Origin of the sequence: Mesorhizobium sp. M7A.F.Ca.CA.001.04.2.1 (assembly GCF_003998485.1) — a bacterium.
Classification (GTDB): domain Bacteria; phylum Pseudomonadota; class Alphaproteobacteria; order Rhizobiales; family Rhizobiaceae; genus Mesorhizobium; species Mesorhizobium ciceri.
In genome coordinates, this window is the sequence record NZ_RZQT01000023.1 from 1 (window position 1) to 55,129 (window position 55,129).

General features: G+C 63.7%; 58 protein-coding genes and 2 pseudogenes (1 of these 60 cut by a window edge). 41 read left to right on the top strand and 19 right to left on the bottom strand.

Features of this window, described 5'->3' with window-relative positions:
* Positions 1-69 precede the first annotated feature (69 nt).
* Entirely contained in the window at positions 70-2,760 is a 2,691-nt protein-coding gene (gene acnA, locus EN955_RS09825; RefSeq protein ID WP_024504963.1) for an aconitate hydratase AcnA, read from the bottom strand.
* Positions 2,761-3,040: 280 nt separating this feature from the next.
* On the opposite strand from acnA, the gene ccmA reads away from it, so the two are divergent.
* The 4 genes from ccmA (at position 3,041) to EN955_RS09845 (ending at position 5,221) form a co-directional block, all read left to right on the top strand.
* Positions 3,041-3,664: a heme ABC exporter ATP-binding protein CcmA gene (gene ccmA / locus EN955_RS09830; protein ID WP_024504964.1), complete on the top strand. Its 624-nt coding sequence runs from the start codon at positions 3,041-3,043 to the stop codon at positions 3,662-3,664.
* Between the two features lie 28 nt (positions 3,665-3,692).
* Positions 3,693-4,358, top strand: a complete 666-nt coding sequence (ccmB, locus tag EN955_RS09835) for a heme exporter protein CcmB (protein WP_024504965.1) — start codon at positions 3,693-3,695, stop codon at positions 4,356-4,358.
* Between the two features lie 123 nt (positions 4,359-4,481).
* Positions 4,482-4,649 (top strand): heme exporter protein CcmD, encoded by a 168-nt coding sequence (gene ccmD / locus EN955_RS09840; RefSeq protein ID WP_013528831.1) that lies wholly within the window; start codon positions 4,482-4,484, stop codon positions 4,647-4,649.
* A complete protein-coding gene (locus EN955_RS09845; RefSeq protein WP_024504966.1) occupies positions 4,646-5,221 on the top strand; it encodes a DsbE family thiol:disulfide interchange protein in 576 nt (191 codons plus the stop codon). The genes ccmD and EN955_RS09845 overlap by 4 nt, the downstream gene beginning before the upstream one ends.
* 158 nt (positions 5,222-5,379) lie before the next feature.
* Here EN955_RS09845 and EN955_RS09850 read toward each other — a convergent pair whose 3' ends face one another.
* Entirely contained in the window at positions 5,380-5,547 is a 168-nt protein-coding gene (locus EN955_RS09850; RefSeq protein WP_013528833.1) for a hypothetical protein, read from the bottom strand.
* 258 nt (positions 5,548-5,805) lie between these two features.
* Here EN955_RS09850 and EN955_RS09855 point away from each other — a divergent pair, with 258 nt between their 5' ends.
* Positions 5,806-6,726, top strand: coding sequence for an SMP-30/gluconolactonase/LRE family protein (locus EN955_RS09855; protein WP_013528834.1), 921 nt, complete (start codon positions 5,806-5,808; stop codon positions 6,724-6,726).
* 76 nt (positions 6,727-6,802) lie between these two features.
* Positions 6,803-7,009 (top strand): 4-oxalocrotonate tautomerase family protein, encoded by a 207-nt coding sequence (locus tag EN955_RS09860; protein WP_013528835.1) that lies wholly within the window; start codon positions 6,803-6,805, stop codon positions 7,007-7,009.
* A 208-nt stretch (positions 7,010-7,217) separates the two neighbouring features.
* Here the strand turns inward: EN955_RS09860 and EN955_RS09865 are convergent, their stop codons facing one another.
* From EN955_RS09865 to EN955_RS09900, 8 genes and pseudogenes are all read right to left on the bottom strand, one after another.
* Entirely contained in the window at positions 7,218-7,748 is a 531-nt protein-coding gene (locus tag EN955_RS09865) for an NADPH-dependent FMN reductase (protein WP_024504967.1), read from the bottom strand.
* 40 nt (positions 7,749-7,788) lie between these two features.
* On the bottom strand, positions 7,789-8,409 hold the full coding sequence (locus EN955_RS09870; RefSeq protein ID WP_024504968.1) for a pyridoxamine 5'-phosphate oxidase family protein: 621 nt from the start codon (positions 8,407-8,409) through the stop codon (positions 7,789-7,791).
* A gap of 25 nt (positions 8,410-8,434) precedes the next feature.
* Positions 8,435-9,109, bottom strand: a complete 675-nt coding sequence (locus EN955_RS09875) for a septation protein A (RefSeq protein WP_013528838.1) — start codon at positions 9,107-9,109, stop codon at positions 8,435-8,437.
* Between the two features lie 61 nt (positions 9,110-9,170).
* Positions 9,171-10,976, bottom strand: a complete 1,806-nt coding sequence (ftsY, locus tag EN955_RS09880) for a signal recognition particle-docking protein FtsY (protein ID WP_024504969.1) — start codon at positions 10,974-10,976, stop codon at positions 9,171-9,173.
* 12 nt (positions 10,977-10,988) lie between these two features.
* Positions 10,989-12,302 (bottom strand): tRNA (N(6)-L-threonylcarbamoyladenosine(37)-C(2))-methylthiotransferase MtaB, encoded by a 1,314-nt coding sequence (gene mtaB / locus EN955_RS09885; protein ID WP_024504970.1) that lies wholly within the window; start codon positions 12,300-12,302, stop codon positions 10,989-10,991.
* Complete coding sequence (gene dapF / locus EN955_RS09890; protein WP_024504971.1) at positions 12,302-13,186, bottom strand: diaminopimelate epimerase; 885 nt, start codon at positions 13,184-13,186, stop codon at positions 12,302-12,304. Before dapF ends, mtaB begins: the two co-directional genes overlap by 1 nt.
* Positions 13,187-13,282: 96 nt before the next feature.
* The gene (locus EN955_RS09895) at positions 13,283-13,444 is read right to left on the bottom strand and encodes a DUF1328 family protein (protein WP_013528842.1); all 162 of its coding nucleotides are present in this window, start codon (positions 13,442-13,444) and stop codon (positions 13,283-13,285) included.
* A gap of 82 nt (positions 13,445-13,526) precedes the next feature.
* Positions 13,527-14,319 (bottom strand): annotated as a pseudogene (locus tag EN955_RS09900) (MBL fold metallo-hydrolase).
* 507 nt (positions 14,320-14,826) lie between these two features.
* Between EN955_RS09900 and EN955_RS09905 the strand changes: the two are divergent.
* From EN955_RS09905 to EN955_RS35965, 12 genes and pseudogenes are all read left to right on the top strand, one after another.
* The gene (locus EN955_RS09905; protein WP_013528844.1) at positions 14,827-15,366 is read left to right on the top strand and encodes a protease inhibitor Inh/omp19 family protein; all 540 of its coding nucleotides are present in this window, start codon (positions 14,827-14,829) and stop codon (positions 15,364-15,366) included.
* Between the two features lie 166 nt (positions 15,367-15,532).
* Positions 15,533-16,732 (top strand): cell division protein ZapE, encoded by a 1,200-nt coding sequence (gene zapE, locus EN955_RS09910; RefSeq protein ID WP_024504972.1) that lies wholly within the window; start codon positions 15,533-15,535, stop codon positions 16,730-16,732.
* A gap of 371 nt (positions 16,733-17,103) precedes the next feature.
* Positions 17,104-18,072, top strand: a complete 969-nt coding sequence (gene mdh, locus EN955_RS09915) for a malate dehydrogenase (protein WP_013528846.1) — start codon at positions 17,104-17,106, stop codon at positions 18,070-18,072.
* A gap of 43 nt (positions 18,073-18,115) precedes the next feature.
* Positions 18,116-19,309 (top strand): ADP-forming succinate--CoA ligase subunit beta, encoded by a 1,194-nt coding sequence (gene sucC / locus EN955_RS09920; protein ID WP_024504973.1) that lies wholly within the window; start codon positions 18,116-18,118, stop codon positions 19,307-19,309.
* 4 nt (positions 19,310-19,313) lie between these two features.
* Positions 19,314-19,685 carry a cupin domain-containing protein gene (locus EN955_RS09925; RefSeq protein ID WP_013528848.1) on the top strand — a complete coding sequence of 124 codons (372 nt, stop codon included), beginning with the start codon at positions 19,314-19,316 and terminating at the stop codon, positions 19,683-19,685.
* Between the two features lie 41 nt (positions 19,686-19,726).
* The gene (gene sucD, locus EN955_RS09930; RefSeq protein WP_024504974.1) at positions 19,727-20,629 is read left to right on the top strand and encodes a succinate--CoA ligase subunit alpha; all 903 of its coding nucleotides are present in this window, start codon (positions 19,727-19,729) and stop codon (positions 20,627-20,629) included.
* 128 nt (positions 20,630-20,757) lie between these two features.
* Positions 20,758-23,745, top strand: a complete 2,988-nt coding sequence (locus EN955_RS09935; RefSeq protein WP_024504975.1) for a 2-oxoglutarate dehydrogenase E1 component — start codon at positions 20,758-20,760, stop codon at positions 23,743-23,745.
* A 47-nt stretch (positions 23,746-23,792) separates the two neighbouring features.
* The gene (gene odhB / locus EN955_RS09940) at positions 23,793-25,067 is read left to right on the top strand and encodes a 2-oxoglutarate dehydrogenase complex dihydrolipoyllysine-residue succinyltransferase (RefSeq protein ID WP_013528851.1); all 1,275 of its coding nucleotides are present in this window, start codon (positions 23,793-23,795) and stop codon (positions 25,065-25,067) included.
* Between the two features lie 59 nt (positions 25,068-25,126).
* Positions 25,127-25,645 carry a hypothetical protein gene (locus EN955_RS09945; protein ID WP_024504976.1) on the top strand — a complete coding sequence of 173 codons (519 nt, stop codon included), beginning with the start codon at positions 25,127-25,129 and terminating at the stop codon, positions 25,643-25,645.
* Complete coding sequence (locus EN955_RS09950; RefSeq protein ID WP_013528853.1) at positions 25,642-26,397, top strand: SDR family oxidoreductase; 756 nt, start codon at positions 25,642-25,644, stop codon at positions 26,395-26,397. Before EN955_RS09945 ends, EN955_RS09950 begins: the two co-directional genes overlap by 4 nt.
* A gap of 76 nt (positions 26,398-26,473) precedes the next feature.
* A pseudogene (gene lpdA / locus EN955_RS09955) lies at positions 26,474-27,889 on the top strand (dihydrolipoyl dehydrogenase); the annotation flags it as partial.
* A gap of 1,124 nt (positions 27,890-29,013) precedes the next feature.
* Positions 29,014-29,211 (top strand): DUF2867 domain-containing protein, encoded by a 198-nt coding sequence (locus EN955_RS35965; RefSeq protein WP_338101316.1) that lies wholly within the window; start codon positions 29,014-29,016, stop codon positions 29,209-29,211.
* Between the two features lie 10 nt (positions 29,212-29,221).
* On the opposite strand, the gene EN955_RS09970 is transcribed toward EN955_RS35965, so the two are convergent.
* Together EN955_RS09970 and EN955_RS09975 are read right to left on the bottom strand one after the other, a co-directional pair.
* The gene (locus tag EN955_RS09970) at positions 29,222-30,292 is read right to left on the bottom strand and encodes a TraB/GumN family protein (protein WP_024504978.1); all 1,071 of its coding nucleotides are present in this window, start codon (positions 30,290-30,292) and stop codon (positions 29,222-29,224) included.
* A 230-nt stretch (positions 30,293-30,522) separates the two neighbouring features.
* The gene (locus EN955_RS09975) at positions 30,523-31,461 is read right to left on the bottom strand and encodes a tyrosine recombinase XerC (RefSeq protein ID WP_024504979.1); all 939 of its coding nucleotides are present in this window, start codon (positions 31,459-31,461) and stop codon (positions 30,523-30,525) included.
* 97 nt (positions 31,462-31,558) lie between these two features.
* Here EN955_RS09975 and rimM point away from each other — a divergent pair, with 97 nt between their 5' ends.
* Both rimM and trmD read left to right on the top strand, forming a co-directional pair.
* Positions 31,559-32,158: a ribosome maturation factor RimM gene (gene rimM / locus EN955_RS09980; protein WP_024504980.1), complete on the top strand. Its 600-nt coding sequence runs from the start codon at positions 31,559-31,561 to the stop codon at positions 32,156-32,158.
* Positions 32,155-32,856, top strand: coding sequence for a tRNA (guanosine(37)-N1)-methyltransferase TrmD (gene trmD, locus EN955_RS09985; protein ID WP_013528859.1), 702 nt, complete (start codon positions 32,155-32,157; stop codon positions 32,854-32,856). Before rimM ends, trmD begins: the two co-directional genes overlap by 4 nt.
* On the opposite strand, the gene EN955_RS09990 is transcribed toward trmD, so the two are convergent.
* On the bottom strand, positions 32,838-33,590 hold the full coding sequence (locus EN955_RS09990; protein WP_024504982.1) for a sulfite exporter TauE/SafE family protein: 753 nt from the start codon (positions 33,588-33,590) through the stop codon (positions 32,838-32,840). The genes trmD and EN955_RS09990 overlap by 19 nt on opposite strands.
* 329 nt (positions 33,591-33,919) lie before the next feature.
* Between EN955_RS09990 and rplS the strand changes: the two genes are divergently transcribed.
* The 7 genes from rplS (at position 33,920) to leuC (ending at position 39,960) form a co-directional block, all read left to right on the top strand.
* Positions 33,920-34,471, top strand: a complete 552-nt coding sequence (gene rplS, locus EN955_RS10000) for a 50S ribosomal protein L19 (RefSeq protein ID WP_013528861.1) — start codon at positions 33,920-33,922, stop codon at positions 34,469-34,471.
* Positions 34,472-34,627: 156 nt separating this feature from the next.
* Positions 34,628-35,041 carry an organic hydroperoxide resistance protein gene (locus tag EN955_RS10005; RefSeq protein ID WP_013528862.1) on the top strand — a complete coding sequence of 138 codons (414 nt, stop codon included), beginning with the start codon at positions 34,628-34,630 and terminating at the stop codon, positions 35,039-35,041.
* A complete protein-coding gene (locus tag EN955_RS10010; RefSeq protein ID WP_024504983.1) occupies positions 35,038-35,547 on the top strand; it encodes a MarR family transcriptional regulator in 510 nt (169 codons plus the stop codon). The genes EN955_RS10005 and EN955_RS10010 overlap by 4 nt, the downstream gene beginning before the upstream one ends.
* Before the next feature lie 177 nt (positions 35,548-35,724).
* Positions 35,725-36,522, top strand: coding sequence for a transporter substrate-binding domain-containing protein (locus EN955_RS10015; protein ID WP_024504984.1), 798 nt, complete (start codon positions 35,725-35,727; stop codon positions 36,520-36,522).
* Positions 36,523-36,723: 201 nt separating this feature from the next.
* Entirely contained in the window at positions 36,724-37,533 is an 810-nt protein-coding gene (locus tag EN955_RS10025) for an amino acid ABC transporter permease (protein ID WP_024504985.1), read from the top strand.
* A 54-nt stretch (positions 37,534-37,587) separates the two neighbouring features.
* Positions 37,588-38,223: a class I SAM-dependent methyltransferase gene (locus tag EN955_RS10030; protein ID WP_024504986.1), complete on the top strand. Its 636-nt coding sequence runs from the start codon at positions 37,588-37,590 to the stop codon at positions 38,221-38,223.
* A gap of 327 nt (positions 38,224-38,550) precedes the next feature.
* Positions 38,551-39,960: a 3-isopropylmalate dehydratase large subunit gene (leuC, locus tag EN955_RS10040; RefSeq protein ID WP_013528868.1), complete on the top strand. Its 1,410-nt coding sequence runs from the start codon at positions 38,551-38,553 to the stop codon at positions 39,958-39,960.
* 38 nt (positions 39,961-39,998) lie between these two features.
* On the opposite strand, the gene EN955_RS10045 is transcribed toward leuC, so the two are convergent.
* A complete protein-coding gene (locus EN955_RS10045) occupies positions 39,999-40,316 on the bottom strand; it encodes a hypothetical protein (RefSeq protein WP_013528869.1) in 318 nt (105 codons plus the stop codon).
* A gap of 159 nt (positions 40,317-40,475) precedes the next feature.
* Here EN955_RS10045 and EN955_RS10050 point away from each other — a divergent pair, with 159 nt between their 5' ends.
* Entirely contained in the window at positions 40,476-41,672 is a 1,197-nt protein-coding gene (locus EN955_RS10050) for a GGDEF domain-containing protein (RefSeq protein WP_024504987.1), read from the top strand.
* A 73-nt stretch (positions 41,673-41,745) separates the two neighbouring features.
* Positions 41,746-42,954, top strand: a complete 1,209-nt coding sequence (locus EN955_RS10055) for a GGDEF domain-containing protein (RefSeq protein WP_024504988.1) — start codon at positions 41,746-41,748, stop codon at positions 42,952-42,954.
* Here the strand turns inward: EN955_RS10055 and EN955_RS10060 are convergent.
* On the bottom strand, positions 42,938-43,300 hold the full coding sequence (locus EN955_RS10060) for a hypothetical protein (RefSeq protein WP_024504989.1): 363 nt from the start codon (positions 43,298-43,300) through the stop codon (positions 42,938-42,940). The two genes, EN955_RS10055 and EN955_RS10060, sit on opposite strands and share 17 nt — an antisense overlap.
* Positions 43,301-43,561: 261 nt before the next feature.
* Here EN955_RS10060 and EN955_RS10065 point away from each other — a divergent pair, with 261 nt between their 5' ends.
* The 6 genes from EN955_RS10065 to EN955_RS10090 all read left to right on the top strand — a co-directional run bounded on the left by EN955_RS10065 (position 43,562) and on the right by EN955_RS10090 (position 48,359).
* Positions 43,562-43,990: a hypothetical protein gene (locus tag EN955_RS10065; protein WP_024504990.1), complete on the top strand. Its 429-nt coding sequence runs from the start codon at positions 43,562-43,564 to the stop codon at positions 43,988-43,990.
* A 261-nt stretch (positions 43,991-44,251) separates the two neighbouring features.
* Entirely contained in the window at positions 44,252-44,671 is a 420-nt protein-coding gene (sdhC, locus tag EN955_RS10070; protein ID WP_013528874.1) for a succinate dehydrogenase, cytochrome b556 subunit, read from the top strand.
* A gap of 2 nt (positions 44,672-44,673) precedes the next feature.
* A complete protein-coding gene (gene sdhD / locus EN955_RS10075) occupies positions 44,674-45,069 on the top strand; it encodes a succinate dehydrogenase, hydrophobic membrane anchor protein (protein ID WP_013528875.1) in 396 nt (131 codons plus the stop codon).
* Between the two features lies 1 nt (position 45,070).
* Complete coding sequence (gene sdhA / locus EN955_RS10080) at positions 45,071-46,906, top strand: succinate dehydrogenase flavoprotein subunit (RefSeq protein ID WP_024504991.1); 1,836 nt, start codon at positions 45,071-45,073, stop codon at positions 46,904-46,906.
* 9 nt (positions 46,907-46,915) lie between these two features.
* The gene (locus EN955_RS10085) at positions 46,916-47,695 is read left to right on the top strand and encodes a succinate dehydrogenase iron-sulfur subunit (RefSeq protein ID WP_024504992.1); all 780 of its coding nucleotides are present in this window, start codon (positions 46,916-46,918) and stop codon (positions 47,693-47,695) included.
* A gap of 28 nt (positions 47,696-47,723) precedes the next feature.
* Positions 47,724-48,359, top strand: coding sequence for a DUF480 domain-containing protein (locus EN955_RS10090; RefSeq protein WP_024504993.1), 636 nt, complete (start codon positions 47,724-47,726; stop codon positions 48,357-48,359).
* A gap of 2 nt (positions 48,360-48,361) precedes the next feature.
* On the opposite strand, the gene EN955_RS10095 is transcribed toward EN955_RS10090, so the two are convergent.
* Together EN955_RS10095 and EN955_RS10100 are read right to left on the bottom strand one after the other, a co-directional pair.
* Positions 48,362-48,901 (bottom strand): hypothetical protein, encoded by a 540-nt coding sequence (locus EN955_RS10095; RefSeq protein ID WP_024504994.1) that lies wholly within the window; start codon positions 48,899-48,901, stop codon positions 48,362-48,364.
* Positions 48,895-49,248, bottom strand: a complete 354-nt coding sequence (locus EN955_RS10100) for a hypothetical protein (RefSeq protein WP_013528880.1) — start codon at positions 49,246-49,248, stop codon at positions 48,895-48,897. Before EN955_RS10100 ends, EN955_RS10095 begins: the two co-directional genes overlap by 7 nt.
* Before the next feature lie 324 nt (positions 49,249-49,572).
* Here EN955_RS10100 and EN955_RS10110 point away from each other — a divergent pair, with 324 nt between their 5' ends.
* Positions 49,573-50,544: an AraC family transcriptional regulator gene (locus tag EN955_RS10110; RefSeq protein WP_013528882.1), complete on the top strand. Its 972-nt coding sequence runs from the start codon at positions 49,573-49,575 to the stop codon at positions 50,542-50,544.
* Between the two features lie 62 nt (positions 50,545-50,606).
* On the opposite strand, the gene EN955_RS10115 is transcribed toward EN955_RS10110, so the two are convergent.
* On the bottom strand, positions 50,607-51,032 hold the full coding sequence (locus tag EN955_RS10115; RefSeq protein WP_013528883.1) for an OsmC family protein: 426 nt from the start codon (positions 51,030-51,032) through the stop codon (positions 50,607-50,609).
* Between the two features lie 219 nt (positions 51,033-51,251).
* Between EN955_RS10115 and EN955_RS10120 the strand changes: the two genes are divergently transcribed.
* From EN955_RS10120 to EN955_RS10130, 3 genes are all read left to right on the top strand, one after another.
* On the top strand, positions 51,252-51,473 hold the full coding sequence (locus EN955_RS10120; protein WP_024504996.1) for a hypothetical protein: 222 nt from the start codon (positions 51,252-51,254) through the stop codon (positions 51,471-51,473).
* The gene (locus EN955_RS10125) at positions 51,470-51,826 is read left to right on the top strand and encodes a YciI family protein (RefSeq protein ID WP_024504997.1); all 357 of its coding nucleotides are present in this window, start codon (positions 51,470-51,472) and stop codon (positions 51,824-51,826) included. Before EN955_RS10120 ends, EN955_RS10125 begins: the two co-directional genes overlap by 4 nt.
* Before the next feature lie 140 nt (positions 51,827-51,966).
* Positions 51,967-52,494, top strand: coding sequence for a hypothetical protein (locus tag EN955_RS10130; RefSeq protein WP_024504998.1), 528 nt, complete (start codon positions 51,967-51,969; stop codon positions 52,492-52,494).
* Positions 52,495-52,504: 10 nt separating this feature from the next.
* Here EN955_RS10130 and EN955_RS10135 read toward each other — a convergent pair whose 3' ends face one another.
* Positions 52,505-53,764 (bottom strand): ubiquinone biosynthesis hydroxylase, encoded by a 1,260-nt coding sequence (locus EN955_RS10135; RefSeq protein WP_024504999.1) that lies wholly within the window; start codon positions 53,762-53,764, stop codon positions 52,505-52,507.
* A 96-nt stretch (positions 53,765-53,860) separates the two neighbouring features.
* Here EN955_RS10135 and tesB point away from each other — a divergent pair, with 96 nt between their 5' ends.
* Positions 53,861-54,736 (top strand): acyl-CoA thioesterase II, encoded by an 876-nt coding sequence (tesB, locus tag EN955_RS10140; RefSeq protein WP_013528888.1) that lies wholly within the window; start codon positions 53,861-53,863, stop codon positions 54,734-54,736.
* Between the two features lie 217 nt (positions 54,737-54,953).
* Positions 54,954-55,129 carry the 5' portion of a P-II family nitrogen regulator gene (locus EN955_RS10145; RefSeq protein ID WP_013528889.1) on the top strand. 163 nt of this gene lie beyond the right edge of the window, so 176 of the gene's 339 nt are visible here — the first part of the coding sequence; its start codon is at positions 54,954-54,956; the stop codon falls past the right edge of the window.

The following is a 55,129-nucleotide window of genomic DNA, read 5'->3' on the forward strand; positions in this document are numbered from 1 at the left end:
GAATAGGGGAATAGGGGAATAGGGGAATAGGTATTCCCTTCCCTACTCCCCTACTCCCTTACTCCCTTACTAAGCTGCCAGATCGCGCAGCACGTATTGCAGGATGCCGCCGTTCTTGAAGTAGTCGAGCTCATCCAGCGTATCGATGCGGCAGATGATCGGCACGTTCTTCACCGTGCCGTCGCCATAGGTGATTTTGGCGATCATCGTCTGGCGCGGCTTGATGGTGCTCAGCCCGTCGATCTCGACCAGCTCGTCTCCCTTGAGGTTGAGCGATGCCCATGAGGTGCCTTCCTCGAAGACGAAGGGGATGACGCCCATGCCGACCAGGTTCGAGCGATGGATGCGCTCGAAAGACTGGGCGATGACCGCGCGGACACCGAGCAGATTGGTTCCCTTGGCCGCCCAGTCGCGCGACGAGCCGTTGCCGTATTCGACGCCGGCGAAGACGACCAGCGGCACGCCTTCCCTTTTGTACTCCATCGCCGCGTCGTAGATCGATTCCTCTTCCTTCGACGGGTAGTGGATGGTGTAGCCGCCCTCGCGGCCGTTCTCGCCCAGCATATGGTTGCGGATGCGGATGTTGGCGAAGGTGCCGCGCATCATCACCTCGTGATTGCCGCGCCGTGTGCCGTACTGGTTGAAGTCGGCGACGCCGACGCCGTGGTCGGTGAGGTATTTGCCGGCCGGTGAGGCCGCCTTGATCGAACCCGCCGGCGAGATGTGATCGGTGGTGATCTTGTCGCCGAACAGGCCGAGCACGCGGGCGCCCTTGATGTCGCCGATCTTGCCGAAACCTGATGTCATGCCGGCGAAATAGGGCGGGTTCTGCACATAGGTCGAGTTGTCGTCCCAGGCATAGGTCTGGCCTTCCGGCGCCTTGACGTTCTGCCAGTACTCGTCGCCCTTGAAGACGTCGGCATATTTGCGGGCGAACAGCTCGCGGGTGACGTTCTTCTCGATGAACTCCTGGATCTCGGCCGAGCTTGGCCAGATGTCCTTGAGGTAGACCGGCTCGCCGTTCTTGTCCTCGCCGAGCGGCTCTGTCGTGAGGTCCTTGGTGACAGTTCCGGCCAGCGCGTGCGCGACGACCAGCGGCGGCGAGGCCAGATAGTTGGCCTGCACGTCAGGCGAGACACGGCCTTCGAAGTTGCGATTGCCGGACAGGACCGCGGCGGCGATCAGGCCCTTGTCGTTGATGGTTTTGGAGATCGGCGCCGGCAGCGGGCCGGAATTGCCGATACAGGTGGTGCAGCCGAAGCCGACCAGGTTGAAGCCGATCTGGTCGAGCTCCTTCTGCAGGCCGGATTTCTCCAGATATTCGGCGACCACCTGGCTGCCGGGAGCCAGCGAGGTCTTCACCCACGGCTTCTGCTTCAAACCGAGCCGGTTGGCATTGCGGGCCAAAAGACCGGCGCCGATCAGCACGCTCGGGTTCGAGGTGTTGGTGCAGGAGGTGATGGCGGCAATGACGACATCGCCGTGACCGAGATCATGGTCGGTGCCTTCGACGGCGTAGCGCTTGGAGATTTCGGCCGCCTTCTTGTATTCGGTCTCCATCGCCTTGGCGAAGCCTTCCGGAATGCCTTCCAGGGCGACGCGGCCTTCCGGCCGCTTGGGGCCGGCCATCGACGGCACGACGGAGCCAAGTTCGAGCTCGAGCAGATCAGTGAAGACAGGGTCGGCCGAGCCGGTTTCACGCCACAGGCCCTGCGCCTTGGCATAGGCCTCGACCAGCGCGATGCGGTCCTCGCTGCGGCCGGACATTGTGAGATAGCGGATGGTTTCCGAGTCGACCGGGAAGAAGCCGCAGGTGGCGCCATATTCGGGGGCCATGTTGCCGATGGTGGCGCGGTCGGCCAGCGTCATGTTGGAGAGGCCCGGGCCGAAGAACTCGACGAACTTGCCGACGACCCCCTTCTTGCGCAGCATCTGGGTGACGGTGAGCACGAGGTCGGTGGCGGTGACGCCCTCTTTCAGCTTGCCGGTGAGGCGGAAGCCGATGACTTCCGGCAGCAGCATGGAGACCGGCTGGCCGAGCATGGCCGCCTCGGCCTCGATGCCGCCGACGCCCCAGCCGAGCACGCCCAGGCCGTTGATCATGGTGGTGTGCGAATCGGTGCCGACGCAGGTGTCGGGATAGGCTGTGGTTTCGCCGTCCTCGGTGTTGGTCCACACCACCTGGCCGAGATATTCGAGGTTGACCTGATGGCAGATGCCGGTGCCGGGCGGCACGACGCGGAAGTTGCGGAACGCCTGCTGGCCCCATTTCAGGAATTTGTAGCGCTCTTCGTTGCGTTCATATTCCAGCTCGACATTGCGGGCGAAGGCCATCGGCGTGCCGAATTCGTCGACGATGACGGAATGGTCGATGACGAGGTCGACCGGCACCAGCGGGTTGATCTTCTGCGGATCGCCGCCGAGCGAAGCCATGGCGTCGCGCATTGCGGCAAGATCGACCACGGCCGGAACGCCGGTGAAATCCTGCATCAGCACGCGGGCCGGGCGATAGGCGATCTCGACGCCGGCGGTGCCCTTATCGGTCAGCCAGCCGGCCACCGCCTGGATCGAGTCCTTGGTGACGGAGCGGCCGTCTTCGTTGCGCAGCAGGTTTTCCAGCAGCACCTTCATCGAATAGGGCAGTTGCGAGATGCCGGTAAGGCCGTTCTTTTCGGCCTCGATGAGATCGAAATAGGCATATTCAGCGCCGCCTGCGGTCAGCGTGCGGCGGCAATTGAAACTGTCGAGGGATTTTGACACGTGCGATCCTTGTCTGTTCAGCCTGAAAGGGAACGGACGCCGATGGCATGCAATCACGCGCAAAGGTGCGGGTACGGCCATTTCCGCTGTCCGTTCCCAAGCAACCCGAGCCGTTCAAGGCGGCGCGTGCGCTGGTTCGGCGCTAATTCTGTTCCCGTGCCGACCGCTGGCACGGATGCACCGCATATAGAGAATTTTCTGGAATAGTTCTAGACAGTTGGAAAGCAATTTTGTGCGATGCGGCAGCGGCCGCGACACATGGTTTCAGGGCAGGCGAGGAATGCGGCTGATCGCCGAAAATCTGGGCGGCGAGCGAGGCGGCGACGCGGTGTTTTCCGGCATCGGCTTTGCCTTGGAGGAGTGTCAGGCGCTTATCGTCACCGGGCCGAACGGATCGGGCAAGTCGACCTTGCTGCGGATCATCGCCGGGCTGCTGCCGGCGGCGGAAGGCAGCGTGAGGATTGAGGGCGTCATGAAGGTTGAAGACGGGGGCGAAGCGTTTCCGTCTGTTGCCTCGGCCTGTCACTATCTCGGCCACCAGAACGCAATGAAGCCGGCGCTCAGCGTGGCGGAGAATTTGCGCTTTTGGCGAGACTTCAATGGCGACGGACAGCTCGGCGTCGAAGAGGCGCTGGAAACGGTCGGGCTCGGCGGCATCGGCCACCTGCCGTTCGGCTATCTATCGACCGGGCAGCGGCGCCGCGCGGCGATCGCGAAACTGCTGGTCAGCCACCGGCCATTGTGGCTGCTGGATGAGCCGACGGCTGGGTTGGACAAGGCTTCGGAGGGCCGGTTCGCGGGGTTGATGACGAGACATTGCGCGGATGGCGGGATGATTGTCGCGGCGACGCATCTGCCGCTCGGGGTCGAGGGGATGGAGTTGAGGATGGGGGAAGCCGGTTGATGGTGTCTGGGCGAAAGCATCTCAAACCATGCTAGCGCTCTTCCTGCGCGACATCCGCCTCAACATCCGTGCCGGCGGCGGAGCGCTGACCGGGGTCATCTTCTTCCTCGCCGTCATCGTCACCATCCCGTTCGGGGTCGGGCCGGACCTGAAGCTGCTGGCCCGCATCGGACCGGCCATCCTGTGGATCGGCGCGCTGTTGTCCTGCCTGCTCGGGCTCGACCGGTTGTTCCAGGCCGATCGCGAGGACGGTTCGCTCGATCTCCTGGTGCTCGGCAACGATCGCCACATGCTGGCCTTGACGGTGCTGGTGAAATGCCTGGCGCATTGGGCGGGCAGCGTGCTGCCGCTGGTCATTGCGGCTCCCTTGCTCGGCCTGTTCATGAACATGGAGCCGCTCGGCATCGGCGCCACGGCGCTGACGCTGCTGGTCGGCACGCCGGCCATCACGTTCATCGGCGCCGCCGGTGCGGCGGTGGCGGTGGCGCTGCCGCGTGGCGGGCTGCTGATCTCGGTGCTGGTGCTGCCACTGACCATCCCGGTGCTGATCTTCGGCGTTTCGGCAAGCTATGGGGCGACCGCCAATCCCGACCCGTTTCTGCAGCCCTTCCTCATTCTTGCCGCGCTGACCCTGTTTCTTGGCGTGCTGGGTCCGGTCTCGGCGGCGCTGGCGCTGCGCCATGGCACGGATTGACGCAGCGTATGACTGTGGCTCGGCGACCGATTGCGAAGCCGACGGAGCGAGGCTAAGGAAAAGCATGTCTAGACTGGGCGACATGATCGGCTTGGAAGGCCGCACTTCAGCGGGACCTGCCGCATGAGTGCGCATGCACTCTACGTGACCGCCGCCTATGGCATCACTGCCGTGGTGCTCGCCGGATTGATCGGCTGGATCCTGCTCGACCAGCGGGCGCGCAAGCGTGAGCTTGCCGAACTGGAGGCGTCCGGCGTGAGGCGTCGCTCCGACAAGGTCGCCAAGCCATGAGCACCGAAACGGAAACGCCGCCGCCCAGTCGTCGCCTGTTCGTGCTTCTGCCGCTGCTGATCTTCCTCGGCCTGGCCGGACTGTTCCTGTCGCAACTGCTGTCGGGGCGCGATGCTTCGGAAGTGCCGTCGGCCTTGATCGGCCTGCCTGCGCCGCAAACCAGCCTGCGGGCGCTGGAGGGCTCAAACCTGCCGGGGCTCGATTCGAAAACCTTCGCCGGCAAGGTCACATTGGTCAACGTCTTCGCGTCGTGGTGCGCGCCATGCCGCGAAGAGCACCCGGTGCTTCTGGCGTTGTCGCAGGATAAGCGTTTCACCATGGCAGCGCTGAACTACAAGGACCGGCCCGAAAACGCACGCCGGTTCCTCGGCGATCTCGGCAATCCGTTCCAGGCGATAGGGGTCGACGAAGCGGGCCGCGCGGCGATCGACTGGGGCGTCTACGGCGTGCCGGAAACCTTCGTCATCGGCAAGGACGGCAAGATCGCCTACAAACATGTCGGCCCGCTGACGCCCGAGACGGTGCAGGCGTTGCTGTTGCCGCAGATCGACAAGGCACTGGCGGCGCATTGATATTCAGGTGATGCCGGCCTGCAAACAGCGGCTTCCTGCGCTTCCGGTGCTCGCGTACCAAAAGTACGCTCCGCTCCGGTTCTCGGAAACCACCGTTTTCGACTCGGCCTGACCTGAATCTCAACGCACCTTGGCGGCGCGTCTTATCGGGCTTGAGATCAGCCGTAGATCTGCTTGTGGATCTGGTAGAGCATTTCCGAGCGGTCGGCGCGCATGTCGGCCAGATCGCGGCTGGAAAAGCTGTCGATTTCGGCGACAAGGCGGTTGTAGTGCTTGCGCTTGGCAATGCTGTTGCGAGCGCGGGTCATGAGACTGTCGAGGATCATAGCAAGGTTCCTTTTGGCGCCGCATTTCGGCGGCGGTTTCTTCCTCCCTTGATCGATACGAAGCATGACATAGTAATGGTGCATTGCAAAAAGAAGATGTTGCAATGCACCATTGCGCTGGACGCATAGCCGGTTAATGCGGCGCTAACGTCATGCGCAGAGCCGGCAAGCGATCTTTTGTGGGACACTGTGCGTACCCACATTGCCTTCTGTCCCTCCGGCTGGCTTGATCCCTGTCATTGATGCCGGGAGGAAAGCATGGCGGCCGCAGACTATTATGAAATTCTCGATCCGCGCTTCGCGCGCCTGTTCAACGGCAACGCGCAGGTGGAGAAGCTGTTCACCGGATGCCAATGGGCGGAGGGGCCGGCCTGGTTCGCCGCCGGCCGCTATGTCGTCTGGTCCGACATCCCCAACAATCGCATGCTGCGTTATGACGAAACCGACGGCAATGTCAGCGTCTTCCGGCAGCCGTCCGGCAACTCGAACGGCAACACCGTCGACCGGCAGGGCCGGCTGATCACCTGCGAGCATTCGGGCCGCCGCGTCAGCCGCACCGAGTTCGACGGCTCGGTCACCACGATCGCGGCCAAATGGAAAGGCAAGCGGCTGAATTCGCCCAACGACGCGGTGGTGAAATCCGACGGTTCCATCTGGTTCACCGATCCAAGCTACGGCATCGATACGGATTATGAGGGCGACAGGGCTGAGAGCGAAATCGGCGCCTGCCACGTCTACCGGGTCGATCCCGGCACCGGCGAGGTCGAAGCCGTCATCACCGACATGGTCAGGCCTAACGGCCTCGCCTTCTCGCTGGACGAGAGCAAGCTTTATGTCGTCGATACCGGCCGCACGCATGGCGCGCAGAATCCGGCGCATATGCGGGTGTTCAATGTCGGCAAGGGCGGCAAGAAAGTCTCCGGCGAAAAAGTCTTCGCCGACTGCACCGCCGGCCTGTTCGACGGCTTCAGGCTCGACGAGGACGGCCGCATCTGGACCAGTGCCGCCGACGGCATCCATTGCTACGATCCGGACGGCACGCTGATCGGCAAGGTCAAGGTGCCGGAAGTCACCGCCAATTGCGTGTTCGGCGGCAACAAGCTGAATTGCCTTTACATCGCCGGCACCACGTCGCTCTACATGGTGCGGCTGATGGTCAACGGCGCCAAGACATACTGAGGCTTGAACACTGGCGGCCGTTCGACGGTTTCATCGAAGCGGGTCGTGAGCACGAACATCCCCGGGAGGACAAGAAATGCCATTCGTCAACATCCGCATCGTCAAGGAAGTGATCGCCGCCGATCCGGCGGGCAAAAAGGCGGATATCGCCAAGAAGGTCACCGCGGCCATCATGGACGCCACCGGGCTGAGCAACGACGATGTCTGGGTGGTTTTTGAAGAGGTCAACGCCCGCGATTGGTACGTGGGGAAGACCGATGTGGAGACGCTGCGAAAGGGGTAGTGCGCGATCTTTCCTTCTCCCCTTGTTGTGGGAGGTGGATCGGCGCGCAGCGCCGAGACGGTTGAGGGGTGGGTGACGGATTGCCGTCGGTGCCAAGCTGGAACATCCCTCATCCGACCTCGCTTCGCGAGGCCACCACCCTGGGGCGAGCAACGGGTCTCGCCCCGTCCTTTAGACCCACAAGGGGAGAAGGAAGAGAGGCCGCCGCTCAACGCGAGCGGATAAACTCCGCGAAGGCATTCAGTGCATCATGCATCGCCTGCCGGTTCGCCGGCGCCGCCAGGATGCCCGCCACCTCCGGCGGCTTCCTGCCGAGCAGGGCGATCTCCAGCACATCGTCGTAAAGCGCGAACGACATGGTGCGCATGATCTCGGCCAATGCGGCGCGGGCGAACAGCGAGCGCGGCGAGGCGTGTACCAGCATGGCGGGCTTGGCGACGGCGGCATCGCGCGAGACCAGCCAGTCGAGCGCGTTCTTCAGCCCGCCCGGCACGCCATGGGCATATTCCGGACAGGAGACGATCAGGCCGTCGGCTCGACTGACGGCATCGATCAGCTTGGAGGCTTCGAGCGGCGTCCGCTCGCCTTCATCGTCGGGATTGAAGATCGGCAAACGGCCAAGCCCGTCATGGACGGTGACGCGGCAGCCGGACGGCGCTTCGCGCGCCAGTGCGGCGATCAGCGCCGAATTTGTGGAGGCCGCGCGCAGGCTGCCGGAAATGGCAAGGATGTTCAGCAAGGTATGGAATCGGTCCAGACGCGAATCGCGTCCGCAAAAACTACCACATCGTCTTCTTGTATTCCTCGTCGAGCCAGCGGTCGGTCGCCTCGGCGGAATCGGCAACCGCCAGCTGATCGCGCATGATCTGGCCGAGCGTCGGCAGCGTCGCGCGGTCGTACCAGGTTTCCGGCTTCCACAAATCCGAGCGCATGAAGGCTTTTGCGCAGTGCATGTAGGCCGCCTTGACGCTGACCACGACAACGCTTTGCGGCTCCCTGCCGTCGACGGCGAGCCGTTCGCGCAAATTTGCGTCGACGGTGATGCGGGCATCGCCGTTGACGCGCAGCGTCTCGTTCATGCCGGGGATGAGGAAGAGCAGCCCGACCGAGGGATTGACGAGGATGTTTTCCAGCGTGTCGAGCCGGTTGTTGCCGGGCCGGTCGGGAATGGCGATGGTGGTGTCGTCCAGAACGGTGGCAAAGCCCGGTTTGTCGCCCTTCGGCGTCACGTCGGCATTGCCGGCACCGTCGGACGAGCCAATCAGCACGAATGGGCTCTTGCCGATGAAGGAGCGGCAATGGCCGTCAAGTTTTTTCAGCTCCTTGCGGATAGAACCGTCGGTCGGCCGTGGCGTCTTGTAGATCGTCCTCAACTGGTCGCGCGTGGTGACGAATTCCATGGTCCTTTCCCCTTATCTGCAGGCTCTATTTCCCGGCCTTCTCTTCTTTGCCGGTCTTGTCGTCCAGCGAATGGCGCAGGATCAGCGGCATCTGGCTGAAGGTGAACAGAAGCGTGATCGGCATGATGCCCCAGACCTTGAAAGTAACCCAGGCGTCGGTGGAAAAATTGCGCCACACCACCTCATTGACGATGGCCAGGAACAGGAAGAACAGGCCCCAGCGGAAGGTCAGCTTGCGCCAGCCTTCAGCGTCGAGGCTGAAGGCTGAATCGAAGACATAGCCAAGCAGCGACTTGCCGAAATACAGGCCGCCGAGCAGCACCCCGCCGAACAGCGTGTTGACGATGGTCGGCTTCATCTTGATGAAGATGTCGTCCTGCAGATAGAGCGTCAGCGCGCCGAAAATGAAGACGACGACGCCCGACACCATCGGCATGATCGGCAAGGTGCGGGTGAGCAGCCACGAGGCGATCAGCGCGATTGCCGTGGCGGCCATGAACAGGCCGGTGGCGACGAAGATCGGCCCGCCGAACTCGGCCAGAACAGGGAATTTCTGCACCAGCCATCCGCTGCGCGCATTGGCGAAGAAGAACACCATCAACGGACCCAACTCCAGCACCAGCTTGAGCAGCGGATTGACGCCTTCCTTCTTCTGCTTCTGCGGGTCCGACGGATCGCGTTCGAGAATGGGTGGGTTCATGGAATCTCTTTCTTGCGCATGATCTGATCCAAAAAGTCTGCACATTTTTGGGACATGCTTGTTAAGCTACTCCAGCGATCGCCCTGGCGAATTCGCTTGCCGAGAAAGGTTCGAGGTCGTCGACCTGTTCGCCGACGCCGATGAAATAGACCGGCAATTTGTGCTTTGCCGCGATCGCCACCAGAATACCGCCGCGCGCCGTGCCGTCCAGCTTGGTCATCACCAGGCCGTTGACGCCGGCGATATTGCGGAAGATCTCGACCTGGTTGAGCGCGTTCTGGCCGGTGGTGGCGTCGACCGTCTGCAGCACGGTGTGCGGCGCTTCCGGATCGAGCTTGCCGAGCACGCGAACGATCTTTTCGAGCTCGGCCATCAGTTCGGTCTTGTTCTGCAGACGGCCGGCGGTGTCGATGATCAGCACGTCGGAGCCGGCCTCTTTCGCCCGCTCGAATGCATCATAGGCAAGGCCCGCGGCATCGGCGCCGAGCTTGGAGGCGATGACCGGCGATTTCGTCCGCTCGCCCCAGATTTTCAGCTGCTCGATGGCTGCCGCGCGGAACGTGTCGCCGGCGGCGAGCATGACCGACAGGCCGCCATCGGTCAGCTTGGCGGCGAGCTTGCCGATGGTGGTGGTCTTGCCGGTGCCGTTGACGCCAACCACCAGGATGACATGCGGCTTGTGCGAGAGGTCGAGCTCCAGCGGCATGGCGACATGGGTCAGCACTTTTTCCACCTCGGCCGCCATGATGGCGCGGACCTCGGTGTCGGAAACGTCCTTGCCGTAGCGGCTGGCGGCCAGCGCGTCGGTAACGCGCAAGGCGGTCTCCATGCCGAGATCGGCGCGGATCAGCACATCCTCCAGGTCCTGCAAAGTCTCTTCGTCCAGCTTGCGCTTGGTGAAGACGCCGGCAATGTTGCCGGTCAGTTCCTTGGACGAGCGGGCAAGCCCGTCCTTCATGCGCTGGAACCAAGAGCGCCTCGGTGCCGGCTCCGGCGCCTTTTGCGGCTCGGCCTTCTGCTCGACCTTCTTGGTGACGGTCACCTTGCCGGGGGCGGCTTTCGGCTCCGGCGCGGGTGGTGGAAGAGGCTGCGGCTCGGGCGCAATTTCCGCAATGACCGGCTGCGATTCGATCGGCGCAGGCTGGCGAATGGGAGGTGCGATTTCGGCGGCGGGTGCTTCGGGCGTCGGCGCTGAAACTTCTTCCTTCTCCCCGTCGCTATACGGGGAGAAGGTGCCGGCAGGCGGATGAGGAGCGGCGCCGGCCTCTGAAGACGGCTGAAGAGGGGACGGCGCCGGTGTGGGCACCTCGATCGGCGCTGGTGTTTCTGCCGGAACCTCGGCCGGCGTCGGCACTTCGACTGGTGCCGGCTCCGGCCGCTTTTCCGGGCGTGACGGGACGATCTCCGGTTCGGCCGGCGCCGGCGCTGGGACTTCTTGCGGCTGCCGTTCGGGCGTGGGTTCGGGAGTCGCAGGGGTGAGCGGAACTTCCTCGGGCGCCGGCGGCTCTGGAGTCTCTGGCGCGGGCGCCGGTTCTTCTTTCGGCGCGGGCTCCGGCAGAGGTTCCGGCTCGGAGGGAACAGTCGGCTCCGGTGCTGGCGGGATGGTCGGCTCCGGCGCGGGCACCGGTTCCTCGACAGGCGCCGGTTCCGGCGCAGGAATTACCTCCGGCTCGACCGTCGGCGTCGTTTCTGCCTCGGGTCGCGGCTCGTCGCGCTTCAAGAACTCCGGGACGACCTGTTCGGCCGCCGGCTTCAGCGCATCGAGTGCTTCCCATTTGATCGGCGGTAGCGGGGCGGTCTCGTCGATCCGTTCCTCGACCACCTCTTTCTTGCCGAACGAAAATATCTTCTTGAAAAAACCAGCCATGCTTTGCGTTTCTCAGGCGGCGCGGGCGGCAAGCGGCGCCGCGATCAGCCTGGTACCATCGTGGCCCGATATATCGGCCTCGACGATCTCACCCGGTGCGCCCGTGCCGAGTGCGGCAAGCGTAAAACCCTCGGTGCGGCCAAGGCCGTCTCGCTCGATCAGGATCGACTGACGCGTACCGGTGAGCAACGACAGATGCCTGACATAGGCAACTTCACCGGCGGCGCGCAGCCGGGCGGCGCGCTGCTTGACCACCTCGCGGCGGAGCTGCGGCATGCGCGCGGCAGGCGTGCCTTCGCGTGGGCTGAAGGGGAAGACGTGGAGATGGGTCAGGCCACACTCCTCGACAATTTTCTCCGAGTTCTCGAACATTTCGTCGGTCTCGGTCGGGAAGCCGGCGATGATGTCGGCGCCAAAGACGATACCGGGGCGCAGTTTGCGCACATCCTCGCAGAAGCGGATCGACTGATCGCGCAGATGCCTTCGCTTCATGCGCTTCAGGATCATGTCGTCGCCCGACTGCAGCGACAGATGCAGATGCGGCATCAACCGGGGCTCGGTGGCGATGGCGTCGAGCAAATCGTCGTCGGCCTCGATCGAATCGATCGACGACAGCCGCAGGCGCTTAACATCGGGCACCTGTTTCAGGATGGTCTTCACCAGTTTGCCGAGCTTCGGCGCGCCCGGCAGGTCGGCGCCGAATGAAGTCATGTCGACGCCGGTCAGAACGATCTCGGCATAGCCGTTGCCGGCGAGCCGCTTGACCTGCTCGACCACGGCGCCCATCGGCACCGAGCGCGAATTGCCGCGGCCGTAGGGAATGATGCAGAAGGTGCAGCGGTGGTCGCAGCCGTTCTGCACCTGGACGAAGGCGCGTGCGCGGCCCTCGATGGCGTCGACCAGGTGGCCTGCGGTCTCACGCACCGAAAAGATATCGTTGACGCGCGCCTTCTCGGTGTCGTTGACGCCGAAATCCGGCAGCGCGCGGTAGGAATTCGCGTTCAGCTTCTCTTCATTGCCAAGCACGAGATCGACCTCGTCCATGGCGGCGAATTTTTCAGGCTCGGTCTGCGCGGCGCAGCCGGTGACGATGATGCGGGCTCGCGGGTTGTCGCGGCGCGCCTTGCGGATCGCCTGCTTGGCCTGGCGCACTGCTTCGCCTGTCACGGCGCAGGTGTTGAAGATCACGGCGCCACCTTCCAACGCGCCGAGGCCCGCACTTTCAGCCTCGCGCCGCATCACCTGCGATTCATAGGTGTTGAGCCGGCAGCCGAAGGTGACGACATCGATCCCCGGGGACATCGGGCTCTTGGGCAGAGCGGACATCAGGCCGCGCTTTCAGTGTCGCGGGCCCATGTCCCGATCGACGGGTCGAAGTTGCCGGAAAATTCCCATTCGGCGGCGCCCGTCAGGACCACGTGGTCATCGTCGCGCCATTCGACATGCAGCGTGCCGCCGCCTGGCGTCAACAGACTGACGCTGCGGCCGGTCCGATTGGTGCGAGCCGCGGCCACGACGGCGGCGCAGGAGGCCGAGCCGCAGGCCTTGGTCAGGCCGGCGCCGCGTTCCCAGGTGCGGATGATCATGGTTTCGGGCGAAGTAACCTGAGCGATGGTTATGTTGGCGCGCTCGGGGAACATCGGGTGGTTCTCGAGCAGCGGACCGAAGCGGTCGAGCTCGTAGGACCAGACGTCGTTGTCGACCCAGAAGATCGCGTGCGGGTTGCCCATCGAAACGACCGAGGGTGAATGCAGCACGGGGGCGTCGATCGGGCCGATCTGCAGCTCGATCATGCGGGTGTCGCGGAATTCCTCGGCCAGCGGGATATCCTGCCAGCCGAAGCGCGGCGTGCCCATGTCGACCGAGATCGAACCGTCGGCGTGTTCGCGCGCATTGAGGATGCCCGCCACGGTCTCGAAGGTGAAGATCTTCTGGCCGGTCTCGGCGGCGAGCGCCTGGACGACGCAGCGCATGCCATTGCCGCAGGCCTGCGCACCGGTTCCATCGGAATTCAGGATGTCGATGAAAAAGGCGGTGCCAGGCGTCCTGGCGTCATGGATCGCCATGATCTGGTCGAAGCTGGTCGCGGCATCGGCGTTCAGCGCAATCGCCGCCGCCGCCGTCACCCGATCGGCACGGCCACGCATATCGGCAACGATGATCTCGTTGCCGATGCCGTTCATCTTGGCGAAAGGGGCAGTGCTGGCCATTGCTCCGAAAAATTCCGTGTCCGTTTGGCGCTATATGGCGGAAACGGGCAGGAATTACCAGTGCGCAGCCGCTTGGTCTCGGCGAAAGCGCCGGACTTACGTGACGGCGAAAATGCCCAGCACCACCAGCAGGAAGATGATCAGAACGATGCCGATAAGGATGCGCGCACCCGTGGCCGCGGCACCTGCCAGTGCCGGCATGCCGAGCAAGCTCGCCGCCGCGGCGACGATCAGGAGAATGATAATCCATTTGAGCATGACAATGCCTCGCAAACCGGCAAATATTTCAACCACATGAAAACGCGGTTGCAGCGCTGGGGTTCCGTCGAACCGATGCGGATCAGGGCGCTATGTGCTCCGGCACATCCCAGACCTCGCCCGGCCGCAAGGCGCGAAAGCGCTCGCGTGGGATGCCTCGATCGTCAAGCGCCTCGGTCAATTTGCGCGCCGGCTCGTCGATCGGCTCGTCGGTGAGCTGGAAGGTGCCCCAGTGACAGCCGGCGGCATGGGCGGCGTTGCACAGCGTCATGCCTTGCACCGCTTCCCAGGGGTTCTGGTGCTGCGGCGCCATGAACCAGCGCGGCTCATAAGCGCCGATCGGCAGAATGGCGAAGCGGAAACCGCCATGTTTCTCGGCCATCCGCCGGTAGTTGATGCCATCGTGGAAGCCGGTGTCGCCGGCGAAATAGAGCTTGCCGTCAGGCGTTTCGACGACAAAGCCGGCCCAGAGCGCCATGCGCCGGTCTCGGGCGCCACGCGCCGACCAGTGATGCACCGGCTCGACATGGACGGCGGCGCCATTGCCGATCTCGACGCTGTCGCCCCAGTCATGCGCCGACAGTCGCATGCCGGGCACGGCGGCTTTCGATGATGGCGTCGTTGCCGAGCGGAGTGAGCACCAGCGGGTCGTGGCCGGCCTTCAGCCGCTTCAACGTGGCGAGGTCGAGATGGTCGTAGTGGTTGTGGCTGACCAGCACGAGGTCGATCGGCGGCAGGTCGGCAAAGGCGATGCCTGGCGCATTGATGCGTTTTGGTCCGGCGAAGGAAAGCGGCGAGGCGCGCAACGACCATACCGGATCGGTAAGGATGTTCAGACCGGCCGTCTGGACCAGCAAGGTGGAATGGCCAACCATCGTCACTTCCAGCGCGGCGCCCTCGACCCTTGTCGCCGGCTTTGCCTGCGGAAAGGGGCTTGCATCGCTCGCCGGCCATTTCGAGCGCTGGCCATTCAACTGCCATTTCAGCAGGTCGGCGAAACGGCCGGGTGGCTGGCCGTCGGGATTGAAGAACAATGCGCCGTCGAAATGGTCGCTGGGCGGGCCGCTATAATAGCGATTGGCGGCTGTCTTTCTCGCGGCCAATTTTGCGGCTCCGGCAGGTGTTTCGTTTTCCAGACATAGGCGCTAAGGCGGCTCGCGCAAGCGTCCAACCGTCGAATGTCGGCGCTGCACTGCTTTGACCGGATCCCCAGTCGACGCGCGACAAGCGGTCAGCCGCCGCGATTGCGATAAATTTGCAACAATTCTTGCTGCAAACTGTATTTTAACCATATCGGGTTGAAATTTCGCCACCTTCTCCATCTTGGTGGGGGTGAGATTGTGCGGACGGCTTCCCCCCAGCCGGATCCGACGGAGGTTGGAATGACTTTTTCGAAAACCGGTCTGGTGGCCGTATCGCTGGCGGCGCTCGTTGCGAGCGGCTGTTCGACCTCGCGTTTCTCCTCGATGGATGACCAGCAGCCGGCACCGCTGGAGGCCGCGCCCGCCGGCAAGGTGACGGCGAACCAACTGCCGCCGCCGGCATCGCCCGGCACCACCGACCCGTCTCAATTCCCGACCGCTCCTGCGAACACGCAGGTCGCCGCGCTGCCTTCGGATGGTTCGGCGCCGGCCGGCGCTTCGGACGTGACTGCCGCCAGCGTCGCCGGTGTCTGGAACGCCAGCGTTGCGGGCCAGAGCTGCAAGGTGGCGACACCGCAGACCAAATTCGGCGCCGGCTTCCGCGCTGGGCCGCTGCATTGCCCGGCGCCGATGGACGGCGTCAAGTCGTGGAACGTCGCCGGCAAGCAGCTGACGCTCTATGACGAGAGTGGCGGTGCGCTGGCGCGGCTCTATTCCTCGGGCGGCTCGAAATTCGACGGCCAGACTTCCAACGGCCAGCCGATTTCGCTTACAAGGTAGGCTAATGCATGTCGCCCAAAAGTGGCCGCGGTTTTGGGAAAACAAAGATCTAAAGCGGGTCGTCTGAATCCGTTCAGACACGACCGCTTTAGTCCTCCGAATGCGTGTCGCGCAGAAGTGACCCCGGTTTCGGGACAGCGACATGCATAAACAAATGACGTGACCGATGCATCTGCGTGACGGCCTCCAGACCCATGCGACCGTCAGGCAGCGCTACGACCATCTGGTGGAAACCGGTACGATCGACCGCGATCCGGCGCAGGAACGGATCGTTGCGGCGCTCGACCGGCTGACCGATGAGATCTCGGCCAAGCGGCTGGCGCATAAGTCGAGCGCGCTGGGCTGGCTGTTCGCCCGCAAGCGCGAGACGCATGAGGCCGTCAAAGGCCTTTACATCCATGGCGGCGTCGGTCGCGGCAAGACCATGCTGATGGACATGTTCTTCGAGTTGCTGCCGGTGCGGCGCAAGCGCCGCGTCCACTTCAACGACTTCATGGCGGACGTGCAGGACCGTATCCAGAAGCACCGGCAGGCGCGCAAGAATGGCGACGTCAAGGAGGACGACCCGATCCCGCCGGTGGCCAAGGCCCTTGCCGAGCAAGCCTGGGTGCTGTGCTTCGACGAGTTCTCGGTCACCGACATCGCCGACGCGATGATCCTGTCCAGGTTGTTTTCGGCGCTGTTTGCCAGCGGTGTGGTGCTGGTCGCCACCTCGAATGTGGCGCCGGAAAACCTCTACAGCGACGGGCTGAACCGTCAGCTTTTCCTGCCCTTCATCGGCATACTGGAGCGGCACACACAGGTGCTGGCGCTCGATGCCGACAAGGACTACCGGCTGGAAAAGCTCGCCCGGACACCGGTCTATGTCACGCCGGCCGATGCGGCGGCGGACCAGCTACTCGACGAGGCCTGGCAAGCCATGACGCGCAACGCGCCGACCGCCGAGACATCGATTGCCCTCAAAGGGCGGCAGGTGATCGTGCCGCGTGCGGCAGGCGATGCGGCGCGGTTCTCCTTCGCCGATCTCTGCGAAAAGCCGCTTGGCGCGCGCGATTTCCTGGCGATCGCCGGGCGCTTCTCAACCATTTTCATCGACCACGTCCCGGTGCTCGGCGAAGGCAAGCGCAACGAGGCCAAACGCTTCATCCTTCTGATCGACACGCTCTACGACCATCATGTGCGGCTGGTGGTGAGCGCCGAAGCGCCGCCGCAAGCGCTTTATGCCGCCAAGCGCGGCGTGGAGGTCTTCGAGTTCGAGCGCACCGCATCGCGGCTGATCGAGATGCAAAGCCGCGACTGGCTGGAGGATTGGGCGGAGCGGCAGAAAGGGAAGCCGGCGCCAGAGGCACAGCAGGCGCAGGCCTGAATTTCCAGGGAATGCGTCGGTAGCGATCCTTTGCCCCCCCCCTCTGTCATGCCAACGTCTACAACTCGAACCTCCTCGGCCACCCGCATCACAAGGGCGTCATTACCCGCATTCAGCCTTACGATTTCCATCTTCGTCGGTTATTTCCTCCCAAGTCGGCTTACAAACTTTGACGTTTACGTAAATCCCAAATGATCTAACCGATTGAAAATACTGACGCCAAAATAATCGTTTGAATTTTTTCCGTGCCGGGGCTATTGGGTGCGGCGAAAATTCGCGGTTCCCCGCAGCATTCCGGCCTCTTCTTCGACGCCGCCATCAAGTCACAGAGATTTGAGACGTCGTCACCGACAAAGGGAAAACATCCTCACATGGCACGCAACAAGATAGCGCTTATCGGCTCTGGCATGATCGGCGGCACGCTCGCTCACATGATCGGCCTCAAGGACCTCGGCGACGTGGTGCTGTTCGATATTGCCGAAGGTATCCCGCAGGGCAAGGGGCTCGATATCGCGCAGTCGTCGCCTGTCGATGGCTTCGACTCCAGGCTCACCGGCATCAACGACTATGCCGGCATCGAAGGCGCCGACGTCTGTATCGTCACCGCCGGCGTGCCGCGCAAGCCCGGCATGAGCCGCGACGACCTTCTGGGCATCAACCTCAAGGTCATGGAGCAGGTCGGCGCCGGGCTGAAGAAGTATGCGCCGAAGGCTTTCGTCATCTGCATCACAAACCCGCTCGACGCCATGGTGTGGGCGCTGCAGAAGTTCTCAGGCCTGCCCAACAGCCACGTCGTCGGCATGGCCGGCGTGCTCGACAGCGCGCGCTTCCGCTATTTCCTGGCCGAGGAATTCAAGGTCTCGGTCGAGGACGTCACCGCCTTCGTGCTCGGCGGCCACGGCGATTCCATGGTGCCGATGATCCGCTACTCGACGGTATCGGGCATTCCGCTGCCCGACCTCATCAAGATGGGCTGGACCTCGAAGGAGAAGCTCGACCAGATCGTGCAGCGCACCCGCGACGGCGGCGCCGAGATCGTCGGCCTGCTCAAGACCGGCTCGGCCTATTACGCGCCGGCCGCTTCGGCGATCTCGATGGCCGAAGCCTATCTCAAGGACAAGAAGCGCGTGCTGCCCTGTGCGGCGTATCTCTCCGGCCAGTATGGCGTCAAGAATACCTATGTCGGCGTTCCCGTGGTGATCGGCGCCGGCGGCGTCGAGCGCATCATCGAGATCGAGCTCAACAAGAGCGAGCAGAAGATGTTCGACTCCTCCGTGGCGACGGTGCAGGGCCTGACCGAGGCCTGCGTCAAGATCGCGCCGCAACTCGCCTCCAAATGAATCTCCAGTAAGTGAACCCCCAGTCGATCCGGAGACCATCCAGATGAACATCCATGAGTATCAGGGCAAGGCACTGCTGAAGAGCTTCGGCGCGCCGGTGGCCGAAGGCGTGCCGGTGTTCAAGGCGAGCGAAGCGGAAGCCGCCGCCAAGGCGCTGCCGGGCCCGCTCTATGTGGTGAAGAGCCAGATCCATGCCGGCGGCCGCGGCAAGGGCAAATTCACCGAGCTCGGCCCGGACGCCAAGGGCGGCGTGCGGCTGGCGAAATCGGTGGCCGATGTCGTCGCCAACGCCAACGAGATGCTGGGCAACACTCTGGTGACCAAGCAGACCGGCCCGGCCGGCAAGCAGGTCAACCGCCTCTATATCGAAGACGGCGCCGACATCGAACGCGAGCTCTATCTGTCGATCCTGGTCGACCGTTCGGTCGGCCGCATTGCCTTCGTCGTCTCGACCGAGGGCGGCATGGACATTGAGGCAGTCGCCCATGACACGCCCGAAAAGATCATCACCGTCGCCATCGATCCGGAAAAGGGCGTCACATCAGCCGACCTGAAGGCGCTCAACGGCGCGCTCAAGCTCGACGGCGATGCGGCCAAGGACGGCGATACGCTGTTCCCGATCCTCTACAAGGCCTTCGTCGAGAAGGATATGAGCCTGCTCGAGGTCAATCCGCTGATCGTCATGAAGAACGGCCGGCTGCGTGTGCTCGACGCGAAGGTGTCGTTCGACAACAACGCGCTGTTCCGTCACCCCGACGTGCTCGAGCTGCGCGACACCACCGAAGAGGACGAGAAGGAAATCGAGGCGTCGAAATACGACCTCGCCTATGTCGCGCTCGACGGCAATATCGGCTGCATGGTCAACGGCGCCGGGCTTGCCATGGCGACGATGGACATCATCAAGCTCTATGGCGCCGAACCGGCCAACTTCCTCGATGTCGGTGGCGGCGCATCCAAGGAAAAAGTCACGGCGGCGTTCAAGATCATCACCCGGGATCCGGCGGTCAAGGGCATCCTGATCAACATCTTCGGCGGCATCATGAAGTGCGACATCATTGCCGAGGGCGTCATTGCCGCGGTCAAGGAAGTCGGCTTGGAAGTGCCGCTGGTGGTGCGCCTGGAAGGCACCAATGCCGAGCTCGGCAAGAAGATCATCAACGACAGCGGCCTCAACGTGGTGTCGGCCGATGACCTCGACGACGCAGCCAAGAAGATCGTGGCGGCGGTGAAGGGCTGATCTGGTGCCTCCGCATAAGATAAACCTGGTCGAGGCTGCGGATCAAAAGATCAAGAAGGTCTTCGATCCGCATATCGCCGGCGACGTCAACGACAGCCAGGCGAAGGTCGCCAAGTTCGGCGAGGTCTTCGACTGGCACGCGCATGACAATGAGGACGAAGCCTTCCTCGTGCTGCGTGGGCGTATCGCCATCGATTTCCGCGACGGCCCGGTCGAACTCGGCGAGGGCGATTTCATCGTCGTGCCGCGCGGCGTCGAGCACCGGCCGCGCTCGCTCACCGTTGAGCCCGTGGTGCTGATGTTCGAGCCGGCAACGACGCTCAACACCGGCAACGCCAAGAGCGACCTCACCGTCGCCGACTTGAAGCGGCTCTGACCATGTTTTCCTCGATCAACGGTTTTTAGAAAAGGGCTCCCATGTCCATCCTCGTCGACAAGAACACCAAGGTGCTGGTGCAGGGCCTGACCGGCAAGACCGGCACGTTCCATACCGAACAGGCGCTGGCTTATCACGGCACGAAAATGGTCGGCGGCATCCATCCCAAGAAGGGTGGCGAGACGTGGACCGGCGCGAAGGGCGAAAGCCTGCCGATCTTCGCCACCGTCGCCGAGGGCAAGGAAAAGAGCGGTGCCAACGCGTCGGTCGTCTATGTGCCGCCGGCGGGTGCCGCCGAGGCCATCCTCGAAGCGATCGAGGCCGAGATCCCGCTGATCATCTGCATCACCGAAGGCATACCGGTGATGGACATGATCAGGGTCAAGGCCAAGCTCGACCGTTCGACCTCGCGGCTGATCGGCCCGAACTGCCCGGGCGTGCTGACGCCCAACGAATGCAAGATCGGCATCATGCCCGGAAACATCTTCCGCAAGGGCTCGGTCGGCGTTGTTTCGCGGTCGGGAACGCTTACCTATGAGGCCGTGTTCCAGACCACCAATGTCGGCCTCGGCCAGACCACCGCCGTCGGTATCGGCGGCGACCCCGTCAAAGGCACCGAGTTCATCGACGTGCTCGAGATGTTCCTCGCCGACGAGGAGACCAAGTCGATCATCATGATCGGCGAGATCGGCGGTTCGGCCGAGGAAGACGCCGCGCAGTTCCTCAAGGACGAAGCCAAGCGGGGCCGCAAGAAGCCGATGGCCGGCTTCATCGCCGGGCGCACGGCGCCGGCCGGCCGCACCATGGGCCACGCCGGCGCGGTCATCTCCGGCGGCAAGGGCGGCGCCGAAGACAAGATCGCGGCAATGGAATCGGCCGGGATAAAAGTTTCGCCGTCGCCGGCAAGGCTGGGCACGACCTTGGTCGAAGCGATCAAAGGGTAAGGGAATAGGGGAGTAAGGGAGTAGGGCAGTAGGGAAAATAGCAGCGGCAAAAAGCCCTACTCCCCTATTCCCTTATTTCCCTACTCCCCTCCAAAAACAGGAGACGGAGCCGGGCTCCGCGGACAAAAATGGCAAGACAAGATCAGGCCAACGACCAATTTTCTCTCACCTCTTTCCTCTATGGCGGCAATGCCGATTACATCGACGCGCTTTATGCCGCCTATGAGGACGATCCAGCCTCGGTCAATCCCGAATGGCAGGAGTTCTTCGCCGGGCTGAAGGACGATTCCGGCGATGTGCGCAGGAACGCCAAGGGCGCCTCCTGGGCCAAGCCCTCCTGGCCGCTGCAGGCCAATGGCGAATTGGTGTCGGCGCTCGACGGCAATTGGGGCATCGTCGAGAAGACGATCGAAAAGAAGGTCAAGGACAAGGCGGTCACCAATGGCGTCGTCCTGTCCGACGCCGACGTGCACCAGGCGACGCGCGATTCGGTGCGCGCCATCATGATGATCCGCGCCTACCGCATGCGCGGCCATCTGCACGCCAATCTCGATCCGCTCGGCATCGCCAAGCCGCTCGAGGACTACAACGAGCTGTCGCCGGAAAACTACGGCTTCACCGAAGCCGATTACGACCGGCCGATCTTCCTCGACAATGTGCTGGGGCTTGAATTCGGCAGCATCCGGCAGATGCTGGAAATCCTGACCCGCACCTATTGCTCCACGCTCGGCGTCGAGTTCATGCATATTTCCGACCCTGAGGAAAAGGCCTGGATCCAGGCGCGCATCGAGGGTGCCGACAAGGAGATCACCTTCACCGCCGCCGGCAAGAAGGCGATCCTGCAGAAGCTGGTCGAGGCTGAAGGCTTCGAGCAGTTCATCGACGTCAAGTACAAGGGCACCAAGCGCTTCGGCCTCGATGGCAGTGAGGCGCTGATCCCGGCGCTGGAGCAGATCGTCAAGCGCGGCGGCCAACTCGGCATGAAGGAAATCGTGCTCGGCATGGCGCATCGCGGCCGGCTGAACGTGCTCTCCCAGGTGATGGCCAAGCCGCACCGCGCCATCTTCCACGAGTTCAAGGGCGGCTCTGCGGCACCCGATGAGGTCGAAGGCTCGGGCGACGTCAAGTACCATCTCGGCGCCTCGTCGGACCGCGAGTTCGACGGCAACAAGGTGCATCTGTCCCTGACCGCCAATCCCTCGCATCTGGAGATCGTCGATCCGGTGGTGATGGGCAAGGCGCGCGCCAAGCAGGATTATCTGTTCGGCCGCAGCCGCGAGGAAATCGTGCCGCTGGAAGAGCGCGCCAAGGTGCTGCCGCTCTTGCTGCATGGCGATGCCGCCTTCGCCGGTCAGGGCGTGATCGCCGAGATCCTCGGCCTGTCCGGCCTGCGCGGCCACCGCGTCGCTGGCACGCTGCATTTCATCATCAACAACCAGATTGGTTTCACCACCAACCCGCGCTTTTCGCGCTCCTCGCCCTATCCGTCCGACGTCGCCAAGATGATCGAAGCACCGATCTTCCACGTCAATGGCGACGACCCGGAAGCCGTGGTGCACGCCACCAAGGTGGCGATCGAGTTTCGCATGAAGTTCTTCAAGCCTGTTGTGGTCGATATGTTCTGCTATCGCCGCTTCGGCCACAATGAGGGCGACGAACCGGCCTTCACCCAGCCGATCATGTACCGCAACATCCGCAACCACAAGACGACGGTGCAGATCTATGGCGACCGGCTGATCGCCGAGGGTCACCTCACCCAGGCCGAGCTCGACCAGTTGAAAGCCGACTGGCGGGCGCATCTGGAATCCGAATGGGAAGTCGGCCAGCACTACAAGCCCAACAAGGCTGACTGGCTCGACGGCGCCTGGTCGGGCCTGCGCACCGCCGACAACCAGGACGAACAAAGGCGCGGCAAGACCGCCGTGCCGGTCAAGACGCTGAAGGAAATCGGCAAGAAGCTGACCGAGGTGCCGAAGGATTTCGAGGCGCACAAGACGATCATCCGTTTCCTCGAAAACCGCCGCCAGGCGATCGAGTCCGGCGAAGGCATCGACTGGTCGACGGCCGAGGCGCTGGCCTTCGGCGCCATCCTGCTCGACGGCAATCCGATCCGCCTGTCGGGGCAGGATTCCGAACGCGGCACCTTCTCGCAGCGCCATTCCGTGCTCTACGACCAGCGCGACGAGACCCGCTACATCCCGCTCAACAATCTGTCGGCGGCTCAGGCCGGCTATGAAGTCATCAACTCGATGCTGTCGGAAGAGGCGGTTCTGGGCTTCGAATACGGCTATAGCCTGGCCGAGCCCAAGGCGCTGACCTTGTGGGAAGCGCAGTTCGGCGACTTCGCCAACGGCGCCCAGGTGGTGTTCGACCAGTTCATCTCGTCAGGCGAACGCAAGTGGCTCAGAATGTCGGGCCTCGTCTGCCTGTTGCCGCATGGCTATGAAGGCCAGGGTCCGGAACATTCCTCGGCCCGGCTCGAACGCTTCCTGCAGCTTTGCGCCGAAGACAACATGCAAGTCGCCAACTGCACCACGCCGGCCAACTACTTCCACATATTGCGCCGGCAGCTGAAGCGCGACTTCCGCAAGCCGCTGATTCTGATGACGCCGAAGTCGCTGCTGCGCCACAAGCGGGCGGTGTCGACGCTGCCGGAAATTTCGGGCGAAAGCTCGTTCCACCGGTTGCTGTGGGACGATGCGCAGCTGCTTTCCGGACAAGCGATCAAGCTGGTCAAGGATTCCAAGATCCGCCGCGTCGTGCTGTGTTCGGGCAAGGTCTATTACGACCTCTATGAGGAGCGCGAAAAGCGCGGCATCAACGACATCTATCTGCTGCGCGTCGAGCAGCTTTATCCGTTCCCGGCCAAGGCACTGATCACCGAACTGTCGCGGTTCCGCAATGCCGAGATGGTGTGGTGCCAGGAGGAGCCCAAGAACATGGGCGCCTGGTCGTTCATCGACCCGTATCTGGAATGGGTGCTGGCGCATATCGACGCCAAGCATCAGCGGGTGCGCTACACCGGCCGTCCGGCCGCCGCCTCGCCGGCGACCGGACTGATGTCGAAGCATCTCGCCCAGCTCGCCGCCTTGCTCGAAGACGCGCTTGGTGAATAGAGAAGATCTGGGCGAACAACAGAACCGAAAGAAAACGGACAGGCACAATGGCTACCGAAATCCGCGTTCCCACTCTCGGCGAATCCGTCACTGAAGCGACCGTCGGCAAATGGTTCAAGAAGGTTGGCGATACAATCGCCGCCGATGAACCGCTGGTCGAGCTCGAGACCGACAAGGTGACGGTGGAGGTGCCTGCCGCCGCCGCCGGCACGCTGGGTGAGATCACCGTCAAGGAAGGCGAGACGGTCGGTGTCGGCGCGCTGCTGGGGTCGATTTCGGCAGGCGGCGCGGCTCCCGCCACGAAGCCGCAAGCGGTGTCGCAGGCCTCGTCGCCGGATGCGGCATCGACCGGCAAGCAGGCCGCGGCCGAGACCGCCAAGATCGCCGGCGATGCCGGCCCGGTCGAGCCGCGCACCATGCCACCGGCACCGGCCGCGGCGAAACTGATCGCCGAAAGCAATCTCTCGGTCGACCAGATCTCCGGTTCGGGAAAGCGCGGCCAGGTGCTGAAAGGTGACGTGCTCGACGCCATCTCCAAGGGCGCGCCGTCGCAGCCGGCCGAGACGCCGAAAGCAGCACCGGCACCGGTTGCCGTGCGGGCGCCGTCCTCGGGCGACGATGCATCGCGCGAGGAGCGCGTGCGCATGACCAAATTGCGCCAGACCATCGCGCGCCGCCTCAAGGAAGCGCAGTCGACCGCAGCCATGCTGACCACCTTCAACGAGGTCGACATGTCAGCGGTGATGGCCCTGCGCACCAAATACAAGGATGTGTTCGAGAAGAAGCACGGCGTGAAGCTCGGCTTCATGGGCTTCTTCACCAAGGCCGTCACGCACGCGTTGAAGGAAATCCCCTCGGTCAATGCCGAGATCGACGGCACCGATATCATCTTCAAGAACTATGCCCATATCGGCGTCGCCGTCGGCACTGAAAAGGGCCTCGTCGTGCCGGTGGTGCGCGATGCCGACCAGATGTCGATCGCCGAGATCGAGAAGGACATCGGCCGGCTGGGCATCGCCGCGCGCGACGGCAAGCTGTCGGTCGCCGACATGCAGGGCGGCACGTTTACGATTTCCAACGGTGGCGTCTACGGGTCGCTGATGTCGACGCCGATCCTAAACGCGCCGCAGTCGGGCATTCTGGGCATGCACAAGATCCAGGACCGGCCGGTCGTGGTGGGCGGCCAGATCGTGATCCGGCCGATGATGTACCTGGCGCTCAGCTACGATCACCGCATCGTCGACGGCAAGGAAGCGGTGACCTTCCTGGTCCGCGTCAAGGAAAGCCTGGAGGATCCGGAACGGCTGGTGCTTGATCTCTGAGGTCTGGTGCTGATCCGGCTGTTGGAATGTGTGCCGGAGGAAGGGATCTGCGCGGCAGAATGACGACCCGTTCCCTTAGCCTTTCCAAGGTGCTTTCGATCGCATCGATCGCGGCCGGCATGGTGCTGGCCGCTGCCGGCGCTCACGCCGCCTGTCCGATCGAGCTCGCTGTCTATGGCGATACACAGAGCGGCAGCGAGATCGACTTCACGCCGACCGGCACCTCGGCGACCGTCACCAACACCTTCCGCATGATTCTCGACAATGATGTGGTGCTCAACGGCATCGTCATGTGGAATGAAGGCGTATCGCGGCCGAACGGCGCGCTGATGCACAAATGCCCCGAGGGCGACGTCACCGGCGAGGAGCTTGCCGCCTGCACGCCCTGGCACGGCGTCATCTACACGGCGGATGAAAAGGGCAACATCGGACTGCTGCCGGCTGAAGGCGTCGAAGCGCCGAAGACGCTGATCCTGCCGGACCTCGGGCCGGCGTTGCGCCAATCCAGCGCCTATGGCGGCAGCGGATTTTCGAAAGTGCCGTGGGATGTGTTTGCCTTGAAGGGATGCCAGGAATGAGCGGGACGCAAAAGGTGCTGCTGGTCACCGGCGGCAGCCGCGGCATCGGCGCCGCGATCTGCCGGCTCGGATCGAAGGCCGGCTACCGGGTCGCGGTCAACTACGCTTCGAACCAGGAGGCCGCCAAGGCGCTGGTCGCCGAGATCGAGGCCGCCGGCGGCGAGGCTTTCGCGGTCAAGGGCGATGTCGGCAAGGAGTCCGATATCGTGGCCATGTTCGAGGCCGTCGACCGCGCCTATGGACGGCTCGATGCCTTCGTCAACAATGCCGGCATCGTCGACGTCAAGGCGCGCGTCGACGAGATGGATGTTTCGCGGCTGGAGCGCATGATGCGCATCAATGTCGTCGGCTCGTTCCTCTGCGCCCGCGAGGCGGTGAAGCGCATGTCGACCCGTCATGGCGGGTCGGGCGGATCCATCGTCAACATCTCGTCGGCCGCGGCGACATTGGGCTCGCCGGGCGAATATGTCGATTATGCCGCCTCCAAGGGCGCCATCGACACCTTCACCGTCGGGCTCGCCCGTGAGGTGGCGCTAGAAGGCATCCGCGTCAATGCGGTGCGGCCGGGCATCATCGACACGGACATCCACGCCTCCGGCGGGCAGCCGGACCGGGTGGAGCGGTTCCGCGATCTGCTGCCGATGAAAAGAGCCGGTACAGTGGATGAAGTCGCGGGCGCGGTTCTCTATCTTCTCTCCGACGCCGCGTCCTATACGACGGGCGCGATCCTGAATGTAAGCGGCGGCCGCTGAGCGCTCTCAAGCAGATCGAGCATGATGTTATCCGAAAACCGCGTCACACTTTTCGGCATCATGCTCAAAACAGAAGGACAGTATCATGGCTTATGACGTCGTTATCATCGGATCGGGACCCGGCGGCTATGTCTGCGCCATCAAGGCGGCGCAGCTCGGGCTCAGGGTTGCGGTGGTCGAGAAGAACGCGACCTTCGGCGGCACCTGCCTGAACATCGGCTGCATCCCGTCCAAGGCGCTGCTCCATGCCTCCGAGATGTTCGCCGAGGCCGGCCACTCCTTCGACACGCTCGGCGTCGAGATATCGGCGCCGAAATTGAACCTGAAGAAGATGATGGCGCACAAGGATGCGACGGTGTCGTCGAACGTCAACGGCGTCGCCTTCCTGTTCAAGAAGAACAAGATCGACAGTTTCCGCGGCACCGGCAAGGTGCTCGCCGCCGGCAAGGTGTCGGTCACCTCCGAGGACGGCAAGGTCGAGGAGATCGAGACCAAGAACATCGTCATCGCCACCGGCTCGGATGTCGCCGGCATTCCCGGCGTCAAGGTCGACATCGACGAGAAGGTGATCGTGTCGTCGACCGGCGCGCTGTCGCTGGATAAGGTTCCCGGCCATCTGGTGGTGGTCGGCGGCGGTGTCATCGGGCTCGAGCTCGGCTCGGTGTGGGCGCGGCTCGGCGCCAAGGTCACCGTGGTCGAATTCCTCGACACCATCCTGGGCGGCATGGACGGCGAGGTCTCCAAGCAATTCCAGCGGTTGCTGGGCAAACAGGGCTTCGAGTTCAAGCTCGGCGCCAAGGTCACCGGCGTCGCCAAGGCCAAGAAGGGTGCGACCGTCACCTTCGAGCCGGTCAAGGGCGGCGCCGCCGAGACCATCGAGGCCGATGCCGTGCTGATCGCCACCGGCCGCCGCGCCTATGCCGACAGCCTCGGGCTCGGGGAAGCCGGCGTCGAGGTCGACGAGCGCGGCCGGGTCAAGACCGATGGCCATCTCAAGACCAATATCCCGGGCATCTATGCCATCGGCGATGTCATCGCCGGGCCGATGCTGGCGCACAAGGCCGAGGATGAGGGCGTGGCGGTAGCGGAAACCATTGCCGGCCAGGCCGGCCACGTGAACTATGACGTCATTCCGAGCGTCGTCTACACCAGCCCGGAAATCGCCTCGGTCGGCAAGACCGAGGAAGAATTGAAGAAGGCCGGCATCGACTACAAGATCGGAAAGTTCCCGTTCAGCGCCAATGGCCGGGCGCGCGCCATGCTGCACACGGACGGTTTTGTGAAGATCCTCGCCGACAGGCAAAGCGACCGCGTGCTCGGCATGCATATCGTCGGCTTCGGCGCCGGCGAGATGATCCACGAGGCGGCGGTGCTGATGGAGTTCGGCGGTTCGTCGGAGGATCTCGCCCGCACCTGCCATGCGCATCCGACGATGTCGGAGGCGATCAAGGAGGCGGCGCTGGCGACGTTCTTCAAGCCGATCCACATCTAAGGCCCTTTCATAAACTCTACTCCGGCGGCCATCTGGCGAGGTTTTCTCCGCTTTCACAGCGCCGCGCGTCCCTCCTGGACGCTCAAAGGATGCTGTGACCCTTTTTGATTGGCGCATGATCCTCTCCGAAAAAATCGGACTGATCTTCGGGGTCATGCGCTGCTCACGGACCCAATGTCCGCTGCGCTCCGGTTCTCGAAAACCACACCAGCTGACTCACCGGAGCGAGTTTCTGGAAAGGCCTTTCTGGCGGCCCCTACAAAACAAAACGGCCCGCTTTTCAGCGGGCCGTTCGTAACCGATATCGAGCCAATCACTGGGCCGGTGCAGGTGCCGGCGCAGGGGCTGGTGCCGGCGCAGGAGCCGGTGCGGGCGCGGGTGCCGGCGCCGGTTCTGCAGGTGCCGGAGCAGGCGCGGGCGCAGGTTCAGCCGGCTTCATCGGTTCCGCCGGTGCAGGCGCTGGGGCCGGTGTGCTGGCCGCCGGCGGCTCGGCGGGTGCCGGGTGCTCACCACTTCTTCCGAAAACATAATACGCGACAACCGCCAGAATAACGACGACCAGTGCAATCAGCCAACCGCTACCACCGCCGCCGCCACTTGGCCTTGGTGCGTTGGTGGACGAATTGAACGGGTCGTTTGGATTCGGTGTGTTCGCCATAAAAGTGTCCTCCGTGGATGAAAAATATCAATCAACACCATACAACGCGCAATCATTGAACTGGTTTCACGCTAGGGTTGGAAAACGCCAAAAACAAGGACAATCCTGCCCTTCCGCAGCCGGAGTGGCGTCGTTTCGCCACGCAGCGCGCCAAGTTTGCGTCTGTTAAGGTCGAATCAGAGGGTTTTGCCGTGACGAATTCGTCAGCTCAGCTTGTCCCGAATCACTGCGATGCTCTTGCCAGAGCCCAGTTCGCAGACCGCTATGTGCTGGTCACTGAAGGCCTTTCCTTAACCGCACTCGGCGCGGCCGAACGCGCTCTGGGGCGAACGCCGCCCTGGGTCGGCAGGCTCATGGCGCTGCGCAATCTTGCCGTCAGGCCGTTCCGGCTGAAGACGGGCCTGGAAACTGCGGTGTTGCCGTCGGGCCGGATCGGGATATTTCCAGCCAGTTTCCCGGCAAGGTTGTGCTTGGCCTCGACGACCGGCATCTCGATTTCCGTGTCCTGGTCGAAGTCAGGGATCTTGGCAGCGGCCGGCAAGAGGTGGCCGCGACGACGATCGTCAAGACGCACAATTGGCTCGGGCGCGCCTATCTCGCGATCATCATGCCGTTTCACCGGATCGTCGTTCCGGCGATGCTGGCCCAGATCCTGGCGAAGTAAGCTGAAGTCACTAAAGTCCGACAGGCGTGACGGTGTAACCGGCCTTGCGGAAATCCTCGACCAGGCCTTCGGGGCCGGGGAGGTGGAGGGCGCCGACCGCCATGAAGACGTTGCCTTTGGCAAGGATCGGTTCGGCATGCTCGACCATCACCTTGTTGCGGCTGGTGATCATGGTTTCCTCGAACGCCGCATAGCCCGCGGGGTCGTCCTGTTGGTCCGGCATCGCGGCACGAAACAGCGGCCAGAACATGCCGGTGTCGCCACGCTGGTAGAGCACGATCATGGTTTCGTTGATGTCGTTGACCTTGTCGCCGAGCTTCAGCGTGTCGACGAGGCCCTTCATGTGAAACGCCAGCGGCAGCGAGGCCATGGCGCGCAGTTGGCCTTCAGCCGTCTCCAATCCTTCCACCGGCTTGCCGGAAGCCTTCGCGCCTTCCGCCAGCCTGACATCGAGCACCGGGGCGCCGCCTGACTGACGGGCCAGCTCGCAGGCCGGCAGTGCCATCATGGCCGAGAGCATCCACGGCTTCATCTTGGCAACCGTTGCCGGCGGAATGCCGCGTGCGTCGAGCGCGGTGTTCATGGCCGCCGCATCGTCGGGCGACAGCAGCGACGCCAGCGTCGTCGAATCCGTGAACATCATCAGGTCCGGCTCCTTTAGCATCGCTACCATCATCTTCTGCTTGTCGAGCACGTCGGTGGTTTCGATGACGATGGTGCCGGCGGCGTCATAGGCTTTCTGCGCTTCGGGAGGCAGCGTGGTGACGCGCGGGTCGGTCATATGCATGGTGCCGAACAGGAAGGACGGCTTCTCGCCGGGCTTTTCCAGCTTCCACAACAGGCCCTTGCCGTTCGGCGTCGCGGCGGCTTCCGCTTCGATCTTGCGGTAGGTCGCCGGATCGTTCTTCTGCAGGGCCGACAGCATGTCGGCACCGGTGCAGGTCGGGACTTCGGCATGCGCCTTGCCGGCCGCGAACAGCAGCACGGCGAGGAACGACAGGAAGAACAGAACATTGAGCGCGACGAGCAGCTTCAGCGACACGGAAGCAGCACGGTCGGCGATGGCGATGACGCATTTCATGGGCCTCTTCTAGGACTGAAAAGCGGCAAAACGGTTAACCTGTGCTGAGAAATTGTCTTGGACTGGCTATCGCCCTCAACTGACGTCGATGGGGCTCATGCTTCAACGATTAGCGGAAACGCCCATTTCTTCGTCATCCCAAGGTCTCCGCGACGGAGCTTCGCTCCTGCTTCGCCCAGGGACGACGACGTTGGGGAGGCTTTCGGCCAAATGGTGAACGTTACTGGCGTTCACGCCCTGGGATGCGCCTGCTCATAAATCTCGAGCAGCCTCGCGGTGTCGACGCCGGTGTAGATTTGCGTCGTCGACAGGCTGGCGTGGCCGAGCAGTTCCTGGATGGTGCGCAAATCACCGCCGCGGCCGAGCAGATGCGTGGCGAAGGAATGGCGCAGCGCATGCGGCGTCGCGGTATCGGGCAGGTTGAGCGCCGAGCGCAGCTTGGCCATGTCGCGCTGGACGATGGCTGGGTTGAGCGGGCCGCCGCGGGCGCCGCGGAACAGCAGGCCCTTGGGGTCGAGATGGTAGGGGCAGAGCCGGCGATATTCGGCGATTGCCCTGAGCGCCACCGGCAGCACCGGCACCAGGCGCGTCTTGCCGCCCTTGCCGGCAACGCGCAGCACCGTGTCGGCCGCCGACGCCAGATCGGCGCCGGTCAGGCCGAGCGCCTCGGAAATGCGCAGGCCAGAGCCGTAGAGCAGCGTCAGCACGGCGGCGTTGCGGGCTGCGATCCAGGGTTCCTCCGCCAGTTGGCCTTCGATGGAAACGATATGCTTGGCATCGCTCGCCGTCAGCGGCTTGGGCAGCGATTTGGGCTGGCGCGGCGCGCGCAGTGCCGCCGCACCGGCCGCATTGGCGAGGCCGCGCCGCTCGAGGAAACGCAGCAGCGAGCGGATGCCGGCGAGACCCCGGCCCAGCGTGCGGGCGCCGGCACCGGCATTGCGCCGCGCCGCAAGGAAGCCGCGCAAATCCGCCGGGCGCAGATCGGCGATGTCCGAAATGCCGGGCGAGCCGCCGCAATGGCCGGTGAGGAAATGCAGGAACTGACGCGTGTCGCGCTCATAGGCTTCCACCGTCTCGGGCGACAGCCGACGTTCTCGCGCCAGCATCTTCAGCCAGCTTTCGCGCGCCGCCTGGAGATCGGGTTTGGCCGGGATGAGGAATTCCTGCATGGCGGCATTTTCCGATATTCGGGTTAGGAAGCGGTGAATAGCCCGTCATTGAAATGACAGCCGCGTGGGGCTAGAGCAGGCCAAAGGATATTTCGCCATGAGCAAGCCCCAGAACCCTGTCCAGATGGCCGTGATCGGCGCCGCCCATGGCATCAAGGGCGAATTGCGGGTGAAGACCTTCACCGGCGAGCCGCTGGCGCTGGCCGATTACGGGCCGCTCTACGCCAGGGACGGGCGCGCCTTCCAGATCGTCGACATCAGGCCCGCCAACACCGTCGTCGTGGTCCGTTTCAAGGGCATTGCCGACCGCAATGCGGCCGAGGCGCTGGCCGGCACGGAGCTGTTCGTCGACCGTTCGATGCTGCCGGACGATGGCGAGGAAGACGAATTCTACCATGCCGACCTCGTCGGCCTCGAAGTCCGCGACGACACGGGTGCCGTGCTTGGCAAGGTGGTCGCGGTGCACAATTTCGGCGGCGGCGACATTCTCGACGTGACGCTGGGCGGGCGCAAGGGCGTGCTGATCCCGTTCACACAGGCTGCCGTACCGCAAGTGTCGATCGCCGAAGGTTTCGTTCGTGTCGATCCGGCGGCAGCCGGGCTGGTCGATGACGAGGATGGCGGTGGTCCGCGTGAGGAAGACTTCGATCCGAAGGGCAGGCCGCGCGGACCGAGCGATGCCGGGGGCAACCGGTGAGTTTTTCCGCTTCGGTGCTGACGCTTTACCCCGAGATGTTTCCCGGCGCGCTCGGCCTGTCGTTGGCTGGCCGGGCGCTCGAGGCCGGGACGTGGTCGCTGGAGACGATCCAGATCCGTGACTTCGCCACCGACCGCCATCGCACCGTCGACGACACGCCCGCCGGCGGCGGCGCCGGCATGGTGATGCGCGCCGACGTGCTGGCGAAAGCCATCGACCATGCTTCGCCGGAAGGCGATGCGCGGCCCCGGCTGCTGATGAGCCCGCGCGGCAAGCCGCTGACCCAGGCGCGTGTGCGCGAGCTGGCCGCTGGGCCGGGCGCCGTCATCCTGTGCGGCCGCTTCGAAGGCGTCGACCAGCGGGTGATCGACGCGCGGGGATTGGAGGAAGTCTCGATCGGCGATTTCATTCTCTCGGGTGGTGAGCCGGCCGCCCTTGTGCTGCTCGACGCGGTGGTGCGGCTGCTGCCCGGGGTCATGGGCAACGCGATGTCGGGCGAGGAAGAGAGTTTTGAAAACGGCCTGCTCGAACATCCGCACTATACGCGGCCGCAGGAGTTCGAAGGCCGTGACATTCCCGAGGTCCTGATTTCCGGCAATCACAAGAAGATCGCCGCCTGGCGGCGGGCGGAGTCAGAAAGACTGACAGCCGAGAGGCGTCCGGACCTGCTTGCCGCTGCTCAGCCCTTGGCAAAATAATAGAAGGCCAAAAACAGGCCGACGGCGACGACGAAGCCGCGCACCGCGTTTTGCGGCACCCGCTTGGCGATCCAGACGCCGGCATAGCCGCCGAGCGCGCCGCCCGGGATCATGATGATCGCCTGCGGCCAGGCGACGACGCCGCCCGAGACGAAGACGACGATCGCGACAGCGGCGATGACCATGGCCAGCATGTTCTTCAACGCGTTCAGCCGGTGATAGTCGCCGGCCTGGGTGAGGCCGAGCGTCGCCAGCATCATCACGCCCATGCCGGCGCCGAAGAAGCCGCCATAGATGGCGGTGAGAAATTGTGCGAGCGAGCCGGCCAGCGAGCCCACCGCCGCTTCATGGCCGGGCTTTGGCACTGGTTTCAGCCAGGGGCCGGCGGCGAACAGGGCCGTCGCGGCTAGCAGCAGCCACGGCACCAGAGCGCGAAACGAGAGATTGTCGAGCGCCAAAAGGATCAGCGCGCCGGCCAGTGCACCCACGGCCGAGATCAGGCACAGCAGCAGCGCGCCGCGCCAGAAGTGCCTGATATCGGCCGAGTAGGCGAGGGTCGAGGTGATGTAGCCTGGAAATTGCGTCACCGAGGAGGTGGCGTTGGCAACGATCGGCGGCAGGCCGACCAACGTCATGGCGCCGAAGGTGATGAAGGTGCCGCCACCGGCGACCGCATTGGCGGCGCCTGACAGAAAGCCCGCTAGAAACAGCAGGATGGCATCGAAGACAGACATGAATTGCGGCCGCTCAAAACTGTGTTATTTCAGGCTTTAGAAAGCCTGAACGACCGGCGCAACCCGGCACGGCAGGATTACGATGGTGCCATGCGAGCAGAAAATGCGCGCCCAAGGCGTGACAAAGCGGCGAAATAGCTGTATGTGCCCGCCCGTACCGGCCAGAAAGAATCTGCCGGACCCGTCAACAATGACGGTGTAGACGCCCCTGCCGGATGTTTCAAAGACAAATGTCTTGGAGACAAAAGGCATAGCCAAGCGGTCAATGGAACTGCAAGGCGAGTGTCGGACGCTCTGACTGTCGGAAGAACAAGAAGTGGACTTTTGAGATGGATATTCTCCGTCAGCTCGAGGCCGAACAGGCCGCCAAGATCGAAGCCAAGCGCAAGCTTCCCGAATTCCAGCCCGGCGACACCGTGCGCGTCCAGGTCCGCGTGACCGAAGGCACCCGCACCCGCGTTCAGGCCTATGAGGGCGTCGTCATCGCCCGCGCCGGCGCCGGCTTCCAGGAGAACTTCACGGTTCGCAAGATTTCCTACGGCGAAGGCGTCGAGCGCGTGTTCCCGGTCTACTCGCCGATGGTTGAAGGCGTCGAGATCGTTCGCCGCGGCAAGGTGCGTCGCGCCAAGCTCTACTACCTGCGCGATCGTCGCGGCAAATCGGCCCGTATTTCGGAAAACACCGGCGTGCGCGCCCGCAAGCTGAACGATGAGGAGCGCGATGCGCTGAACGCCGAGAAGGCCCGCATCGAAGCCGAGAAGGTGGCAGCAGCCGAGGCCCTGGCCGTCGAGAAGGCCGCCCAGGACGCCGCCGAGAAGAAGGCCGCCGCCGAGGCCGAAGCAGCAGCCAAGGCCGCCGCAGAAGCGACCCCTGCCGAATAAGGTTTTCGGAAATCCCATTCAAAAAGGCGGCTTCGGCCGCCTTTTTTCGTTTCACCAGACTGTGAACGCTTTCAGCGCCAGACACAGGATCCGGCTGTTGACGGCGCATTACCTTGTGCACTAAATAATCGCGCACAAAGTAATTGGAGATTTGATATGGCACTCTACACCACACAGGCTCACGTCACCGGCGGCCGCGCCGGCCATGGCGAGACCAGCGACGGTCTGCTCAAGGTCGATCTGGCAATGCCCAAGGAACTCGGCGGGCCGGGGGGCGCCACCAATCCCGAGCAACTGTTCGCTATCGGCTATGCCGCCTGCTTCGAAAGCGCCATCCGCTTTGTCGCGCGCAAACAGAAGCTGTCGCTGACGGATGCCGGGGTAACCTCCACCGTCAGCCTGCTTCCCGATGGCGAAGGCTTTAAGCTCGGCGTCGCGCTCGCGGCGGAAACGAAAGGCCTTGATCAGGCGGCGGCGGAAGCGCTTGTATCGGAGGCGCACAAGATCTGCCCCTATTCCAACGCCATCAGGGGCAATGTCGACGTAGCGCTTTCGGTAAAGGCGGCATGACGGAAAAGACGACAAAGAGCACCAGGGACGTCCCGGCGGAGGCCACCGGGACGTTTCACGTTCCGCGGCTCGACCAACAGCTCTGCTTCGCGCTCTATTCGGCAAGCGGGCTGATGACGAAGCTCTACCGCCCGCTGCTCGATCCGCTCGGCCTGACCTATCCGCAATATCTGGCCATGTTGGCGCTCTGGGAACGGGCTCCAAGCACGGTCGGCGAGCTTGGCGAAGCGCTCGGGCTGGATTCGGCGACGCTGACGCCGCTGCTCAAGCGGCTGGAGGCCGGTGGCCTGGTCACACGGCGGCGCGACCTGGCCGACGAGCGCCGGGTTCTGGTCGAGCCGACAGCGAAGGGACAAGCGTTGCGTGAGCAGGCCAAAAGCGTGCCGGCGGCGATGCTTTGCAACCTGCCGCTGGATGCCGACGAGTTGAAATCCCTGCACCGCACGCTGACGCGGTTCGTCTCCGGCTTGCGCAAGGCGGATGCCGGCATCGTGAAGCGGAGCTGATCGCTGCCGCGACACCGTTCATTCCTGAATCCCGGAAATGAAGGCATCGGAATCCCTTTTCGCGCGCGCTGACGCAGCGGACCGTCTTGCATGACGCTTGCGGAAAGCTAAAGTCGGCGCCGGATTTTCCTACAAGCCCGGCCGTGCCCGGGTCCGTCAATTTCCGGGGAGTGTGTCATGACCAAATCGAAACTGCTGCTGGCAGGCCTGCTTGCCCTCGTCCTGGTACCCGTTGCCGCCTTTGCGCAGGTGCTGCCCGACCTCGGCGGCAAGAAGGTGGTGGTGGTCACCGAAAACGCCTACCCGCCGCTGCAGTTCATCGATGCCAAGACCGGCAAGCAGATCGGCTGGGAATATGACGCAATGAACGAGATCGCCAAGCGGCTGAATTTCACGGTCGAGTACCAGAACACCTCCTGGGACGCGATGATCCAGGCGGTTTCCGACAACCAGTACAACATCGGCATGACCGGCATCACCATCAAGGACGACCGCAAGGAGAAGGTCGATTTCTCCGACCCCTATATGCGCTCGGAACAGTTCATGCTGGTGCGCGGCGATGAGAGCCGCTTCACCGACGCCAAGACCTTCGGCGCCTTCAAGGACGGGCTGATCGGCGCGCAGGCGGGTACCACGCCCTTCTACACCGCCGTCTACAGCGTGCTCGACGGCAATGAGCAGAACCCGCGCATCAAGCTGTTCGAAACCTTCGGCGCGACGGTGCAGGCGCTGAAGTCCGGTGACGTCGATGTCGTGCTGACCGACGGCACAGCGGGCAAGGGCTATGTCGACGCCTCCGAGGGCAAATTGAAACTGATCGGCGGACCGCTCGGCACCGAGGATTTCGGCTTCATCTTCCCGAAGGGTTCCGACTTGGTGAAGCCGGTCAATGCGGCGATTGCGGCGTTGAAGGCGGACGGGACGTTCGATGCGCTGAACAAGAAGTGGTTTCTTGATTACAAGATGGGGCAGTGATTTCGCACTGACTTCGCGCTTGAACGCCCCCCTCTGCCTTGCCGGGCATCTCCCCCTCAAGGGGGGAGATTGGCTGTTTTTTCCGCTTTCGCCAATCACCAAAGTTGTAAAAAGAGTGCCGTCGACGAAGCTGCCAATCTCCCCTCTTGAGGGGGAGATGGCCGGCAGGCCAGAGGGGGGTGCCTTGGCGCAATCCTTTTGATGCCTCCCGCCTCTTCCTCCAAAGCCGACTTCCCCTGGTGGCTTGTCGTAGCCGTAACCATCGCGATCGCGGTGGCCGTCTTCGTCGCCACCAGCAATCTCTATGCCCAGGTGTTCGCCACGGTCGCCAAGGGCATCGGCGTCACCATCTTCGTCACCGTGGTCGCCTTCGTGCTGGCTTCGGCCATCGGTCTCGGCGTTGCGCTGATGGGAATGTCGGGTTCGCGCTGGCTGCGCCAGATCGCGCGCTTCTATGTCGAGATCATCCGCGGCGTGCCGATCCTGGTACTGTTGTTCTGGATCGCCTTTGCCGGCGCGCCGGCCTTCGTCGCGGCCTGGAACGCGCTGACCGCGCCGCTGCAAAGCGCCGGCCTGTTCGGCGAGCTTTTGGTGCGCGACGTGTCGCTGTTGTGGCGCGCCATCATGGCGCTGACCATCGGCTATTCGGCTTTCATCTCGGAGGTGTTCCGGGCCGGCATCCAGGCGGTGGAGAAGGGCCAGATCGAAGCGGCGAAGGCGCTCGGGCTGACCCGCGCGCAGCGTTTCCGGCTGATCGTGTTTCCACAGGCGATCCGCACCATCCTGCCGCCGCTCGGCAATGATTTCGTCGCGTTGGTCAAGGATTCCTCGCTGGTCTCGGTGCTCGGCGTTGCCGACATCACGCAGATGGGCAAGGTCTACGCCGCCGGCTCGTTCCGTTTCTTCGAGACCTATTCGATAACAGCCTACATCTATCTCATCCTGACCGTCGGCCTGTCGCTGGCGCTCAGGGCGCTGGAACGGCGGCTGCGCCGCCAGCACGAGGAATAGTCTTTCGGCCAAGGCAGCGCTACGATCCCCGAGCATTCCCGTTGAGGAGGTCCCATGATCGTCGACAAAGCCAATGCGGCGCTGGATTCCGTCTATACGGCCGACACGCCGGAAGCGCTTGAAGAGGCCTATGCCGCATGGGCCGCGACCTATGACAGCGAGACCGCCTCGCTCGGCTACCTCCTGCCTTTCCTGATCACCGCCTGGGTGGCGCGCCATGTGCCGGCGGGCGATGGCCCGTTGCTCGATGCCGGCTGCGGCACCGGCCTGTCGGGACCGTCGCTGAATGCGCTCGGCTACCGCGACATTGCGGGGCTCGACCTCTCGGACGATATGCTGAAGATCGCCGGCAGCCGCAATGCCTACAGCGAACTGAAGCAGGCAATGCTGGGCGGTCCGCTGCCGTGGCCGGACGGGTATTTCCGCGCCTTCTTCTCGACAGGCGTGTTCACCATCAGCCATGCGCCGGCAACAGGCCTGCACGAACTGGTGCGCATCATCCGCAAGGGCGGCCATGCGATCTTCACCGTGCGCGACCGGGTGTTCGAGAGCGGCGGCTTCCAGGCGGTGTTCGATGAGTTGGAGCAGACTGGGAAATGGCGGCCGGTCGAGGAAAGCCCGTGGTTCCGCTGCTATGCGATCGCCGAGCCGGATGCGCTGGTGAAGACTTTTGTGTTTGAAGTGATCTGAGCGGCGCGTTCTCCGATCTTGGCTTCCTTCCTCTCCCCCTGAAGGTGTGGAAGTGAGGACGAGGAACCCGAGTTCTGCGAAGGCAGCTTCCAATTGCCGAAAACCCAAAACATTGATATGAGCCACGCCATGGAAGAGCTTTTTGGCGATCCGGCCTACAAGGGGTTCGTGCTGCAGGACAGAAAACGCCTGCCGTCGCGCTTCTCCGCGCGCGTGTCCGGGGCGCTGACCAGCCGACTACCCTAGGCCGACCCATCGGGGTCGTTTCGCCGGGCCGGAGGTCCGGCACCTGCTCTTTCCCATTCTCATATCGACGGATTTACGCACATGAGCGCACCGCGCACCCTCTACGACAAGATTTTCGACGACCATGTCGTCGATCGCCAGGAAGACGGCACCTGCCTGCTCTACATCGACCGCCACCTGGTCCATGAAGTGACCAGTCCGCAGGCCTTCGAAGGCCTGCGCATGACCGGCCGTAAAGTCCGGCATCCGGAAAAGACGCTGGCCGTGGTCGATCACAATGTCTCGACTTCGCCCGAGCGCAAGTTCGGCATCAAGAACGAGGAAAGCCGCATCCAGGTCGAGGCGCTGGCCAAGAACGCCAAGGATTTCGGCGTCGAATATTATTCCGAGAACGATATCCGCCAGGGCATCGTCCACATCATCGGTCCGGAGCAGGGCTTTACACTGCCCGGCATGACCATCGTCTGCGGCGACAGCCACACCTCGACGCACGGCGCTTTCGGCGCGCTGGCGCATGGCATCGGCACATCCGAGGTCGAGCATGTTCTGGCGACGCAGACGCTGATCCAGCGCAAGGCCAAGAACATGCTGGTGCGTGTCGACGGCCAATTGCCGGAAGGTGTCACCGCCAAGGACATCATCCTGGCCATCATCGGCGAGATCGGCACTGCCGGTGGCACCGGCTATGTCATCGAATATGCCGGCGAGGCGATCCGTGCGCTGTCGATGGAGGGCCGCATGACGATCTGCAACATGTCGATCGAAGGCGGCGCGCGCGCCGGCCTGATCGCCGCGGACGAGACGACCTTCGCCTATGTCAAGGACAAGCCGCGCGCGCCGAAGGGCGCGGCCTGGGATGCGGCACTCGAATACTGGAAGACGCTACAGTCCGACGAGGGCGCGCATTTCGACAAGGTGATCGTGCTCGACGCGGCCAAGCTGCCGCCGATCGTCTCCTGGGGCTCCTCGCCCGAGGACGTCGTGTCGGTGCAAGGCATCGTGCCGAACCCGGACGACATCACCGATGAGAACAAGCGCACCTCCAAGCAGCGCGCGCTCGACTATATGGGTCTGACGCCGGGCACCAGGATCACCGACATCACGCTCGACCGCGTCTTCATCGGTTCCTGCACCAATGGCCGCATCGAGGATCTGCGCGCCGTCGCCAAGGTGGTCGAAGGCAAGACGGTCAGCCCGCATGTCGATGCGATGATCGTGCCGGGCTCCGGCCTGGTCAAGGAACAGGCGGAAGCCGAAGGCCTCGACAAGATCTTTGTCGCCGCCGGTTTCGATTGGCGCGAGCCGGGCTGCTCGATGTGCCTGGCCATGAACGACGACCGGCTGAAGCCGCATGAACGCTGCGCCTCGACTTCGAACCGCAATTTCGAGGGCCGGCAAGGCTTCAAGGGCCGCACCCATCTGGTGTCGCCGGCGATGGCGGCCGCGGCGGCGATCGCCGGCCATTTCGTCGACATCCGCGAGTGGAAGTAGTCCGGACTTGAACGGACCCGAGCCGCACCCGGCTCGGGTCAACGCTTCCCGTCACGGCGGACGAGTTCGTGGAACTCCTCGCGGCGTCCGGGCTGTTCGGCCGCGACCACAAGCGCAAGCTGTTGTTCCTCGAAGAGCTTGAACCATTCGTCCCATTCGACGAGTTCATAGCCTCCCGCATTGAGCGGCCGTTCAGGCTGGTCCTGATCCTGATAGGCGTGCTGGCCGAAGACCAGCCTCAACATGGGCTGCGTCCCCGCTTCGGGCGAGATGTCGACGATTGCGGGAAAGCCGGCGCGCCCGGCAGCCCACGAGCGGATCGCATCGTGGTCGGTCAGTGTGATTGTGTCGGCCATCGGTCGCTCCAGATTGTCAACGAAGGAACGCTGACCGGAGACGGCGGTTCCCTGACATTATTTTGAGATGGCGGTCCTGCCTACCGCGTGGCTTAACCGCTTGTTTGGGCTTGCCCTCTAAGCTCTTCCCCGACGTAAGCGAGGGGAAGTCATAGTCGTTTGGACACGGGTCTGCTCATAGCGCTGCTCAACCCGACGATCGCGCTGGCGCTCGGCGCGGCGTTCCTCGTGCTATGGTCCTATCAGCGCCACCGCCCCTATCTGGCCGTGCTGGCGCTCAGCTACAGTCTCTCGGCGGTGGGCTTCCTGCTTCAGTATTTCACCTTGCCGATCGGCATGCCGCTGACCAAGCTGGTGTCGAACATCTGCTTCAGCATCGCCGGCTGCTGCCTGGCCGGCGCCATCGTCCACCGCTATGGCCGCAAGGTGCCCTATGTGGGGATCGGCGCGCTGGCCTGCGGGGGACTGGCGTCGTTCTGCTGGTTCCTGTTCATCGCGCCGGATCTCACCTGGCGCATCCTGGCGATGAATTTCGCTTTCGGCGGTATCAGCCTTCTGGTTGCCGCCGAACTGCGCCCGGTGCGCAACAGCGGCCCGACGGAGAAAATCCTGTTCGTGCTGTCGCTGCTGTCGGGCGTCAACTTCTTCGTGCGCACCCTTGTCGTCGTCATCGCGCACGGGCCCTTCACGAGCTATGACGGGTTCTATGGCTCGTCCTACTGGACGACGGCGCTGCTGTCGCACGCGCTGCTGTCGCTGCTTATCGCGCTGTGCCTGTTTTCCGCCGCGGCACTCGACGTGTTGAAGGCGTTGAAGACCGAGACCTTTACCGACCCCCTGTCGGGCCTGCTCAACCGGCGTGGCTTCGAGGAGCGCGGCATGCTGCTCTTGCGGCACTGCGCCTCGGCGCGGTTCCCGGTCGCGTTGGTGCTGGCCGACCTCGATCATTTCAAGGCGCTCAACGATGTGCATGGGCATGGGGCGGGCGATCGCGTGATTGCCGATTTCGCCGCCAAGCTTCGGTCGGCGGCCGGCGCGCGCGGTGTTGCCGGGCGTATCGGCGGCGAGGAATTCGCCGTGCTGCTGCCACTCAGCGATCTTGCCGCGGCACGGCTGTTCGCCGAAGCGGTGCGCACGGTCTATTCGGCCGGCCATGTCGACGGGCTTCCCCAGGGAACGAAGGTGACGGCAAGCTTCGGCGTGGCGGCCCGCAGCGGTGACGAGGCGCTGGAGCCGCTGATGCGCCGTGCCGACGATGCGCTCTACAAGGCCAAGAAGAACGGCCGCGACAGTGTACGCCTGTCCTATGAGCGGCCGGAAACGGCGTTCCTGCCGGAGCCGCTCAAGACCGGCTGAATCCTGGCCGGCCAGGACGTTAACGTCTTCTTCGCCCGTCGATGATTAGCTGTCGGCGCGGGTGCGGGAGAACATGAGCGGCGCCAACTTCATCCTGTTGATCAATCTGTCGGTTGCCGGCCTGCTGGCGGCCTGCTTCATGGCGGTCGCCTTCCACGATGTCGGCCGGGCGCCGGCGCGCTGGCTGGCATTTGGCTATCTGCTGGGCATGGCCTATTCGGCCATCGAATTCTCCATTCCCGCTTTTGCCGACGCGCGGCTCCCGGTCGTTGCCGCCTTCGCGGTCTTCCTTGCTGCCACCATTGCGTTCAATGGCGGGCTTGCCCGCAAATACGGCGTGGCGCCGCCCTGGAAGGCGATGCTGTTGTTCCTGTTGGCCACCACCATAGCTGTGTATTTCGTACAGGACCTGCCCCGCCAGTCGCTGATCCGCATCATGGCCTACCAGCTTCCCTATGCGGTCATGCAGTTCATCGGGCTGGCCATCGTCTGGTCATCGAGGCAAAAGCTTGACCGTCTCGATCGCATATTGATGGCCGTGCTGGCGGCGAGCGGCCTGCAGTTTGCCTCCAAGCCATTCATCGCCCATGCGCTCGGCGGCTGGGGCGCCAATCCGCAAGCCTATCTGCAAAGCAACTACGCGCTGGTGTCGCAATCGCTCGGCACTGTCTTTGCGCTGGCGCTGGCGCTGCTGATGCTGGCCATCCTGGTTCGCGACGTGCTTGCCGAAGTGACGTCGAAGTCGGAGACGGACACGCTTTCGCGCCTGCTCAATCGCGGCGGCTTCACCCGCCATGCCGAACTGGCGGTGCTTGGCGCCCTGCGGCAAGGCGTGCCGGTCGCGCTGGTCATAGCCGATCTCGATCATTTCAAGAGCGTCAACGACAGCTTCGGCCATGCGTCCGGCGACCGGGTGATCGAGACTTTTGCAGGCTTCCTGCGTGAAGCCGCCGCCGCGCATCACGTTGCCGGCCGCATTGGCGGCGAGGAGTTCGCCATCATCCTGCCGGGAACCAACCTTGCCGCGGCGCGGCTGTTCGCCGAGGGAACGCGCAGCGCCTTCGGCGCGCTGCCCATAGACGGACTGCCGGCTGACAACCGCTGCACTGCGAGCTTCGGCGTCGCCGAACTCCATGCGAGCGAAGACTTTGCCGATCTGATGCGGCGGGCCGACCAGGCGCTCTATCAGGCGAAGAATGCCGGGCGCGATTGCGTGCGCGTCTCCGTCGGGCCTGCCGGCAACTGGTCGTCAGCCGGAACGGAAGCTAGCGGCAGGGGCTGAGTTCGGGCATCTCGCCGTCGGAGAGGCCGTACATATAGGAGCGGCCCTTCACCAGCACCGGCGGCCGGTAGCAATCGCTATAACCGCCGATTTCGTCGGCTTCGTTCTCGTAGATCACCTTGGGCTGGCCGGCGCTGGTGTAGTCGGAGAGCTGCTTGGCCAGCCTGCCTTGGCCGACGATGATGCGCTTGTAGCCGGCGGCGCTGTCGACGACGAGGTTGCCGAAGGAATCGGCGTAGACGCGATCCTGATGCCGTGCGCCGGCAAGCGCTGGCGCTGCAAGGCCGGCGACCGAGGCTGCCACGACGAGCGCCGCAAGGCGCGATTTGCCCGAATTCGAACGCATGGCGTCCTCCGTGTCTTGAGGGAAAGCCTCCTCGAATCAGAAATTAACGGTTTCTTAACCTTTGTTAAGAGGCCGGCGCGTTTGGCGGCGATGTCTCGGTGAACATGGTTAATATCCGTTAATATCCGACTGGATGGAAAACCCGGTGGCCATCATTCGGCCATGCTTGGCCGCACCATCGCGGCGGCGTCCGCCTTGGCGTCGGGACGATATTGATCTGGACAAAGCATCGTGGCCGCTTGCCGCGCGGGAGGACAGCATATGGCGCTACGCCGGCCGATTTGGGTGTCCGTTTTCCCGTTGCTCGGTGTCGTCGCTGCCTGTGTGCCGCAAGACAGCGCGCCGAAGGCAGCCAATACCGTCGTCGTCTCACCTGCGCCGGCCCAGCAGTCCGTCGCAGCCGCGGTGCCTCCGGCAGCTGCAACCAAGATCATCACCGACCTTACCGCGCCGCGACCAGGCACAGGCACGGCCACCTATAGATGCGGCAACAACGGTATGATTTCCATCCAAAATCTAGGCACGTCGTTGCGTGTGGTCGGGTCCGACGGCGCGACCGAGGAGTTTGCGGCGTCGCCTGCCAACCAGAGCAGCCGCTACCAGGCGGCCACGCATGACGCAATCGTGATCGACGGGCGCGAGGCGCTGGTGATGAAGAAGGGATCGACGCCGCAGACCTGCAAACGCTGACGCCAGTCTCACCACCGCTGGGCCCTGGGGCCAGATATGTTGCACTGCAGCGATATCGAGCCGGCTTCAGGCCTTCCCGGCCTAATCGATTGAAGCCAAAGCCCGCCTTTTAGTCAGACTAAATTACGTTTTCGAAACGGTTTTCTGGCTTTGACGCGGTGCAAAAAGAGCATTAGAAACCGGCTGTCCGAAGTCGCAACCGGAAGCGGCAATGCCGCATTTCCACCTGAGGCTCCAGAGAGACGCCGAACTGGGGGAGCCATGAGCAAATCACCAGCCACCCGCGAATTTGCCAGACGTGAACGGCCGATTTCGCCGCACCTCACCGTGTACCGGCCGCCGATCACCATGACGATGTCGATCATTCACCGCATCACCGGCGGCGCGCTGTATTTCGGCACGCTGCTGGTCGCCCTGTGGCTGATGGCGGCGGCAAGCTCGCAGGCGACCTTCGATTGGGCCAATTGGGCCTTCGGCACCTGGCTCGGCCGGATCATCCTGTTCGGCTACACCTGGGCGCTGATGCATCATATGCTGGGCGGCGTACGGCACCTCATCTGGGACACGGGCGCGGGCCTGGAAAAGCATACCGCCTCGAAGATCGCCTGGGCGACGCTGGCCGGCTCGATCCTGCTCACGCTGCTGATCTGGATCGCCGGCACCATGGCGCGGGGAGCTTGATCATGAGCGGCAAAAACACCGACATGCGCACGCCGCTGGCGAGGGTCCGCGGCCTCGGCTCCGCCCGCGAGGGCACCGGGCATTTCTGGCGCCAGCGCCTGACCGCGATCGCCAACATCCCGCTGATCCTGTTCTTCGTCGGTTTCCTGATCGCGCTCAACGGCGCCGACCACGAGCATGTGCGGGCAGCCCTTGCCAACCCGTTCGTGGCGCTGGTGATGGCCCTGGTGCTCATCTCCGGTCTCACCCATATGCGGATCGGCATGCAGGTGATCATCGAGGATTACGTGCATGGCGAAGGCATGAAGCTGGCGCTGATCGCGCTCAATACATTTTTCACCATAGCGGTCGGCGTCGCCTCGATCTTCGCCCTGCTCAAGCTGGCATTCGGAGGCTGAGTTGGCCAAGGACGCGAAACAAGCCAACACGGCAGGCTATACCTTTGTCGACCACAAGTTCGACGTGGTGGTCGTTGGCGCCGGCGGCGCCGGGCTGCGCGCCACGCTCGGCATGGCCGAACAGGGGCTGCGCACCGCCTGCATCAGCAAGGTGTTCCCGACCCGCTCGCACACGGTGGCGGCGCAAGGCGGCATTGCCGCCTCGCTGTCCAACATGGGTCCCGATTCCTGGCAGTGGCACATGTACGACACCGTCAAGGGCTCGGACTGGCTGGGCGATGTCGACGCCATGGAATATCTGGTGCGCGAGGCGCCGGCCGCGGTCTACGAGCTCGAACATTACGGCGTGCCGTTTTCGCGCACCGAAGAGGGCAAGATCTACCAGCGGCCGTTCGGCGGCCACATGATGAACTATGGCGAAGGCCCCCCGGTGCAGCGCACCTGTGCCGCCGCCGACCGCACCGGGCATGCCATCCTGCACACGCTTTACGGCCAGTCGCTGAAGAACAATGCGCAGTTCTTCATCGAGTATTTCGCGCTCGACCTGATCATGGAGCCGGACGGCACCTGCACCGGTGTCGTCGCCTGGAACCTGGATGACGGCACCATCCACCGCTTCTCGGCCAAGATGGTGGTGCTGGCGACCGGCGGCTATGGCCGCGCCTATTTCTCGGCCACCTCGGCGCACACCTGCACCGGCGACGGCGGCGGCATGGCCGCGCGTGCCGGCTTTCCGCTGCAGGACATGGAGTTCGTGCAATTCCACCCGACCGGCATCTATGGCGCCGGCTGCCTGATCACCGAGGGTGCGCGCGGCGAGGGCGGCTATCTCGTCAATTCCGAGGGCGAGCGCTTCATGGAGCGCTATGCGCCGTCAGCCAAGGACCTTGCCTCGCGCGACGTCGTCTCGCGCTGCATGACGCTGGAGATCCGTGAGGGCCGCGGCGTCGGCAAGAACAAGGACCACATCTTCCTGCATCTCGACCATCTCGATCCCGCCGTCCTGCATGAGCGGCTGCCGGGGATTTCGGAATCGGCCAAGATCTTTGCCGGTGTCGACCTGACCAAGGAGCCGATCCCGGTGCTGCCCACGGTCCACTACAATATGGGCGGCGTGCCGACCAATTACTGGGGCGAGGTGCTCAATCCGACGGCGCTCAATCCAGACCAGGTGTCGCCCGGATTGATGGCTGTCGGCGAAGCCGGCTGCGCCTCCGTGCACGGCGCCAACAGGCTCGGTTCGAATTCGCTGATCGATCTTGTGGTGTTCGGTCGCGCGGCGGCGATCCGCGCCGGCCAGGTCATCGACCGCAAGTCGGCGATCCCTTCGCCCAACGAAGCCTCGGTCGAAAAGATCATGGACCGCTTCGACCGGCTGCGTTACGCCAACGGCTCGACACCGACGGCGGTGCTGCGTGAAAAGATGCAGAAGGCGATGCAGGAAGACGCGGCCGTATTCCGCACGCAGGAGTCGCTCGAAAATGGCTGTAAGCGCATTTCGCAGATCTGGGGCGAGTTGAAGGACATCAAAGTGTCCGACCGCTCGATGATCTGGAACTCCGATCTGGTCGAAACGCTGGAGCTGGAAAACCTGATGGCCAATGCCATCACCACGGTCTACAGCGCCGAGGCGCGCAAGGAGAGCCGTGGCGCGCACGCACGCGAGGACTTTTCGGCGCGCGACGACGCGGTCTGGCGCAAGCATACGCTGGCCAGGCTGAGCGAAGACGGCAAGGTGGCACTCTCCTACCGGCCGGTGCACACCGAGCCGCAGCTGGCTGAAAAGGACGGCGGCATCAGCCTCGCCAAGATCGCGCCCAAGGCCAGAGTGTATTGAGGATCGAACATGGTTGAACTCACGCTCCCCAAGAATTCGCAGATCAAGCCGGGCAAGACCTGGCCGAAGCCGGAGGGCGCCACCAATCTGCGGGAATACCGCATCTATCGCTGGTCGCCGGACGACGACGAGAACCCGCGCATCGACACCTATTTCGTCGACATGGACGACTGCGGGCCGATGGTGCTCGACGCGCTGCTGTGGATCAAGAACAAGATCGACCCGACGCTGACCTTGCGGCGTTCCTGCCGCGAAGGCATTTGCGGCTCCTGCGCCATGAACATCGACGGTTCCAACACGCTCGCCTGCACCAAGGGCTGCGACGACATTTCCGGCGCGGTAAAAGTCTACCCGCTGCCGCACATGCAGGTGGTCAAGGATCTGGTGCCCGACCTCACCAATTTCTACGCCCAGCACGCGTCGATCCAGCCCTGGCTGAAGACGGTGTCGCCGGAGCCGGCCAAGGAGTGGCTGCAAAGCCATGAGGATCGCGAGAAGCTCGACGGGCTCTATGAATGCATATTGTGCGCCTGCTGCTCGACCTCGTGCCCGAGCTATTGGTGGAACGGCGACCGCTATCTCGGCCCGGCAACGCTTCTGCAGGCCTATCGCTGGCTGATCGATAGCCGCGACGAGGCCACCGGCGAGCGGCTCGACAATCTCGAAGACCCGTTCCGGCTCTATCGCTGCCACACCATCATGAACTGCGCGCAGACCTGCCCCAAAGGCCTCAACCCGGCCAAGGCGATCGCGGAGATCAAGAAGATGATGGTGGAGAGAAAGGTTTAGGCGGTTGGTTGCCGGCGAGAGTAATCCAATGAGCGATGACCTTCCCATCCTTTCCCCTGTGGAAGCTCGCATTCTCGGCTGCCTGATCGAGAAGAAGGAGCTGACGCCGGATGTCTATCCGCTGACGCTCAACGCGGCACTGGCCGCCGCCAACCAGAAGACGGCGCGCGAGCCGGTGATGGCGCTGGAGCAGAGCGAGGTGCACCGGGGGCTGAAGCTGCTCGAACAAAAGGGGCTGGTGCGGCAGATGTTCGGTTCGCGTGTCGAGCGCTACGAGCACCAGATGGCGCAGCGCTTCTCGCTGACCACACCGCAGACCGCCTTGATCGGCTTGCTGTTGCTGCGCGGGCCGCAGACGGCCCATGAATTGTCGGCGCGCACCGAGCGCATGGCACGGTTTTCGTCGATCGAAGATCTGCGCGCCGAGCTCGACATGCTGATCGGCCGCCGACCGCCACTCATCCAGGAAATCCCACGCGGACCGGGCCAGCGCGAGGAGCGTTACGTCCATCTGCTGAGCGGGACTCCGCAGATCGCCCCCATCGCCATGCAGGCTGCGTCGGCTGCTTCATCTGCCTCCGGCCTCGAGGAGCGCGTCAGCGCCCTCGAGGAGGAGATTGCAATGTTACGCGCCCGCATCGACGCGCTGACCGGCGAGCGCTAGGTTCACCTCCTCGAGTAAACGCCGCTCGCTTCGCCGTCGGGGTCGATCAGCCGCAACTGGTTGTCGTCCAGTTGCCAGCGCAAGGAGACCGGCTTCAGGTCACCGGGCTTGAATTTCCAGAGGCCCGTGAGGTCGGGCCGGCAACCATTGACGGATTTGTAGGTTCCTGCCGTCGGCGTGAAAACCAGGGTCGAACCGCGCACGGAGGCCTTACCGGTTTTCAGGGTCAGCGACCGGACCTGACCGCAGCCGTCGACCAGAGACGATTGGAACAGCGCGTAATAGGTGCGCCCGTCAGCCCCGAAGGTAAAGGTGACGCTGCCGCCGCTGCCTGGATCGCAGTTGCTGAATGTGTCGCAATAATTGCCGCTGGCAACTGCAAAACCCCACTTGCCGACAAGCGCTGCCGGCATCGCACCGAGGCGCGAGCGTGTCGTCGGTCCCTTGCCCTGGCCGTAAGCGCCGCCGGCGCTGAAGGCCAGCCAGCCGGCAAGCCCGACAAGTGCCGCCCGGCAGGCGTGGTGTGACGAGGCCCTCAACATCCTTTGCTCGCAACAAGCTGCCGGAGATAGACAAGCCGCGTGCCGATGACATTGTTGACGATCGCCGTCTTGCCGGCCGGCGCCATGCCGCCGTATTTCTTGACCGACGGCCCATGATTCTTCGCCTCTTCGTAACCTGCCATCAATTGCCGCAGATCCGCACAGGACATCGAGGCGTACTTCGCCTGCTCCTGCGGGCTGATGACGCTCGATTGCGCCATGCCGGCGGAGTTGGCCGCTGCCATGCCGGCCATGCCGACGACCGCAGAAACCGGGTTGATGCCGACGCAGCCCGATAGGCCGAGGCACAGGACCGGTGCCGCCAGGACTGTATGCCGGACGCTCATGGCCGGCGCTCCCCACACGGCCGCTTCGGATCGCGATGGTCGGCGACGGTTCCGCCGAGAGCGATGGACAATAGATAGACGCGTGGATTGAAGCCTGCCGAGGCGAGCCCCGACAGTCTCCTGAACAATTGCAAATGATACATCGAACCCCCTTGTGGCTGTTTGCGATGCGCTTCCTGATCGGAAACGCGCTGCAAACTAGGTCCGGCAAAAGCGGGCAGCTTGGACGCAGCGGCCCTAAAAACGGCCCAAACGGCCCTGTATTGACGTTTTCGGAGGCGCGGCGCATATCACGCGGCTTCTAATTGACCTGAGGCATGGGGGATGCCGGTGACGGCGACGATGGGGCCAACCGCCTCGTTCCGACTGATGACGGACGCGCTTCCGGAGCGGGATCGCGTCGAGGTCATGCGCGAGGTCTATGGCCGCACGGTGCTCAAGGTCGATCTCGATCCACTCGGCCCGACGCATGTCGATATGCAGGTGCGCGCGTTGCCTGGCCTCGGCATCGCCACGGGCACGTGTTCGGAATTCCGCGTCCATCATTCGACGTCGCTGATCGACAGCGACGATCTCGTCCTCCTGGTCGCCCTCGATGGCGCAAGCGTGATGAAGCATCGCGGCCGCGAGGAGCCGGTCGGCAACGGCCAGGCGCTGATGATGAGCGGCGAGGAGGTCGGCCTCAATGTCATCCAGCCAGGCGGTCTTCGCTTCGTCAATATGAGCTTCTCGCTCAAGGCACTGTCACCGCTGATCGGCGACCCGGCGCCGGCGCTGATGCAGCCGCTGCCAACCTCCGGCGGGGCGATGCGGCTGCTGCTCGACTATGTCAGGTCGATCCAGGATGCCGGCGACGTGCTGACCCCGGAGGCCTGGCATCTGGCGACGACGCATATTTTCGATCTCGTCGCTCTGGCCATGGGTGCCACCCGAGACGCGGCAGAAATCGCCCGGGGCCGAGGCGTGCGCGTGGCGCGGCTGCGTGCCATCAAGGCCGAAATAACAGCCCATGGCGGCGACCTGTCGGCCGAAGACATCGCCCGCCGTCACCGCCTTTCGGCCCGCTACATCAGAAAACTGTTCGAGAGCGAAGGCACGTCGCTGTCGGATTTCATGCTGTGCCAGCGCCTGTTGCGCGCGCATCGGATGCTCAGCAATCCTCGTCATGCCGGACGCAGCATCACGGCGATCGCCTTCGAGGCAGGCTTCAACGACCTCTCCTATTTCAACCGGGCGTTCCGGCGGCGCTACGGCGCGACGCCATCGGATGTGCGGGCGGCCGCGTTGAAGGGCTGACCGCAAACGAAAACGCCGGCCCAAGGGCCAGCGGTTTCTGGATGAATTTGCCGTTCGGGCCTTCAGCCGAGCTTGGCGTCGAGCGATACGTTTATGGCGCCGAGCGCCTTCGAGACCGGGCAGCCGGCCTTGGCCTTTTCGGCCAATTCCTTGAACTTCGCCGCGTCGATGCCCGGGACCTTGCCGACCACTGTGAGGGCGCTGCCGGTAATCCCGGTGCCGGGAACCAGCGTCACCACGGCCTTGGCGTCGAGTTCGGTGGCCGGCGTGCCGTTCTCGGCCAGGAAATGCGAAAACTGCATGGCAAAGCAGCCGGCGTGCGCCGCCGCGATCAGCTCTTCAGGGTTGGTGCCGGATTTGCCGCTCTCGTCCTCGAAGCGCGCTTTGAATGAATAGGGCGTGCCCTTCAGGGTTCCGCTCTGGGTGTCGAGCGTGCCCGTGCCCTCTTTCAGATTGCCTTTCCAGACGGCGTTTGCGGTGCGGTCCATGAATTCCTCCTTATTACAGCGGTGGCGCCGGCCAGGCGGCGTTCCTCCCAACTATAGCGCGGGCGCGAGGGAAGGCCACCGCGCTGTTTGCGCGCGCACGCAGCACCGGCGAGCCGCACCGGATTTTTTTGAAAAAATGTACGTGCAAGAATGTCGACTTGCATCGGCCCCGACCGTCCTGCGGGCGGCCACGGATTCTCGTGGCGGATGGAGGTTCGCATGAACAATCTGTTTTCTGCCCATTGGACAAGCACCTGCCGAACGGCCGATCCAGGGAAAAGCGACCCGCTGCATGTGCCGCCCTCCGGCTTCGGCCGGCTGCTTGCGGCAGTTGCAATCATCGGCATTGCGGTCAGCCTTCTCGACCATGTCGCTGCCGGCAAGAACTCAACCGATACCGTGATCGCCTATGGTTCGTCACAGCAAGGGAGCTGGAAATGAAATATGTCTGTCTGGTCTATGGCGAGGAAAACGACCTCCATGCCATGACGCCGGAGCGTCTGGCCAAGCTCGATGCCGATTCGATGGCTCATGACCGGTCATTGGATCAGCGTGGGGTGCTGATCGTCGCGCAGGCGCTGCAATCGGTGAAGACGTCGAAGACGGTGCGGCGACGCCAGGGCAAGCGGCTGATCACCGACGGCCCGTTCGCCGAAACCAAGGAGCAGTTGCTTGGCTTCGTCATGATCGAGGCCGACAATCTCGACCAGGCGCTGGAGATCGCCGGCGAGATCCCGCTGGCCGAAATCGGCACCATCGAGGTGCGGGCGATCTACAATGTGCCGGGGTCATAGCCCCCGCCATGTGCTACAGCCACGCGGAAACCAAGGCGTTCGATTGAACGATCGTCCCGGTTCATTTGGTGCGCAACTTTTGCGTGTTGAAGCAAGGCGAGAGTTCTCCTATCGTCGCCGGGGTTCTTGGGGATTTCGACATGCCTTTCCTGATTGCTATCCTTGGCGTGATGGGCGCGGCGGCGTTCTGGTGGTACCGGATGAAGGCGATGAACGACGCGGCTCGCGAGGTTGCGGACGTTGTCGGGCGCGTGCAGGGCAACATCCGTCGCAAGAAGCTGCGCAAGCAGGCGGCTCTGTCGCCTCTGACGGCGATCGATGATCCGGTCGTAGCGGCGGCTACGTTGATCACATCAATCGTCTCCGAGGATGGGCCCATCCTGCCGCAGCGCGAGGCTGTCATCCGCGCGGTGATTTCCGAGATCGCCGACAAGAAGAAGACCGACGAGGCGGTGATCTACGCCAAATGGGCGGCGGCGCAGGTCGACGACACCACCGTCGTCATCGACAAGCTGGCGCCGTTCCTGCGCGAACGCCTCGATGTCGCCGAGCGAAACGATCTGCTGCAGATGGTCAACCGCGCCGCCCAGGGCGGCGAGAAACGCCTCGAAATATCCGACCAGAGGATATTGCGGCTGCGGCAGAAGCTGGGTTTCGAGGTCAACTGAGCGATAGCGCTCAGATCGCCTCGCCCTTCAACAATCGCGGCGTGCTGGTGGACAACCCCGACGCCTGCCGGATAAAAAAATCCTTCAGGCGCGGCATGCGTTCGACAAGGCCGAGGCCGATGTCGCGGACGGTTCGCAGCGGGCCGATATCGTTGGAAAACAGCCGGTTCAGCGCGTCCGTGGTGATGCCCATCTGCACCGTGTCGAAGCGGCGCCACTGCTGGTAGCGTTCGAGGACGTCGAGCGCGCCGATGTCCTGGCCGAGCCGGTCGGCCTCGACGATCACCTCGGCAAGGGCCGCGACATCCTTGAAGCCGAGATTGAGGCCCTGGCCGGCGATCGGGTGGATGCCGTGGGCGGCATCGCCGGCGAGTGCGATGCGGGGCGCGACGAAGGCACGCGCAATGGTCAAGCCGAGCGGCCAGGCGCGCGGCGCATCAGTAACGCGGATCTCGCCAAGTTTCAGGCCAAAACGCTGCTCGAGTTCGTGTTCGAACAGGAGATCGTCACCGGCCACCAGCTTCTCGGCATCGGGCGTACGCTCGACCCAGACGATCGACGAGCGGTTGGTGCCGTCCTCACCGGGTTTGAGCGGCAATGTGGCGAAAGGCCCGGCCGGCAGGAAATGCTCTTCGGCGCGACCATTGTGCGGGCGTTCATGCGCTACCGTGCAGACGATGCCGGACTGGCCATATTCCCACTTCACCGTCTTGATGCCGGCCATGTCGCGCAGCTTCGAGTTGACGCCGTCGGCGGCGACCAGCAGCCGCGCCTTCAGCGCCGCGCCGTCGGCGAGATGCACGGTGATGCCACTGCCGTTGGTCTCGAAGCCCTGCACCGCGACGCCTTCGATGATATCGATGCCGAGCCTTTCGGCGCTGGCCCGCAAGGCGCCGTTCAGCACCTTGTTGGCGACCATATGCGCAAAGGGCTCGCCCGGCGCCACTTCGCCGCCGAAGGTCAGGAAGACCGGACGCACCGGATCGGCGGTGCGCGAATCGGTGATGATCATCTCAGTGATCGCCTGCGCCTGGGGTGCGATCTCGGCCCACACGCCGAGCTGGTCGAGCATGCGGCAGGCGGCAGCGGCAATGGCCGAGGCGCGGCCATCCCTTTGCCAGGCGCCAGCAGGTGCCGCATCGACGAGAGCGATGGCGAGGCCCGGTCGCGCCTGTTTCAGCGATACGGCGGCGGCCAGGCCGACATAGCCGGCGCCGGCGACCAGGACATCGAGCCCGGATCTGTTTTTCGTGTCCGCCTTGCGTTCCATCATCTTCGCTCCTGCGCCGGCCGGGTCTTGCGCCCTTGACTGCCTGTCCGTCCTGTCGGAAACCGCCATAACACTTCTGCGGCGAGGGCGCGAAATATGACGGCAGCCATGGACGAGCTTCTCGGCATTCTCGACCTCGAGAAGCTGGAACACAATCTGTATCGTGGTCGCAGCCCGCTGCTCGACTGGCAGCGCGTGTTCGGCGGCCAGACCATCGCCCAGGCGCTGGTGGCGGCGCAGCGGACAGTGGATCCCGATCGGTACGTGCATTCGCTGCACGGCTATTTCATGCGGCCCGGCGACACCAAGGTGCCGATCGTCTACGAGGTCGACCGCATTCGCGACGGCGGCTCCTTCACCACGCGGCGCGTGGTGGCGGTCCAGCACGGCCAGGCGATCTTTTCGCTCGAAGCCTCGTTCCAGCAGGATGAGGTCGGCCTGGAGCACCAGGTGCCGATGCCGCAGGACGTTCCGGGGCCGGACACATTGCTGTCGCAACGCGAATTGCTGGGCAAATTCGGCGAGGCGGTGCCCGATGGGATCAAACGCTACTGGGAGCGCGACCGGCCGATCGAGATGAAGCCGGTGATGCTGAAGCATTACACCAGCCGCGAAAAGCTGGAGCCAAAGCAGAACATCTGGATCCGCACCACCGGTCCGGTGCCGGCGGACCGCGCCATCCAGGCAGCGGTGCTCGCCTATCTCTCCGACATGACGCTGCTCGACACATCGACCTTCGCGCATGGCCGCGCCATTTTCGATCGCGATATCCAGGCGGCGAGCCTCGACCACGCCATGTGGTTCCACCGCAGCCATGCGCTCGACGACTGGATGCTCTACACGCAGGACAGCCCGTCGACGCAGGGCTCGCGCGGCTTTACACGCGGCTCGCTGTTTGCCCGCGACGGTACGCTGATTGCCTCGGTTGCGCAGGAAGGGCTGATCCGGCTCAAGCGGTCGCCTGCAGAGTAGGCATTTTTCAGAATTTGCCTAATTTTTAAGCAGACGTATCGCCGCAGCTGTGGGCAGGTTGCGTCGGCGCACTCCCTAATCTCTTTGTTTACAGTGGGTTAACACCCTGCTTCGGCACTTGGCACGGAGCTTGAATCCTTGTGGGCACTCTCCGGCTCTTTGGGATCGGTGAAGGTGTGCAAACGCGGGGGACCGCAACAGCAAAGGGTGAAACCTTATGAAAATCGTGATGGCAATCATCAAGCCGTTCAAGCTCGACGAGGTGCGCGAAGCGCTCACCGCCGTCGGCATCCAGGGCCTGACCGTCACCGAAGTCAAAGGCTACGGGCGTCAGAAAGGGCATACGGAGATCTATCGCGGGGCGGAATACGCGGTCAGCTTCCTGCCGAAGAT

Bases quoted from the DNA above. Each gene is read 5' to 3' on its own strand.
- ccmA (WP_024504964.1), top strand. From the start codon at position 3,041: ATGCGGCTGATCGCCGAAAATCTGGGCGGCGAGCGAGGCGGCGACGCG.
- ccmB (WP_024504965.1), top strand. From the start codon at position 3,693: ATGCTAGCGCTCTTCCTGCGCGACATCCGCCTCAACATCCGTGCCGGC.
- ccmD (WP_013528831.1), top strand. From the start codon at position 4,482: ATGAGTGCGCATGCACTCTACGTGACCGCCGCCTATGGCATCACTGCC.
- EN955_RS09845 (WP_024504966.1), top strand. From the start codon at position 4,646: ATGAGCACCGAAACGGAAACGCCGCCGCCCAGTCGTCGCCTGTTCGTG.
- EN955_RS09850 (WP_013528833.1), bottom strand. From the start codon at position 5,547: ATGATCCTCGACAGTCTCATGACCCGCGCTCGCAACAGCATTGCCAAG.
- EN955_RS09855 (WP_013528834.1), top strand. From the start codon at position 5,806: ATGGCGGCCGCAGACTATTATGAAATTCTCGATCCGCGCTTCGCGCGC.
- EN955_RS09860 (WP_013528835.1), top strand. From the start codon at position 6,803: ATGCCATTCGTCAACATCCGCATCGTCAAGGAAGTGATCGCCGCCGAT.
- EN955_RS09870 (WP_024504968.1), bottom strand. From the start codon at position 8,409: ATGGAATTCGTCACCACGCGCGACCAGTTGAGGACGATCTACAAGACG.
- EN955_RS09875 (WP_013528838.1), bottom strand. From the start codon at position 9,109: ATGAACCCACCCATTCTCGAACGCGATCCGTCGGACCCGCAGAAGCAG.
- ftsY (WP_024504969.1), bottom strand. From the start codon at position 10,976: ATGGCTGGTTTTTTCAAGAAGATATTTTCGTTCGGCAAGAAAGAGGTG.
- mtaB (WP_024504970.1), bottom strand. From the start codon at position 12,302: ATGTCCGCTCTGCCCAAGAGCCCGATGTCCCCGGGGATCGATGTCGTC.
- dapF (WP_024504971.1), bottom strand. From the start codon at position 13,186: ATGGCCAGCACTGCCCCTTTCGCCAAGATGAACGGCATCGGCAACGAG.
- EN955_RS09895 (WP_013528842.1), bottom strand. From the start codon at position 13,444: ATGCTCAAATGGATTATCATTCTCCTGATCGTCGCCGCGGCGGCGAGC.
- EN955_RS09905 (WP_013528844.1), top strand. From the start codon at position 14,827: ATGACTTTTTCGAAAACCGGTCTGGTGGCCGTATCGCTGGCGGCGCTC.
- zapE (WP_024504972.1), top strand. From the start codon at position 15,533: ATGCATCTGCGTGACGGCCTCCAGACCCATGCGACCGTCAGGCAGCGC.
- mdh (WP_013528846.1), top strand. From the start codon at position 17,104: ATGGCACGCAACAAGATAGCGCTTATCGGCTCTGGCATGATCGGCGGC.
- sucC (WP_024504973.1), top strand. From the start codon at position 18,116: ATGAACATCCATGAGTATCAGGGCAAGGCACTGCTGAAGAGCTTCGGC.
- sucD (WP_024504974.1), top strand. From the start codon at position 19,727: ATGTCCATCCTCGTCGACAAGAACACCAAGGTGCTGGTGCAGGGCCTG.
- EN955_RS09935 (WP_024504975.1), top strand. From the start codon at position 20,758: ATGGCAAGACAAGATCAGGCCAACGACCAATTTTCTCTCACCTCTTTC.
- odhB (WP_013528851.1), top strand. From the start codon at position 23,793: ATGGCTACCGAAATCCGCGTTCCCACTCTCGGCGAATCCGTCACTGAA.
- EN955_RS09945 (WP_024504976.1), top strand. From the start codon at position 25,127: ATGACGACCCGTTCCCTTAGCCTTTCCAAGGTGCTTTCGATCGCATCG.
- EN955_RS09950 (WP_013528853.1), top strand. From the start codon at position 25,642: ATGAGCGGGACGCAAAAGGTGCTGCTGGTCACCGGCGGCAGCCGCGGC.
- EN955_RS09970 (WP_024504978.1), bottom strand. From the start codon at position 30,292: ATGAAATGCGTCATCGCCATCGCCGACCGTGCTGCTTCCGTGTCGCTG.
- EN955_RS09975 (WP_024504979.1), bottom strand. From the start codon at position 31,461: ATGCAGGAATTCCTCATCCCGGCCAAACCCGATCTCCAGGCGGCGCGC.
- rimM (WP_024504980.1), top strand. From the start codon at position 31,559: ATGAGCAAGCCCCAGAACCCTGTCCAGATGGCCGTGATCGGCGCCGCC.
- EN955_RS09990 (WP_024504982.1), bottom strand. From the start codon at position 33,590: ATGTCTGTCTTCGATGCCATCCTGCTGTTTCTAGCGGGCTTTCTGTCA.
- rplS (WP_013528861.1), top strand. From the start codon at position 33,920: ATGGATATTCTCCGTCAGCTCGAGGCCGAACAGGCCGCCAAGATCGAA.
- EN955_RS10005 (WP_013528862.1), top strand. From the start codon at position 34,628: ATGGCACTCTACACCACACAGGCTCACGTCACCGGCGGCCGCGCCGGC.
- EN955_RS10010 (WP_024504983.1), top strand. From the start codon at position 35,038: ATGACGGAAAAGACGACAAAGAGCACCAGGGACGTCCCGGCGGAGGCC.
- EN955_RS10015 (WP_024504984.1), top strand. From the start codon at position 35,725: ATGACCAAATCGAAACTGCTGCTGGCAGGCCTGCTTGCCCTCGTCCTG.
- EN955_RS10025 (WP_024504985.1), top strand. From the start codon at position 36,724: ATGCCTCCCGCCTCTTCCTCCAAAGCCGACTTCCCCTGGTGGCTTGTC.
- EN955_RS10030 (WP_024504986.1), top strand. From the start codon at position 37,588: ATGATCGTCGACAAAGCCAATGCGGCGCTGGATTCCGTCTATACGGCC.
- leuC (WP_013528868.1), top strand. From the start codon at position 38,551: ATGAGCGCACCGCGCACCCTCTACGACAAGATTTTCGACGACCATGTC.
- EN955_RS10045 (WP_013528869.1), bottom strand. From the start codon at position 40,316: ATGGCCGACACAATCACACTGACCGACCACGATGCGATCCGCTCGTGG.
- EN955_RS10055 (WP_024504988.1), top strand. From the start codon at position 41,746: ATGAGCGGCGCCAACTTCATCCTGTTGATCAATCTGTCGGTTGCCGGC.
- EN955_RS10060 (WP_024504989.1), bottom strand. From the start codon at position 43,300: ATGCGTTCGAATTCGGGCAAATCGCGCCTTGCGGCGCTCGTCGTGGCA.
- EN955_RS10065 (WP_024504990.1), top strand. From the start codon at position 43,562: ATGGCGCTACGCCGGCCGATTTGGGTGTCCGTTTTCCCGTTGCTCGGT.
- sdhC (WP_013528874.1), top strand. From the start codon at position 44,252: ATGAGCAAATCACCAGCCACCCGCGAATTTGCCAGACGTGAACGGCCG.
- sdhD (WP_013528875.1), top strand. From the start codon at position 44,674: ATGAGCGGCAAAAACACCGACATGCGCACGCCGCTGGCGAGGGTCCGC.
- EN955_RS10085 (WP_024504992.1), top strand. From the start codon at position 46,916: ATGGTTGAACTCACGCTCCCCAAGAATTCGCAGATCAAGCCGGGCAAG.
- EN955_RS10090 (WP_024504993.1), top strand. From the start codon at position 47,724: ATGAGCGATGACCTTCCCATCCTTTCCCCTGTGGAAGCTCGCATTCTC.
- EN955_RS10095 (WP_024504994.1), bottom strand. From the start codon at position 48,901: ATGTTGAGGGCCTCGTCACACCACGCCTGCCGGGCGGCACTTGTCGGG.
- EN955_RS10100 (WP_013528880.1), bottom strand. From the start codon at position 49,248: ATGAGCGTCCGGCATACAGTCCTGGCGGCACCGGTCCTGTGCCTCGGC.
- EN955_RS10110 (WP_013528882.1), top strand. From the start codon at position 49,573: ATGCCGGTGACGGCGACGATGGGGCCAACCGCCTCGTTCCGACTGATG.
- EN955_RS10115 (WP_013528883.1), bottom strand. From the start codon at position 51,032: ATGGACCGCACCGCAAACGCCGTCTGGAAAGGCAATCTGAAAGAGGGC.
- EN955_RS10120 (WP_024504996.1), top strand. From the start codon at position 51,252: ATGAACAATCTGTTTTCTGCCCATTGGACAAGCACCTGCCGAACGGCC.
- EN955_RS10125 (WP_024504997.1), top strand. From the start codon at position 51,470: ATGAAATATGTCTGTCTGGTCTATGGCGAGGAAAACGACCTCCATGCC.
- EN955_RS10130 (WP_024504998.1), top strand. From the start codon at position 51,967: ATGCCTTTCCTGATTGCTATCCTTGGCGTGATGGGCGCGGCGGCGTTC.
- EN955_RS10135 (WP_024504999.1), bottom strand. From the start codon at position 53,764: ATGGAACGCAAGGCGGACACGAAAAACAGATCCGGGCTCGATGTCCTG.
- tesB (WP_013528888.1), top strand. From the start codon at position 53,861: ATGACGGCAGCCATGGACGAGCTTCTCGGCATTCTCGACCTCGAGAAG.